Origin of the sequence: Erwinia piriflorinigrans CFBP 5888, from assembly GCF_001050515.1 — a bacterium.
Classification (GTDB): Bacteria; Pseudomonadota; Gammaproteobacteria; order Enterobacterales; family Enterobacteriaceae; genus Erwinia; species Erwinia piriflorinigrans.
This window is the reverse complement of record NZ_CAHS01000022.1, coordinates 53,446-111,116: the sequence shown is the minus strand read 5'-3', so window position 1 is coordinate 111,116 and position 57,671 is coordinate 53,446. Positions and strand designations below refer to the sequence as shown.

At 53.9% G+C, this 57,671-nt stretch carries 50 protein-coding genes (2 of these 50 only partly in view); 35 read left to right on the top strand and 15 right to left on the bottom strand.

The genetic code is table 11. The features are described 5' to 3' along the window. The 9 genes from asd to EPIR_RS16585 form a co-directional block, all read left to right on the top strand. A protein-coding gene (gene asd / locus EPIR_RS16620; protein WP_023656639.1) for an aspartate-semialdehyde dehydrogenase crosses the window boundary here: on the top strand, positions 1-178 show its end. It extends 932 nt beyond the left edge of the window; only the last 178 of its 1,110 coding nucleotides appear in the window; its start codon lies off the left edge, out of view; the stop codon is at positions 176-178. A 413-nt stretch (positions 179-591) separates the two neighbouring features. Next, entirely contained in the window at positions 592-2,775 is a 2,184-nt protein-coding gene (glgB, locus tag EPIR_RS16615; protein ID WP_023656638.1) for a 1,4-alpha-glucan branching enzyme, read from the top strand. Next, complete coding sequence (gene glgX, locus EPIR_RS16610) at positions 2,775-4,751, top strand: glycogen debranching protein GlgX (protein ID WP_023656637.1); 1,977 nt, start codon at positions 2,775-2,777, stop codon at positions 4,749-4,751. Before glgB ends, glgX begins: the two co-directional genes overlap by 1 nt. A 12-nt stretch (positions 4,752-4,763) precedes the next feature. Beyond that, the gene (glgC, locus tag EPIR_RS16605) at positions 4,764-6,050 is read left to right on the top strand and encodes a glucose-1-phosphate adenylyltransferase (protein ID WP_023656636.1); all 1,287 of its coding nucleotides are present in this window, start codon (positions 4,764-4,766) and stop codon (positions 6,048-6,050) included. Between the two features lie 54 nt (positions 6,051-6,104). Continuing rightward, on the top strand, positions 6,105-7,538 hold the full coding sequence (gene glgA / locus EPIR_RS16600; protein WP_023656635.1) for a glycogen synthase GlgA: 1,434 nt from the start codon (positions 6,105-6,107) through the stop codon (positions 7,536-7,538). Positions 7,539-7,558: 20 nt separating this feature from the next. Further along, positions 7,559-10,006 (top strand): glycogen phosphorylase, encoded by a 2,448-nt coding sequence (gene glgP, locus EPIR_RS16595; protein ID WP_023656634.1) that lies wholly within the window; start codon positions 7,559-7,561, stop codon positions 10,004-10,006. A 175-nt stretch (positions 10,007-10,181) separates the two neighbouring features. Then, complete coding sequence (locus tag EPIR_RS16590; protein ID WP_023656633.1) at positions 10,182-11,009, top strand: hypothetical protein; 828 nt, start codon at positions 10,182-10,184, stop codon at positions 11,007-11,009. A 325-nt stretch (positions 11,010-11,334) separates the two neighbouring features. Continuing rightward, positions 11,335-11,496, top strand: a complete 162-nt coding sequence (locus EPIR_RS18815) for a hypothetical protein (protein ID WP_157037545.1) — start codon at positions 11,335-11,337, stop codon at positions 11,494-11,496. 29 nt (positions 11,497-11,525) lie between these two features. Next, complete coding sequence (locus EPIR_RS16585; RefSeq protein WP_157037544.1) at positions 11,526-11,759, top strand: hypothetical protein; 234 nt, start codon at positions 11,526-11,528, stop codon at positions 11,757-11,759. Positions 11,760-11,808: 49 nt separating this feature from the next. On the opposite strand, the gene glpD is transcribed toward EPIR_RS16585, so the two are convergent. Continuing rightward, complete coding sequence (gene glpD / locus EPIR_RS16580; protein WP_023656631.1) at positions 11,809-13,314, bottom strand: glycerol-3-phosphate dehydrogenase; 1,506 nt, start codon at positions 13,312-13,314, stop codon at positions 11,809-11,811. A 226-nt stretch (positions 13,315-13,540) separates the two neighbouring features. Here glpD and glpE point away from each other — a divergent pair, with 226 nt between their 5' ends. From glpE to malQ, 5 genes are all read left to right on the top strand, one after another. Beyond that, entirely contained in the window at positions 13,541-13,864 is a 324-nt protein-coding gene (glpE, locus tag EPIR_RS16575) for a thiosulfate sulfurtransferase GlpE (protein WP_023656630.1), read from the top strand. A 100-nt stretch (positions 13,865-13,964) separates the two neighbouring features. Continuing rightward, a complete protein-coding gene (glpG, locus tag EPIR_RS16570) occupies positions 13,965-14,777 on the top strand; it encodes a rhomboid family intramembrane serine protease GlpG (protein WP_023656629.1) in 813 nt (270 codons plus the stop codon). 71 nt (positions 14,778-14,848) lie between these two features. Beyond that, positions 14,849-15,607 (top strand): DeoR/GlpR family transcriptional regulator, encoded by a 759-nt coding sequence (locus EPIR_RS16565; protein ID WP_023656628.1) that lies wholly within the window; start codon positions 14,849-14,851, stop codon positions 15,605-15,607. A gap of 204 nt (positions 15,608-15,811) precedes the next feature. Then, a complete protein-coding gene (gene malP / locus EPIR_RS16560) occupies positions 15,812-18,214 on the top strand; it encodes a maltodextrin phosphorylase (protein ID WP_023656626.1) in 2,403 nt (800 codons plus the stop codon). Positions 18,215-18,226: 12 nt separating this feature from the next. After that, entirely contained in the window at positions 18,227-20,296 is a 2,070-nt protein-coding gene (gene malQ, locus EPIR_RS16555; protein ID WP_023656625.1) for a 4-alpha-glucanotransferase, read from the top strand. A 240-nt stretch (positions 20,297-20,536) separates the two neighbouring features. Here malQ and EPIR_RS18460 read toward each other — a convergent pair whose 3' ends face one another. Further along, positions 20,537-20,731 (bottom strand): ogr/Delta-like zinc finger family protein, encoded by a 195-nt coding sequence (locus tag EPIR_RS18460; protein ID WP_338043470.1) that lies wholly within the window; start codon positions 20,729-20,731, stop codon positions 20,537-20,539. Positions 20,732-21,201: 470 nt separating this feature from the next. On the opposite strand from EPIR_RS18460, the gene EPIR_RS16550 reads away from it, so the two are divergent. Further along, the gene (locus EPIR_RS16550) at positions 21,202-22,443 is read left to right on the top strand and encodes a hypothetical protein (protein ID WP_023656622.1); all 1,242 of its coding nucleotides are present in this window, start codon (positions 21,202-21,204) and stop codon (positions 22,441-22,443) included. A 94-nt stretch (positions 22,444-22,537) separates the two neighbouring features. Here EPIR_RS16550 and nfuA read toward each other — a convergent pair whose 3' ends face one another. Both nfuA and gntX read right to left on the bottom strand, forming a co-directional pair. Beyond that, complete coding sequence (gene nfuA / locus EPIR_RS16545; protein WP_012442903.1) at positions 22,538-23,113, bottom strand: Fe-S biogenesis protein NfuA; 576 nt, start codon at positions 23,111-23,113, stop codon at positions 22,538-22,540. A 58-nt stretch (positions 23,114-23,171) separates the two neighbouring features. Then, positions 23,172-23,855 (bottom strand): DNA utilization protein GntX, encoded by a 684-nt coding sequence (gene gntX / locus EPIR_RS16540; RefSeq protein ID WP_023656621.1) that lies wholly within the window; start codon positions 23,853-23,855, stop codon positions 23,172-23,174. A gap of 34 nt (positions 23,856-23,889) precedes the next feature. Between gntX and bioH the strand changes: the two genes are divergently transcribed. Continuing rightward, on the top strand, positions 23,890-24,663 hold the full coding sequence (bioH, locus tag EPIR_RS16535; protein WP_023656620.1) for a pimeloyl-ACP methyl ester esterase BioH: 774 nt from the start codon (positions 23,890-23,892) through the stop codon (positions 24,661-24,663). 59 nt (positions 24,664-24,722) lie between these two features. On the opposite strand, the gene EPIR_RS16530 is transcribed toward bioH, so the two are convergent. The 3 genes from EPIR_RS16530 to greB all read right to left on the bottom strand — a co-directional run bounded on the left by EPIR_RS16530 (position 24,723) and on the right by greB (position 29,543). Beyond that, positions 24,723-26,411, bottom strand: a complete 1,689-nt coding sequence (locus EPIR_RS16530; protein WP_023656619.1) for a sugar phosphorylase — start codon at positions 26,409-26,411, stop codon at positions 24,723-24,725. 198 nt (positions 26,412-26,609) lie between these two features. Then, a complete protein-coding gene (locus EPIR_RS16525) occupies positions 26,610-28,937 on the bottom strand; it encodes a Tex family protein (RefSeq protein WP_023656618.1) in 2,328 nt (775 codons plus the stop codon). A 126-nt stretch (positions 28,938-29,063) separates the two neighbouring features. After that, positions 29,064-29,543 carry a transcription elongation factor GreB gene (greB, locus tag EPIR_RS16520; protein WP_048697966.1) on the bottom strand — a complete coding sequence of 160 codons (480 nt, stop codon included), beginning with the start codon at positions 29,541-29,543 and terminating at the stop codon, positions 29,064-29,066. A 289-nt stretch (positions 29,544-29,832) separates the two neighbouring features. Here greB and ompR point away from each other — a divergent pair, with 289 nt between their 5' ends. Next, complete coding sequence (gene ompR, locus EPIR_RS16515; RefSeq protein ID WP_001157751.1) at positions 29,833-30,552, top strand: osmolarity response regulator transcription factor OmpR; 720 nt, start codon at positions 29,833-29,835, stop codon at positions 30,550-30,552. Beyond that, positions 30,549-31,898, top strand: a complete 1,350-nt coding sequence (gene envZ / locus EPIR_RS16510; protein ID WP_023656615.1) for a two-component system sensor histidine kinase EnvZ — start codon at positions 30,549-30,551, stop codon at positions 31,896-31,898. Before ompR ends, envZ begins: the two co-directional genes overlap by 4 nt. 40 nt (positions 31,899-31,938) lie before the next feature. On the opposite strand, the gene pckA is transcribed toward envZ, so the two are convergent. From pckA to EPIR_RS16485, 4 genes are all read right to left on the bottom strand, one after another. Further along, positions 31,939-33,558 (bottom strand): phosphoenolpyruvate carboxykinase (ATP), encoded by a 1,620-nt coding sequence (gene pckA / locus EPIR_RS16505; RefSeq protein WP_023656614.1) that lies wholly within the window; start codon positions 33,556-33,558, stop codon positions 31,939-31,941. A 379-nt stretch (positions 33,559-33,937) separates the two neighbouring features. Next, positions 33,938-34,816, bottom strand: a complete 879-nt coding sequence (hslO, locus tag EPIR_RS16495; protein ID WP_023656613.1) for an Hsp33 family molecular chaperone HslO — start codon at positions 34,814-34,816, stop codon at positions 33,938-33,940. A gap of 22 nt (positions 34,817-34,838) precedes the next feature. Beyond that, entirely contained in the window at positions 34,839-35,240 is a 402-nt protein-coding gene (gene hslR / locus EPIR_RS16490) for a ribosome-associated heat shock protein Hsp15 (RefSeq protein ID WP_023656612.1), read from the bottom strand. 152 nt (positions 35,241-35,392) lie between these two features. Continuing rightward, positions 35,393-37,531: an IgaA/UmoB family intracellular growth attenuator gene (locus EPIR_RS16485; protein ID WP_023656611.1), complete on the bottom strand. Its 2,139-nt coding sequence runs from the start codon at positions 37,529-37,531 to the stop codon at positions 35,393-35,395. A gap of 541 nt (positions 37,532-38,072) precedes the next feature. Here EPIR_RS16485 and nudE point away from each other — a divergent pair. Then, positions 38,073-38,639: an ADP compounds hydrolase NudE gene (nudE, locus tag EPIR_RS16480; RefSeq protein WP_023656609.1), complete on the top strand. Its 567-nt coding sequence runs from the start codon at positions 38,073-38,075 to the stop codon at positions 38,637-38,639. A 101-nt stretch (positions 38,640-38,740) separates the two neighbouring features. Here the strand turns inward: nudE and mrcA are convergent, their stop codons facing one another. Continuing rightward, positions 38,741-41,287 carry a peptidoglycan glycosyltransferase/peptidoglycan DD-transpeptidase MrcA gene (gene mrcA, locus EPIR_RS16475; protein WP_023656608.1) on the bottom strand — a complete coding sequence of 849 codons (2,547 nt, stop codon included), beginning with the start codon at positions 41,285-41,287 and terminating at the stop codon, positions 38,741-38,743. Positions 41,288-41,402: 115 nt separating this feature from the next. Here mrcA and pilM point away from each other — a divergent pair, with 115 nt between their 5' ends. The 12 genes from pilM (at position 41,403) to trpS (ending at position 51,304) form a co-directional block, all read left to right on the top strand. Continuing rightward, on the top strand, positions 41,403-42,230 hold the full coding sequence (gene pilM, locus EPIR_RS16470) for a type IV pilus biogenesis protein PilM (protein ID WP_023656607.1): 828 nt from the start codon (positions 41,403-41,405) through the stop codon (positions 42,228-42,230). Further along, positions 42,230-42,778, top strand: coding sequence for a PilN domain-containing protein (locus tag EPIR_RS16465; protein ID WP_023656606.1), 549 nt, complete (start codon positions 42,230-42,232; stop codon positions 42,776-42,778). Before pilM ends, EPIR_RS16465 begins: the two co-directional genes overlap by 1 nt. Then, positions 42,771-43,271 carry a HofO family protein gene (locus EPIR_RS16460; RefSeq protein ID WP_023656605.1) on the top strand — a complete coding sequence of 167 codons (501 nt, stop codon included), beginning with the start codon at positions 42,771-42,773 and terminating at the stop codon, positions 43,269-43,271. Before EPIR_RS16465 ends, EPIR_RS16460 begins: the two co-directional genes overlap by 8 nt. Beyond that, on the top strand, positions 43,261-43,623 hold the full coding sequence (locus EPIR_RS16455; protein ID WP_023656604.1) for a HofP DNA utilization family protein: 363 nt from the start codon (positions 43,261-43,263) through the stop codon (positions 43,621-43,623). The genes EPIR_RS16460 and EPIR_RS16455 overlap by 11 nt, the downstream gene beginning before the upstream one ends. Then, entirely contained in the window at positions 43,586-44,830 is a 1,245-nt protein-coding gene (hofQ, locus tag EPIR_RS16450; protein ID WP_023656603.1) for a DNA uptake porin HofQ, read from the top strand. Before EPIR_RS16455 ends, hofQ begins: the two co-directional genes overlap by 38 nt. A gap of 390 nt (positions 44,831-45,220) precedes the next feature. Further along, positions 45,221-45,742 carry a shikimate kinase AroK gene (gene aroK / locus EPIR_RS16445; RefSeq protein ID WP_012442882.1) on the top strand — a complete coding sequence of 174 codons (522 nt, stop codon included), beginning with the start codon at positions 45,221-45,223 and terminating at the stop codon, positions 45,740-45,742. A 53-nt stretch (positions 45,743-45,795) separates the two neighbouring features. Continuing rightward, entirely contained in the window at positions 45,796-46,878 is a 1,083-nt protein-coding gene (aroB, locus tag EPIR_RS16440) for a 3-dehydroquinate synthase (protein WP_023656602.1), read from the top strand. 95 nt (positions 46,879-46,973) lie between these two features. Beyond that, entirely contained in the window at positions 46,974-47,954 is a 981-nt protein-coding gene (locus tag EPIR_RS16435) for an SPOR domain-containing protein (RefSeq protein WP_023656601.1), read from the top strand. A gap of 119 nt (positions 47,955-48,073) precedes the next feature. Continuing rightward, complete coding sequence (gene dam / locus EPIR_RS16430; protein ID WP_023656600.1) at positions 48,074-48,895, top strand: adenine-specific DNA-methyltransferase; 822 nt, start codon at positions 48,074-48,076, stop codon at positions 48,893-48,895. A gap of 40 nt (positions 48,896-48,935) precedes the next feature. Beyond that, positions 48,936-49,622, top strand: a complete 687-nt coding sequence (gene rpe / locus EPIR_RS16425) for a ribulose-phosphate 3-epimerase (RefSeq protein WP_023656599.1) — start codon at positions 48,936-48,938, stop codon at positions 49,620-49,622. Continuing rightward, positions 49,606-50,307: a phosphoglycolate phosphatase gene (locus tag EPIR_RS16420; RefSeq protein ID WP_023656598.1), complete on the top strand. Its 702-nt coding sequence runs from the start codon at positions 49,606-49,608 to the stop codon at positions 50,305-50,307. Before rpe ends, EPIR_RS16420 begins: the two co-directional genes overlap by 17 nt. Further along, positions 50,300-51,304, top strand: coding sequence for a tryptophan--tRNA ligase (gene trpS, locus EPIR_RS16415; RefSeq protein ID WP_023656597.1), 1,005 nt, complete (start codon positions 50,300-50,302; stop codon positions 51,302-51,304). The genes EPIR_RS16420 and trpS overlap by 8 nt, the downstream gene beginning before the upstream one ends. A gap of 66 nt (positions 51,305-51,370) precedes the next feature. On the opposite strand, the gene EPIR_RS16410 is transcribed toward trpS, so the two are convergent. Next, positions 51,371-51,826 (bottom strand): hypothetical protein, encoded by a 456-nt coding sequence (locus EPIR_RS16410; RefSeq protein ID WP_023656596.1) that lies wholly within the window; start codon positions 51,824-51,826, stop codon positions 51,371-51,373. 134 nt (positions 51,827-51,960) lie between these two features. On the opposite strand from EPIR_RS16410, the gene EPIR_RS16405 reads away from it, so the two are divergent. Then, on the top strand, positions 51,961-53,238 hold the full coding sequence (locus EPIR_RS16405) for a cytosine deaminase (protein WP_023656595.1): 1,278 nt from the start codon (positions 51,961-51,963) through the stop codon (positions 53,236-53,238). Positions 53,239-53,729: 491 nt separating this feature from the next. On the opposite strand, the gene EPIR_RS16400 is transcribed toward EPIR_RS16405, so the two are convergent. Both EPIR_RS16400 and tsgA read right to left on the bottom strand, forming a co-directional pair. After that, complete coding sequence (locus tag EPIR_RS16400; RefSeq protein WP_240987375.1) at positions 53,730-54,215, bottom strand: hypothetical protein; 486 nt, start codon at positions 54,213-54,215, stop codon at positions 53,730-53,732. Positions 54,216-54,314: 99 nt separating this feature from the next. Further along, positions 54,315-55,499 (bottom strand): MFS transporter TsgA, encoded by a 1,185-nt coding sequence (gene tsgA / locus EPIR_RS16395; protein ID WP_023656593.1) that lies wholly within the window; start codon positions 55,497-55,499, stop codon positions 54,315-54,317. A gap of 274 nt (positions 55,500-55,773) precedes the next feature. On the opposite strand from tsgA, the gene ppiA reads away from it, so the two are divergent. The 3 genes from ppiA to argD form a co-directional block, all read left to right on the top strand. Continuing rightward, positions 55,774-56,346, top strand: coding sequence for a peptidylprolyl isomerase A (gene ppiA / locus EPIR_RS16390; RefSeq protein ID WP_023656591.1), 573 nt, complete (start codon positions 55,774-55,776; stop codon positions 56,344-56,346). A 61-nt stretch (positions 56,347-56,407) separates the two neighbouring features. Next, complete coding sequence (locus tag EPIR_RS16385; protein WP_023656590.1) at positions 56,408-56,986, top strand: aminodeoxychorismate synthase component II; 579 nt, start codon at positions 56,408-56,410, stop codon at positions 56,984-56,986. An 84-nt stretch (positions 56,987-57,070) separates the two neighbouring features. After that, a protein-coding gene (argD, locus tag EPIR_RS16380; RefSeq protein WP_023656589.1) for a bifunctional acetylornithine/succinyldiaminopimelate transaminase crosses the window boundary here: on the top strand, positions 57,071-57,671 show its 5' end (the start). Its footprint extends 617 nt past the window's final position; the window shows 601 of its 1,218 coding nt (coding positions 1-601); it begins with the start codon at positions 57,071-57,073; its stop codon lies beyond the right edge, outside the window.

The window sequence follows — 57,671 nt, the reverse complement described above, 5'->3', positions numbered from 1 at the left end:
CATCACCCTGCGCGAACTGACGCCAGCGGCGGTCACCGGTACGCTGAATACGCCGGTTGGCCGTTTGCGAAAACTGAATATGGGGCCGGAATATCTCTCGGCGTTCACCGTAGGCGACCAGCTGTTGTGGGGGGCCGCCGAGCCGCTGCGCCGTATGCTGCGCCTGCTGGTGGATTAACCCCAGCGGTATTTTCCCCGCCTCGTGCGGGGGAATATTTCCCCCGTATTGATACGTTACCCCTGCTTGTTTTTCCTGCCATGATCCTCTTTCAATGCGCCATTTTAACCTTTCACCCGCAGGGAAAACCTGCCGGTCAATCCACCCCTTTCTCTTCTTCCATCGCCTTAATCTGAAATAGAGATATTTGTCTCATTTGAGCCTGAACATTGCTATTACACTGGCTATGCTTAAAAAGCCATCGTCCCCAATGTTCTTTTTTGTAACGCTAGTTTGTCGCGCGCTGCGGCGGTTTTCTCATGGAGTTTTACCAGCCCTGCCAGCGTGTTTAAGGCTCAATAAATAACAGTGCATTGGCAATGCCCGCTATCGGGCATCGCCCGTTGCCTGCCGACCTTCACGGGAAGAACACCATGTCAGAGCTAGTGGATCGTCGTGTCATTAATGCTGTTGTCTCAGGTCACTTTGCCGATCCCTTTTCCATTTTGGGTATGCACCAAACTCACCTCGGTCTGGAAGTGCGCGCCCTGTTGCCAGATGCCAGCGAAGTCTGGGTGATCGACACCCGCACCGGTAACAAATGCGTGCAGCTTGAGTGCCTGGATGCGCGTGGGTTTTTTCAAGCGGTGATACCCAAGCGTAAAAATCCGTTTCGTTATCAGCTGGCCGTCACCTGGCACGGCCAGCAAAATCTGATCGATGATGCCTGGCGCTTTGGCCCGCTGCTGCCAGAAATGGACAGCTGGCTATTGGCAGAAGGGAAGCATCTGCGTCCCTATGAAACTCTGGGCGCTCACGGTTGCGTGATTGATGGTGTGAGCGGGACGCGTTTCGCCGTCTGGGCACCTAATGCTCAACGTGTTTCCGTGGTTGGTGAGTTCAACTACTGGGACGGACGCCGCCACCCGATGCGCCTGCGGCGCGAACTGGGGGTGTGGGAGCTGTTTATTCCTGGGGCGCGTAATGGCCAGTTATATAAATTCGAAATTATCGATCGTTACGGCCAGCTGCGGCTGAAGGCCGACCCCTATGCATTTGAAGCGCAGATGCGCCCGCAAACCGCATCGATGATTTGCGGTATCCCGGAGAAGACAACGCTATCGCCCGAGCGCCAACGCGCCAATGGCTTCGATGCCCCGATCTCAATCTATGAAGTGCATCTCGGTTCCTGGCGACGGCATACCGACAATCACTTTTGGCTCAGTTATCAGGAGCTGGCGGAGCAGCTGGTGCCCTATGCCAAAGAGATGGGCTTTACCCATCTGGAATTGATGCCGGTCAATGAGCATCCGTTTGACGGCAGCTGGGGTTACCAGCCGCTGGGTATGTACGCGCCTACCCGCCGTTTTGGTACGCGAGATGATTTCCGCGCATTTATTACTGCGGCTCATCAGGCTGGGCTAAACGTCCTGCTTGACTGGGTGCCCGGTCATTTCCCTACGGATGACTTCGGCCTGGCAAAGTTTGACGGCAGCGAGCTGTATGAGCACGGCGATCCGCGCGAGGGCTTTCATCAGGACTGGAATACGCTGATTTATAACTTCGGTCGCCGCGAAGTCAGTAACTATCTGGCGGGCAATGCGCTGTACTGGATCGAGCGCTTTGGCATTGACGGGCTGCGTGTGGATGCAGTGGCTTCGATGATCTACCGTGACTACAGCCGTGCCGATGGGGAATGGGTTCCGAATCATTTTGGCGGACGGGAAAACCTCGAAGCCATTGATTTTCTGCGTTATACCAACCGCACGCTTGGCCATGTCGCGCCTGGGGCGATTACCATCGCCGAGGAGTCGACGGACTTTAACGGCGTTTCACGCCCGCCGGAAGCGGGTGGGTTGGGATTCTGGTTTAAATGGGATCTCGGCTGGATGCACGACACGCTGGACTATATGAAGCTCGACCCGATCTATCGCCGCCATCATCACAATCTGATGACCTTTGGCATGCTGTACAGCAACACAGAAAACTTTGTGCTGTCGCTGTCCCACGATGAAGTGGTGCACGGCAAGGGATCGATCCTCGACCGTATGTCGGGGGATACCTGGCAGAAATTTGCCAATCTGCGTGCTTACTACGGCTGGATGTTCGGCTTTCCCGGCAAAAAACTGCTGTTTATGGGCAACGAATTCGCCCAGGGCAAAGAGTGGGACCACGATTCCAGCCTGGACTGGCATTTGCTGGAAGAGGAAGACGGCTGGCATCACGGTGTACAGCGTCTGGTGCGCGACCTTAATCACACTTACCGTGCACATCCCCCGTTATATCAGCAGGATTTTGACCCAGCGGGATTTGAGTGGCTGGTGGTGGATGATGCCGATAATTCAGTATTTGTCTTTGTGCGCCGCGATCGTGACGGTAATGAGCTGATTGTTGCCAGTAACTTCACCCCGGTACCTCGCCACGACTATCGCTTTGGCGTATCACAGGCAGGGCGTTGGCGCGAGGTGCTGAACACCGATTCCGATCATTATCACGGCAGCAATACCGGCAACCTCGGTGTGGTCAGTACCGATGACTGGGGCAGCCATAACCGTAGCCACTCCCTGAGTCTGACTCTGCCGCCGCTGGCAACGCTCTGGCTGGTACGGGAGGCATAATGATGCCGATACGGGATGGGCAACCCACGCCGCGTGGCGCCAGCTACGACGGCAAAGGGGTTAACTTTAGCCTGTTTGCGCACTACGCCGAGCGTGTCGAACTATGCCTGTATGATGATGACGGCGTTGAGACGCGGCTCGATCTGCCGGGGCGTAGCGACGATATCTGGCATGGCTATCTGCCCGCCGTTCGTCCCGGTCAGCGATATGGCTATCGGGTGCACGGCCCGTGGCAGCCGGAGGAAGGGCTGCGTTTTAACCCGGCGAAGCTGCTGCTGGACCCCTGTGCGCGCGGGATCGAGGGCGATGTGAGCGATAACCCCTGTTTTCAATGCGGCGAGCAGCAGCCGGATACGCTGGACAGCGGCCCATTGGCACCGAAAAGCGTGGTGCTGGCGGATGATTTTGACTGGGAAGGCGATAGCTGGCCGCGTATTGCCTGGGGCAGTACGGTGATTTATGAAGCCCATGTGCGTGGTCTGACCCTGCTGCATCCTGGTATCCCGGCAGAGATACGTGGCACCTATGCTGCACTTGGGCATCCGGTGCTGATTGACTATTTTCAGCGTCTCGGCATCACCAGCCTCCAGCTGTTGCCAGTATCCAGTTTTGCCAGCGAACCCCGGCTGCTGCGCCTGGGGCTGAGCAATTACTGGGGCTATAACCCGCTGGCCTGTTATGCGCTGGAATCTCGCTATGCCTGTGGGCAGAACCCACGCGAAGAGTTTCAGCAGGCGGTCAAAACGCTGCATCAGGCGGGGATCGAAGTGATCCTTGATGTGGTGTTTAACCACAGCGCCGAGCTGGATGAGAGCGGCCCGACGCTGTCGATGCGCGGTATCGACAATCCAACCTACTACTGGTTGGACGGACAGGGCAACTATGAAAACTGGACCGGCTGTGGTAACACGCAAAATCTTGTTCACCCGGAAGCGGTGGCATCGACCATCGACTGCCTGCGCTACTGGGTGGAAGAGTGCCATATTGATGGGTTCCGTTTCGACCTGGCAACCACGATGGGGCGCACGCCTGAATACCGCCGCGATGCCCCGCTGTTCCAGGCGATAGCCGCCGACCCGCTGTTGGCGCAGTGCAAGATCATTGCCGAGCCGTGGGATATCGGGCCAGGCGGTTACCAGGTGGGAAACTTTCCACCGCCGTTTGCCGAATGGAATGACCACTTCCGCGATACTGCCAGACGCTACTGGCTGCATGGGGACCTGTCTAACGGCGATTTCGCCCGGCGCTTTGCGGCTTCCAGCGATCTGTTCCAACAGCGGGGGCGTCTGCCCTCCGCCAGCCTCAATTACATTACTGCCCATGACGGCTTCACCCTGCGCGATCTGGTCAGTTTTGACCATAAGCATAACGAGGCTAACGGTGAGGATAACCGTGACGGCAGCAAAAATAATTTCAGCTACAACCACGGCGTGGAAGGGCTACGTGCGCCGTTATTGATAACGGAACACCGGCGGCGGAGCGTGCACGCGCTGTTGACCACTCTGCTGCTGGCACAGGGTACGCCGATGTTGCTGGCGGGTGATGAACACGGCCACAGCCAGCACGGCAACAACAATGCCTATTGTCAGGACAATTTGCTGACGTGGCTCGACTGGAAGCACGGCGATCGCGGGTTGTTCTCTTTCACCGCTGCGTTAATTCATTTGCGCCGCCGCATTCCCGCCCTGCAACAGGATCGCTGGTGGCAGGAGGGGGATGGCAGCGTGGAATGGCTGAACGGCCAGGGACGGCCACTAAACAGGCTTGAATGGGAGCAGGGCGTGCATCGTCTGCAAATCAGGCTATCAAAACATTGGCTTTTAACACTGAACGCCACCGAAGAAGTGTGCGACCTGGCGTTACCTCCGGGGAAATGGCATGCCATACCGCCTTTTGCCGGGGAGGATAACCCGATCCTGTTAACCGTCTGGCATGGAGCCGCTCAGGGAGTGTGCGTGTTCCAGGAAAAATCATAATAGGAGTCAGACATGGTGAAATTAGAGAAGAACGACCCTGTGATGCTGGCAAGGCAATTGCCGACACAAACTGTAGCCCTGATCCTCGCGGGTGGCCGCGGTACACGTCTGAAGGATTTGACCGCCAAACGCGCAAAACCGGCGGTCCATTTCGGCGGAAAATACCGCATTATCGATTTTGCACTCTCTAACTGTCTTAACTCGGGCATCCGGCGAATTGCGGTCTGTACCCAGTACCAGTCACATACGCTGGTGCAGCATATTCAGCGTGGATGGTCTTTTCTTAACGAAGAGATGAACGAGTTTGTCGACCTGCTCCCCGCGCAGCAGCGCCTGGCAACCGACCACTGGTATCGCGGTACGGCTGATGCGGTGACGCAGAATCTGGACATCATCCGCCGCTATCGTGCGCAGTACATCGTTATCCTTGCCGGTGATCACATTTACAAAATGGACTACTCGCGCATGCTGATCGACCATGTTGAGAACGGCGCACGCTGCACCATCGCCTGCCTGCCGGTGCCGCTGGAGGAAGCCAGCGCGTTTGGCGTGATGAAGGTGGATGATAATAACAAGGTCGTGGAATTCCTTGAGAAACCTGACAACCCGCCGTCGATGCCCGGTGACCGCAGGCATGCGTTAGCCAGCATGGGTATCTATGTGTTTGATGCTGAATATCTCTTCGATTTGCTGGAGCGTGACCAGCAGCTACCGCAGTCGACGCACGATTTTGGTCAGGATCTGCTGCCAAAAATTGTCGCCAGCGGTGAGGCACTGGCGCACTCATTCTCTCTTTCCTGCGTTCAGCAGGATGAGACCGCCGAGCCTTACTGGCGCGACGTCGGCACGCTGGAGGCTTACTGGAAAGCCAATCTTGACCTGGCCTCGGTGATGCCAGAACTGGATATGTATGATGGTAACTGGCCTATCCGTACCCATATGGAACCGCTGCCGCCCGCCAAGTTTGTTCAGGATCGTTCCGGCAGCCACGGGATGACGATGAATTCACTGGTGTCAGGCGGCTGCATTATTTCCGGTTCGGTGGTGGTCAATTCGGTGCTGTTTTCGCGGGTTCGTATTAACTCCTTTTGCAATATTGAGTCGTCGGTACTACTGCCGGATGTCGTGGTGGGGCGTTCCTGCCGGCTGCGTCGTTGTGTGATTGACCGCGCCTGCGTGTTGCCTGATGGAACGGTAATTGGTGAAAACCCGGATGATGATGCCCGGCGTTTCCATCGTTCCGAAGAGGGGATTGTGCTAGTCACCACTACCATGCTGGCAAAACTTGGCTGGCGTTAACCGGACGGTCATGGCCTGTTACGGGTCGCGTCCGGCATTTTACAGGAGCCAATAATGCAGGTGTTACATGTCTGTTCAGAACTTTTCCCGCTGCTGAAAACCGGCGGGCTTGCTGATGTGGTTGGGGCACTCCCTGCGGCACAAATTGCGGTAGGTACCGATACGCGCGTATTGCTGCCGGCATTCCCCGATTTGAAAAAAGGGATTACGCAAACCCAGCTGGTGGCGAAGCTGCAAACTTTTGCGGGTTATGTCGAGCTACATTTTGGTCATTTTAACGGCGTGGGTATCTATTTGATCGATGCGCCGGGGCTGTACGATCGACCCGGCAGCCCCTATCACGATGAATCACAATATGCCTATAGCGACAACTATCTGCGCTTTGCGCTGTTGGGGTGGATGAGCAGTGAACTGGCCTGCGGGTTGGATCACTGGTGGCGGCCGGATGTGGTACACGCGCATGACTGGCACGCGGGGCTGGCCTGTGCCTATCTTGCGGCTCGCGGTCATCCAGCCAAATCGGTATTCACCGTGCACAACCTGGCCTATCAGGGGCTGTTCAGCGCTCGTCACATGGAGCAAATCCAGCTACCGGCTTCATTTTTCAATGTTTACGGTCTGGAGTTTCACGGCCAAATCTCTTATCTCAAGGCCGGACTGTTTTATGCCGATCATGTTACCGCCGTCAGCCCGACCTATGCCAGGGAGATCACCCAGCCAGATTTCGGCTATGGCATGGAGGGATTGCTCAACCAGCGTCTGCAAGAGGGGCGGCTGAGCGGCATCCTCAATGGGGTGGACCCGGCAATCTGGAATCCGGCGCACGACCTGCTGCTATCGGCACGATATAACCGTGATGTGCTGGACGCCAAGCTGGAAAACAAACGCCAGTTACAGATTGCAATGGGACTGAAAATCGACGAAAAAGCGCCGATTTTCGCGGTAGTCAGTCGCTTAACCCGACAAAAAGGGCTTGATTTGGTGCTGGAGGCGCTACCTGGCCTGCTGGAGCAGGGGGGGCAGCTGGTGGTATTGGGGGCGGGCGATGCCGAGCTACAGCAGGGATTTCTGGCGGCGGCGGCGGAAAATCCGGGCCAGGTCGGGGTACAAATCGGTTATCACGAAGCGTTCTCGCACCGCATTATGGGAGGGGCCGATATTATTTTAGTACCAAGCCGTTTTGAGCCTTGCGGATTGACGCAGCTGTATGCCCTGAAGTACGGCACGCTGCCACTGGTGCGGCGCACCGGGGGGCTGGCGGATACGGTGAATGACTGTTCACTGGAGAATCTGGCCGATGGCATTGCCAGCGGGTTTTCCTTCGAAGACAGTAACGCCTGGTCGTTACTGCGTGCCATCCGGCGTTCTTTCGTTCTTTGGTCCCGTCCCTCGCTATGGCGCTATGTTCAGCGCCAGGCGATGGGGATGGATTTTAGCTGGCAGGTGGCAGCGGTGGCCTACCGCGATCTCTATCAACGTTTGCTGTAAACCAAAAGTGGGATATTGCTATGAACGTTCCTTTCTCCTATGCCTCACCCACGCTTAGCGTCGATGCACTTAAGCATTCCATCGCCTATAAGCTGATGTTTACACTTGGCAAAGACCCTGCGCTGGCCAATAAACATGAATGGCTGAACGCCACGCTGCTGGCAGTACGCGACCGTATGGTTGAACGCTGGCTACGCTCGAATCGTGCCCAATTATCGCAGGATGTGCGGCAGGTTTATTATCTGTCGATGGAGTTCCTGGTCGGGCGCACTTTATCCAATGCGCTGCTGGCGATGGGCATTTATGAGGATACCCGCGCGGCACTGAATGAGATGGGCTTCGATCTGGAAGATCTGATTGAGGAAGAGAGCGATCCGGGCTTGGGTAATGGTGGCCTCGGGCGGCTGGCGGCCTGTTTTCTTGACTCACTCGCCACCCTGGGCCTGCCCGGACGTGGTTACGGCATCCGCTATGAATACGGTATGTTTAAACAGAATATTGTTGAGGGGCGTCAGGCCGAATCGCCTGACTACTGGCTGGAATATGGTAACCCGTGGGAATTTCAGCGTTTTAATACCCGCTACAAGGTACGCTTTGGCGGACGTATCCAGCTTGAGGGGAACCGTGCGCGCTGGCTGGAGACGGAAGAAGTGCTGGCGACAGCTTACGACCAGATCATTCCCGGTTACGATACGGATACCACCAACACGCTGCGGCTATGGGGCGCACAGGCGAGTAATGAGATCAACCTGGGGAAATTTAACCAGGGAGATTACTTTGCCGCCGTGCAGGATAAAAACCATTCTGAAAACGTATCGCGCGTGCTCTATCCGGATGACTCCACCTATTCAGGGCGTGAGCTAAGACTGCGGCAGGAGTATTTTCTGGTCTCGGCCACGGTGCAGGATATTCTCCACCGCCATTGGACGATGCACCAAACGTTCGATAACCTCGCCGATAAGATTGCTTTGCACCTTAATGACACTCACCCGGTGCTGGCGATCCCCGAACTGATGCGTCTGCTGATCGATGAACATAAATTCAGTTGGGATGATGCTTTCGATGTCACCTGTCAGGTGTTCTCCTACACTAACCATACCCTGATGCAGGAGGCGCTAGAGACTTGGCCGGTGGATATGATTGGTAAGATACTGCCGCGCCATCTGCAAATCATCTTTGATATTAATGATTTCTTTCTGAAGAGCGTTCAGGAGCAATACCCGGATGACTGGGAGCTTCTGGCACGTATTTCCATTATTGATGAAAACAACGGCCGCCGGATCCGTATGGCGTGGCTGGCCGTGGTGGCCAGCCATATGGTTAATGGTGTATCCGAGCTGCACTCCAACCTGATGGTGCAGTCACTGTTTGCTGACTTTGCCAAACTGTTTCCCGGCCGCTTCTGCAACAAAACGAACGGAGTGACTCCTCGCCGCTGGCTGGCGCTGGCGAATCCTTCGCTCTCTGCCGTACTGGATGAGACGATTGGCCGTACCTGGCGTACCGAACTCAGTCAGCTGGACGAGCTAAAGCAGCATATCGATTTTCCACACTTTATTGAGCGGGTCGCTCACGCCAAGCTACAAAATAAAAAGCGTCTGGCCGAATTTGTCAGTCAAAAGCTGGATATTGTTATCGATCCGCAGGCGATGTTTGACGTGCAGATCAAACGTATTCATGAGTACAAGCGGCAGCTGCTGAACGTGCTGCATGTTATCACCCGATACAACCGCATTAAGGCAGAGCCGGATGCCGACTGGGTTCCCAGGGTAAACATTTTTGCGGGTAAGGCGGCATCGGCTTACCAGATGGCGAAGCACATTATCCATCTGATTAACGATGTTGCGCAGGTTATCAATAACGATCCTCAGGTTAAGGGCAAACTGAAGGTGGTGTTTATTCCTAATTATAGCGTCAGCCTGGCGCAGATAATCATTCCTGCGGCAGACCTGTCCGAACAGATCTCGCTGGCGGGAACGGAAGCATCGGGCACCAGTAACATGAAGTTTGCGCTCAACGGGGCGTTGACCATTGGTACGCTGGATGGGGCTAATGTCGAGATGCTCGATCATGTCGGTGAGGAAAATATCTTTATCTTCGGCAATACCACACCGCAGGTTGAGGAGCTGCGTAGCAACGGCTACAACTCCCATCTCTATTATGAACAGGATGCCGAGCTGCATCAGGTGCTGAATCAAATCGCCACCGGGGTATTCAGCCCGCAGGAGCCGGGGCGTTACCGCAATATCTTTGATTCCCTGGTGAATCTGGGCGACCACTATCAGCTGCTGGCCGATTATCGCAGCTATGTGGATACTCAGGATAAAGTCGACAAGCTGTACCGCAACCAGGACGCCTGGACGCGCTGTGCGATTGATAATATCGCCAATATGGGCTATTTCTCATCAGATCGTACTATCAAGGAATATGCCGATGAAATTTGGGGCATTAAGCCGGTTCAGTTATAGATTCCTTTAATCTTCTCAAAGCACCGGGGTAATATTTAACGGTGCTTCCTTATGTCGGTATTTCCTTCCTGCCGACTGTTCAGTGTATGGAATATATAAGGTGTATTTGTGAGTGGCGTTTTCTGCAAGACAAGGAATGATTATTGGGTAATATAAGTGCTTTTATGGATATATTATGTCAATTACAAAATTAGATCTGCTTGTACTAAATGTTTATAACAAAATAGGGTTGACTATCTCTGGTTATGAGGCCAGAAAAATACTAAAAAAAATAGAAAGTGTTGAGAATACTCCTGCTGGCATGAAGATTATGCATAATAACGCTTTGCGTGACGCATTAAGAAGTAAGGCCATAAGAACAAACGATAATATATTAAAGGAAAATATTTTAGGCGTATTGTGTAAAAATAATAATTTAAGTCATGGCTCAGCGGAAAGTATTAGGGTAATGACCTACACCGAAAATAAAGAACCACCAATAATGATGACTAATGCAAAAGAGAGTGTTTTTTTGAAGGGGAATACGCTTTCTGACAATGAATCAAAATGTCAGTCTATTGCACAGAAGCTATTTGCTATAAATAAAAATTCATTAATGGGCATCCGAATTAAAATGGAGTTAGAGGATCGAGGTATTCCATTGAAATCGTCATCAAAATCAAACTTCGACCTCATTGCAATGCGCGAAAAAAACGTATCTAAAATAAGTAAGACTATTGATGAAATAAATGAGTTCCAAAAGCGCTGTAATAAGGTACCTGGTGATGATGAATTAGTGCCAGCAGGTCAGGAAAAATATTTACAAATAAAGACGAAGGAGAGCTGTGAGGCGATACTTAAAATTGACAAAATTCTTGCAGAGAGAAGAGCAAGAACCGACATCATAATGGCGAAGGCCGAAAATTATCTCGTTCACATGCCTCTTGTTCTTGATGGCAAGAGCAAGGATCTTATCATTGAATATAATAACTCGAAGAAAAGTCAGGCAAACACACCCGATTGAAAGCCCGGCAGCAGATGATACCAATAAAAATCTAACACGGTGACAGGTCACCACAGGGAAAAAATAGTTCGACCGTTTTTTTACATTTCAGATGTGCGATAAAAGTGGATACCTGAAGTATGCGGATGAAACTGGGTTAACTCAGTCGCTCCATACCTGACGAAGGTTAACCTTGTCAGCGTGCCCGGCTCAATTTGACGGTACTATTTCTTTTATATCAATAGCATGACAGACACAATAACTAATTTTACGCTAAGGAGAGTTACTTTTTTTTGCTAGAAATAATATATCAGGATCTTACCGTGAGATTTTTTAAGGGGCTATTATGGACGTTAAACCAACAGGCTATAAAAGTATTCCGCCTGGCAGCCAGGAAAGCCGCGCACCAGACAGCTCCGGCTCTCAACTATCAGACACACTGCTTAATGCTGGGAATTCCAATGAGCAATTACTCAACACCAAGAAGGAAAAAAATCATCTGCTCTGAATGTAGCCGAACAACCCGACACTGCTCCATTGAAAAATAAACGTGAAGAGCTTGTGAATGAGAAAAAGGAACGTGAGGGAGAGTTGAAAATATTACAACAAAAAATTGAATATAATATTAAGTTAACGCTTGAAACTTACGGGGAGGGGGCAGAGCGTGATGCTCAATTAGCCTACCTTAATAAGCACAATCTCAATATGATAAAGGAGATCGGGGTGGAATTAGCAGAGATTAATAAGCAATTGTTGAAGTTGGATAACTAGTGTTCGGGGTTAAAGGGCGGCCGTTGATGTATTGGTCCGCCCAATCTCCTCAGGATGCCAGCGACAGCAGAGGTTTGGCGTGTTGCGCCAGCCATTCACCAACGCGTGCCTGCTGCGCGTCGTTCAGCCACATGCCTTCTTTGGTACGACGCCAGATAGCATCATCAGTGACGCGAACCCACTCATTCTCCACCAGGTAACGCAGCTCGGCCTCATAGAAATGATGGCCAAACAGTTCACCCAAGTCGGCCAGGCTGGTCGCCTCTTTCAGCAACTGTTCGCTGTTGCTGCCGTAGGTACGCGCATAGTGCCGCGCCATCTCGGCGCTGATAAACGGGAAGCGGCGGCGCAGGCTGATGGCGTAATCGTCACGCGTGCCGGCAAAGTTTCCGCCCGGCAGCACGCAGCTTTTGGTCCAGGCGGCTCCCGCCTGCGGATAGTATTTGCTTAATTTCTCCATCGCATGTTCTGCCAGTTTGCGATAGGTGGTGAGCTTACCGCCGAACACCGACAGCAGCGGGGCCTGACCATCATCGTCATGCACATCCAGCGTATAATCGCGGGTTATCGCCTGTGGGGAGTCTGACTCGTCATCACACAGTGGGCGTACGCCGGAGTAGCTCCAGACGATATCGTCGCGGGACAGATCCTTCTTAAAGTGTTCGTTAAACACCTTGAGCAGATAATTGATCTCGTTATCGTCAATTTTAACATGATGCGCATCACCCTTATATTCAACGTCGGTGGTGCCAATAATCGAAAACTCATCCATCCACGGAATAACAAATACGATGCGGTTATCTTCGTTCTGTAAAATATAGGCCTGCTTCTGCGTGCCAATGCGCGGCACGACGATATGGCTGCCCTTGATCAGGCGAATACCATACGGCGACTTGAGTTTCAGGCTGTCATCAAACAGCTGTTTTACCCACGGGCCGGCGGCATTAACCAGACCTTTGGCACGCCATGTGAAGGTTTTGCCGCTGTCGATATCTTCGGCTTCAACCATCCACAGGCCATTTTCACGCCAGGCGCGCGTGACGCGGGTGCGGGTGCGGACTTCGCCGCCACGTTTCACAACCTCTTGCGCGTTAAGCACGACCAGACGAGCATCGTCTACCCAGCAGTCAGAATATTCGAAACCGCGCACGATTTCAGGTTTAAGTGCTGAGTCTGAGCCAAAACGCACGCTTTTACTGCCTGGCAGGCTGGTCCGTTTGCCCAAGTGATCATACATGAACAGGCCAACGCGGATCATCCACGCCGGGCGCAGATGGGGGCGGTGCGGCAGCAGGAAGCGCATTGGGAAGGCAATATGCGGTGCCATTTTCAGCAGCACTTCGCGTTCGGCCAGCGCCTCGCTCACCAAGCGGAATTCATAGTGTTCCAGGTAGCGCAGGCCGCCGTGGATCAGTTTTGAACTGGCGGAGGAGGTGGCGCAGGCGAGATCTTGCGCCTCCAGCATCAGCACCGACAGTCCGCGTCCGGCAGCATCAGCCGCGATGCCGGCTCCATTAATGCCGCCGCCGATTACGATCAGGTCTTTGGTTTCCACGTCATCTCCTCCGCTATTCGGAATCTGTTACTAATGTTCGTTTTCGAGCATTATATTAGTCGCAAACCAACATTGATACCAGCGTTAACCGGATAAAAACAATTATGCGTGATGCAGGTAACATATTTTTAGCAAATTAAAACGTTTTAACCCTGTCGTTGTACGGGTTATTGTGTGCCCGCTTCAGGCTACAATGGGCGCTATTTCGCTTTGATGAGAACCCGTTATGGAACAATTTGAGTGCATTAACATCCAGCAGGCGCAGCAGAAACTGGCAGACGATAAGGCATTGCTGGTCGATATTCGCGATGCACAAAGCTTTGCCGCCGCACATGCCAGCGGTGCCTTTCACCTGAGCAATGAATCACTTCCCCAGTTTCTTGCGCAAAGCGATCTGTCGCTCCCGGTGCTGGTTATGTGCTATCACGGTAACAGCAGCAAGGGGGCCGCACAGTACCTGTTAGGTCAGGGCTTTAGCGCCGCCTACAGCATTGATGGTGGCTTCGACGCCTGGCGCATGGCTTTTCCACAGCAGGTTAGTGCGCAGTGATAGCCGTGCGGGGCAGCGTGACGTTTACCCTGCAACTTGCCGGATGAAGCCGCTATACTGCCCCACACTATCCGACTGAAATAAAGGAAGCCGTTCGATTATGCGCATTACCCATTTCACTCATCTTCGCCCGGCGCAGGCGTTTGTCGACTATATGTCCACACGTGGTATCAGGTTACGCATTGAGCGCGATGACGGCTATACGCTGTGGCTGGATGACGAATCGCAGCTTAGCGTGGTCGAAAACGAACTTAATCAGTTTATTCGCGACCCCAATCATGCGCGCTATCAGGCAGCAAGCTGGCACTCCGGCACCACCGATAGCGGCATTCATTATCAGCATACTTCGCTGCTGGCTAATCTGCGTGGCCGCGCAGGGCCGCTGTCGCTGTCGGTGATAGCCGCCTGCGTGCTGGTATTTATCCTGATGCAGGTGATGGGCGACCAGGCGGTGATGAGCCTGCTGTCATGGCCGGATGAAACGCAGCATTATCAACTGTGGCGCTGGTTCAGCCATGCGCTACTGCACTTTTCCCTGCTGCATATCATGTTTAACCTGATGTGGTTTTGGTATCTCGGCGGCGCGCTGGAAAAACGCCTCGGCAGTGGTAAATTATTTGTCATCATGCTGATTTCGGCACTGCTTAGCGGCTGGATGCAGGCGAAATTCAGCGGCGTGCTGTTTGGCGGGCTTTCCGGGGTGGTCTATGCCCTGATGGGCTACAGCTGGCTGCGTGGCGAGCGCGATCCCGACAGCGGCATCTTTTTGCCGCGCGGGCTGATGGCTTTCGCGGTTCTCTGGCTGCTGGTGGGTTATTTCGGCTGGTTTGGGCTGTCGATAGCCAATGCGGCTCATGTCACCGGCCTGCTGGTCGGACTGGCGATGGCTTTTGTCGATACGCGTCGGCGGTAAATTGCCGATAGTCTCTGCACATGTCGGGCAGCCGCTTGTGGCGTGCAGGAGAAAGGGAAAAGGGGAAGTTTGTGAAGCAGACACAACGTCATGACGCCATCATCGACCTGGTGCGGCGTCAGGGATATGTCAGTACCGAGGAGCTGGTGGAGCATTTTGCCGTCAGCCCACAGACCATTCGCCGCGACTTAAATGATTTGGCGGAACAGAACCGAATTCAGCGCCATCACGGTGGTGCGGCCTTACCTTCCACATCAGAAAATAGCGCCTGGCAGGATCGTAAAATGATGTGGTCGCTGGAAAAAGCGCGCATCGCCCAACGGGTTGCCAGCCAGATCCCGGATGGCGCTTCGCTGTTTATTGATATCGGCACCACGCCGGAAGCGGTGGCCCATGCGCTAATGAACCACAATAATCTGCGTATCGTAACCAATAACCTCAACGTGGCGGTGCTGCTGATGGCGAAGCCCGACTTCCGTCTGATCCTTGCCGGTGGTGAAGTGCGCACCCGCGACGGTGGAATTATGGGTGAGGCGACGCTGGATTATATCTCTCAGTTCCGCCTTGATTATGGCATTCTGGGAATTAGCGGTATTGATCTGGACGGTTCCCTGCTGGATTTCGACTATCACGAAGTGCGCACCAAGCGTGCGATTATCGAAAACTCCCGCTGCGTGATGCTGGTTGCCGACCATTCGAAATTTGGTCGTAACGCGATGGTGAATTTGGGAAATATGGGGTTGATTGACTACCTGTTTACAGACCAAATGCCGCCTGCCAGCGTGATGAAAACCATTGAGCTGCATAACGTTCATCTGGAGTTGTGTTAGGCGAACGCCATCATCTGATCACCCACTCCCGGCGCAGGCGTGTGGGTGAAGGCCATCCGGGCTTCCTGCCTGGAAAAAGGGACTTTTTCCGCTTTTTTTTCGCTCATTGCCTTCCGCAATGAGCTTTTATCCGTTTTGCTGTCTTAACTGTAAAGTGTTTGTGCTCACATCTTCAGCTGTACCTAACTATTCGCGAGGGACGGTATGCCGCAACAGAAATTCAGTAAGACCCGTTTTGAGTCAGCCCTGACCCGCCATTGGCAGCAGCTGGGCTACGCCAGCGCCAGCGAAATGACGTCACATCAGTGGTGGCAGGCGATAAGCAGCGCTCTGGCAGAACTGCTGGCGGCCCGGCCTGCGGCAAAAACGGCGAAAAATCAACGTCATGTCAACTATATCTCAATGGAATTTCTGGTCGGCCGCCTGACGGGCAATAACCTGCTCAACCTCGGTTGGTACGATGAGGTGAAGGCAGTGTTGGCCGGTCATCAGCGCGATCTCGGTGAACTGCTGGAAGAAGAGATCGACCCGGCGCTGGGCAACGGGGGGTTGGGAAGACTGGCCGCCTGCTATCTCGATTCGATGGCGACGGTGGGGCAGTCGGCCACCGGCTACGGCCTTAACTATCAGTACGGCCTGTTCCGCCAGTCGTTTGTCAACGGTAAACAGCAGGAAGCACCGGATGACTGGCAGCGTGAGCGCTACCCGTGGTTTAGCCATAATGCCGCGTTGGACGTGGATGTTGGCATTGGCGGGGAGGTGGTGAAGAACGATAGCGGCGGTTTCCGCTGGCAACCGGCGTTTATCCTGCGCGGCGAAGCCTGGGATTTGCCGGTAACCGGCTATCGCAACGGCGTGGTACAGCCGCTGCGCCTGTGGCAGGCCACGCACGCCCATCCGTTCGACCTCACCCTCTTTAATGACGGCAAATTTTTGCAGGCAGAACATCAGGGTATTGATGCCGCGAAGTTGACGAAAGTGCTGTATCCGAACGATAACCACCAGCAGGGTAAGCGTCTGCGCCTGATGCAGCAGTATTTCCAGTGCGCCTGCTCGGTAGCGGATATTCTGCGCCGTCATCATCTTGCCGGGCGCACAATCCAGCAGCTGCCCGATTTTGAAGTGATCCAGCTGAATGATACCCATCCTACGATCGCCATTCCCGAAATGCTGCGTGTGCTGCTGGATGAGCATCAGCTGGAATGGGACGAAGCCTGGACGATCGTCAGCAAGACCTTTGCCTACACCAATCACACCCTGATGCCGGAAGCGCTTGAGCGCTGGGATAAAAAGCTGCTACGTAGCCTGCTGCCGCGCCATTTTACCCTGATCAAAGAGATCGACCGCCGCTTTAAGGTACAGGTCGACAAGCAGTGGCCGGGTGATGAAAAGATCTGGGCGAAACTGGCGCTGATACATGATAAGCAGGTGCGCATGGCGAATATCTGCGTGGTGAGCGGATTTGCCGTTAACGGCGTGGCGGCACTGCATTCGGATTTGGTGGTAAAAGACCTGTTCCCGGAATATCACCAGCTGTGGCCAGAAAAATTCCACAACGTCACCAACGGTATCACCCCACGACGCTGGCTGAAGCAGTGCAACCCGGCGCTGGCGGGGCTTATCGACAGTACGCTCAAGGTTGAGTGGGTGAACCAACTGGATGCGCTGCGGGGACTGGAGAAATTTGCTGATAACAAAGCGTTTCGTCAGCAGTATCGCCAGATCAAACAGGCCAACAAACAGCGGCTGGCGGCATATATCGCAGAGCGTACCGGTATTGTCGTCAACCCGGAGGCGCTGTTCGACGTACAGATTAAGCGCCTGCATGAGTACAAGCGCCAGCATCTCGGCCTGCTGCATATCCTTTCACTCTATAAGCGGCTGCGCGACAACCCGCAGCTGGATGTGGTGCCGCGCGTCTTTCTGTTCGGTGCCAAGGCTGCGCCGGGCTACGCCCTGGCGAAAAATATTATCTACGCCATAAATAAAGTGGCGGAGAAGATCAATCAGGATCCGCTGGTTGGCGACAGGCTGAAGGTGGTGTTCATTCCTGACTATCGTATTACCGCTGCCGAGCTGATGATCCCGGCGGCGGATCTTTCCGAGCAAATTTCTACCGCCGGCTATGAGGCTTCCGGCACCGGCAATATGAAGCTGGCACTGAACGGCGCACTGACTATCGGCACGCTTGACGGTGCCAACGTTGAGATCGCCGAACAGGTGGGCGCGGAGAATATCTTTATCTTTGGCAATACGGTGGAGCAGGTGAAGTCGCTAAAGGCTGGGGGTTACGATCCGCTCAAGCTGCGTAAGAAGGACAAGCATCTCGACGGCCTGCTGAAAGAGTTAGAAAAAGGGCTGTTCAGCGACGGCGATAAGCACGCGTTCGATATGCTGCTGCACAGTTTGGGCAAAGGCGGCGATCCCTGGCTGGTATTGGCCGATTTCGCCGACTATTGCGCCGCGCAGCGACAGGTCGACGCGCTGTACCGTGACCAGGAGGCCTGGACGCGTACGGCAATCCTGAATACTGCCCGCAGCGGAATGTTCAGCTCTGACCGCTCAATTGGCGATTATCAGCAGCGTATCTGGCAGGCCAAGAGGTAGAGGAGCACGGCGATGAGTGCGAAAAAGGTTGAACAGGCCGCTGCAAAGGCCGGGATTGCCACGACCTGGATCAATGCTGGCGGTCAGGAGCAGGCCGTCAGTCAGGCGACATGTGAAAAGCTGCTGGCGGCAATGCCTGCGCCGCAAAAAGCCAGCCATGCGCCTCTGCCCCCCTGTAAGGTGTTGCTACAAAAGCATATTAAGCCACTACAGATTGGCGGCAAAGGCGATTATCAATGGCGGTTGAACAGCGAGGGGGGTAAGACGTTTAGCGGCAGCGTCACCGCCGGGGAAATGTTGACGCTGCCCAGGAATCTGCCTAATGGCTATCATCAGCTGCTGCTTAGCCAGGGAAAGAAGCAGTGGGCATGCCGGATCATTGTGGCACCGCAACGCTGCCACGAACCCGCCGTCATCAGGCAAGGAGATAAGCTGTGGGGCGCGATTGTGCAGCTCTACACGCTGCGCTCGGAGCAGAACTGGGGGATAGGCGACTTCGGCGATCTGAAACGCATGGTCAGTGACATTGCCGTACGCGGCGGCTCTTTCATCGGGCTTAACCCGATCCACGCCTTGTACCCTGCTATCCCGGAAAGCGCCAGCCCATACAGTCCCTCATCGCGCCGCTGGCTTAACGTGATCTACATCGACGTGGCGGCGGTTGCCGACTTTCACCAGAGCCAGGCCGGGCAGCGCTGGTGGCAGCAGAAAAATACCCGCCAGCGGCTGGAGAAGGCGCGTCAGGCTGATTGGGTGGATTATGCCACGGTGGGCGAACTCAAAATTCACGGATTGCGCTACGCCTGGCAGCAGTTCTCGCAGCGTGAGCAGCAGGACTCAACCCGCCTTGACTTCGAGCAGTTTATTCGCGATGGCGGGCAAAGCCTGGTCGACCAGGCCACCTATGACGCTCTCCACGGGCAAATGCTGAAAGAAGACCCGCAGCGCTGGGGCTGGCCGGTCTGGCCGGAAGCCTGGCAGCACGGCCATAGTGACGCGGTGCAGCGGTTCCGGGATGAGCACGCTGATGAGGTGCGCTTCTGGCTGTGGCTACAATGGCTGGCCGACCGCCAGTTCGCCGAGTGCTGGCAGTGCTGCCAGCAGCATCGCATGTCGATCGGGCTGTACCGCGACCTGGCGGTTGGCGTGGCGCAGGGCGGGGCGGAAACCTGGTGCGACCGCGAACTGTATCGTCTTGATGCATCGATAGGCGCGCCGCCGGATATTCTCGGCCCGCAGGGGCAGAACTGGGGGCTGCCGCCGATGGATCCGCATGTGCTGGTCGCGCGGGGTTACCAGCCTTTTATTGATATGCTGCGTGCGAATATGATCAACTGCGGCGCGCTGCGTATTGACCATGTGATGTCGCTGCTGCGCCTGTGGTGGATACCTTACGATGAAACCGCCAATTTGGGAGCCTATGTTCACTACCCGGTGGACGATCTGATCGCCATTCTTGCCCTTGAAAGCGAACGCCAGCAGTGCATGGTGATTGGTGAAGATCTCGGCACTGTTCCACCGCAGATCGTCAGCAAGCTGCGCGATAGCGGCATCTATTCCTGGAAAGTCCTCTATTTTGAACAGGAGCCGTCGGGGCGTTACCGTTCACCTGACGCCTGGCCACGTCAGTCAATGGCCAGCGCCACAACCCACGACCTGCCCACGCTGCGCGGTTTCTGGAACGAAGGGGATCTAACGTTGGGTGAAACGCTGGGGCTGTACCCGGATAAACAGATACTCGGCGAATTATTTACCGACCGGGCGCGGAAAAAGCAGGCGCTGCTGGATGCACTGCATCGTGCGGGGTGCGTAGCCAAAAGCAGCGGTAAAGTGGCGGCTAATATGGCCATGTCGGCGCGACTGAATCGCGGTATGCAGCGTTTTATCGCCGCCAGCGACAGCGCGCTGCTCGGCTTGCAGCCCGAGGACTGGTTAGATATGGAAAAGCCGGTCAATGTGCCGGGCACCACCGACCAGTATCCTAACTGGCGACGCAAGCTTAGCGTGACGCAGGCGGTGATGTTCGCTGACGCCAGCATTAACCGTCTGCTCAAGGACATTAACGCCCGCCGCAAAGGCTAATGTCATGTTTGTCGTCATCTTGTGCCCGGCGAAGGATGGAGATAAAAACCCTGCGCCGGGTTCTCCTTTTCTTTTGGTATCAATAAAAGCCAAATACTCCATAGGGTTTTATGGCGATCTGCCATTCATGTATTGTGTGTTTTTTTAAATATGGCCATATTTAAAAAAACACTATCTACGGCTGGCTTATCGCCTGTCGTCATAATTACGCGTTTTTTTTAGTCGCCATTCTCATGGTTCTCACCTGGCCCCTTGACTTATCATTGACTCCTGAGTTTGCAGCGGGGATGAAATAATTTTCGAAATGCTCTCAATTGTCTTAAAAGTGCATGAACAGGTGATGTTCTGGCACTGATAGTATGACTCCTTTGTTTGCTCTGTCAGATATCTGCTGGTCCGAATATGTGCTGATTTATTACAAATTGGGCAACGCATCATAATTTTTCACCTGATCTCTATTGGGGTTGAAGTGCTGACCATATGAGTGAAATTATTCAATGATCGGTTACAGGTGAATGGATAATTAATGACTGACAAATTTGATGGTATGTTTTTTCGTTGTTTTCATTGCCACACAACATTTCTTTATTATATTTCTCTGTTTTGTTGTGTGGTTGTTTATCCAAAGCTTTTCTCTTTGTGCATTCTTTTTTTTGCGGTTTTATACACGTCTAACCTGAACAGCGGACGATTGGATGCGTAATGATTTTCTTGCTTTAGATAATCAGACTTATCATGTAAACGGCGACCTGTTGATATGGGAAATTATTACGGGCCCCTTTATAACGGAATAGATGGTGAATTCACGTTGATGCCGGGAAAGTACGGACATAAAATCAAGGTAACGAAACTTATTTCTAAATCCACTATTGAAAGCCAGTGGAGATAAATTTATCGAGGTTAATATGAGTGATGATTTTATTTATGACAGATTATCAATTCGGGTTCCTGAGCAATATGACACTATTCAGCAGGCGCTTGATTTTCTGAAAGGTAAGGTAATCGTTTCGGGTGTTGATATATGGGTATCTGACGGTGAGTATGAGATATCCTCTCCCATTCGATCTGAAGTGATATATTCAGATCGACTGACGATAAGAGGTAATGAATCAGATCCTTCTAAATGTGTTATCAACGTTGATAACAGCAACAGTGTGGATGGTTTTCTATTCAGCAACGGCTGTGGTGTATCATGGCTTAATGGCTTTACTATCAGGGGACAGCGCGGTTTTATCAGTAAGGGGCAATGGAATGAAGATTGCTATGGTTCTGGGATCCGAGCGGTAAACAGCATGGTTACCTTAGGCGGGGAAATAGTGATTGAAAAAATGTATTATGGCATAAGAGCCATGAACGGTGCATTTATCACGAATGAAACAGCCCCTAAAGATGGTAAGCAGGGCGGTGGAATCAAAGTTTATTATGCCGGTGATGCCGCATATCATGCATTTGCTGCCAGTATTAAAGTCTCCTGTGCTGAAGCTTACGATACGGCTCACGATCCTGAAGGGCTGGGTTTTGGATTTTGTGCTGAGTCTGGCGGTTTTTTGTCCTGCGAATATGCCATCTCCAATGGCAATTTAAAGGCGGGTTATTATGCACTGTCCAGCGGTAGCGTATGGGCTCATGGTGTTTCGGCATCCTCCAACATGTATGGTGTCTTATCCTGGGGCGGCAGCATTGAGTGCAACAAGATTGGTGAATATGATTCCACCTTCAGTTTCAATGAGGCCGGTATCTATGCAACATACAATGGTTTTATCGGTGCAAACGGCGCGTACTGCGTAAATAATAATATAGGTGTTCTTAGTGACAGGAACTCTCTTATTGATATTACTTATGTGGTCAGCGAAAAAAATACTAATGATGGTTTTAAATGTGACATTTTTGGTGTGATGTCGGGTTTTAACGTCACCAGTCAAAATAATGGCGGTGACGGGTTCCACTGTACTATTGGCAGTAAATTTAACATTGTTAATGCACAATCCCTGAATAATTCTGGGAATGGCTATTTTTCAGCGAAGAATAGTATCATCTTTGTCGAAGGGCTATATGGGGAAGGCAACCTGACGGGGTTTTGTACACCAGAAAGATATAGCCTGAATCCGCAAGGTGGCAACGATAATAGCCTGATATTTGATATTTGATATTTAATATTTATTTCTTAAATGACATGTTGCAGCGGCGTCAAACGTGGGAAATCATAAAGGGGGCCAGAATATCGGCCCCATACACACTCTGTCAGTAGAACGAGTGTTCACCGCGCTGGTGCTCGGTCAGATCGCGTACGCCTTTCAATTCCGGGAACGCGGCCAGCATCTCTTTCTCAATGCCTTCCTTCAGGGTGACATCGACCATTGAACAGCCGTTACAGCCGCCGCCAAATTGCAGGATAGCGTAACCTTCATCGGTGATTTCCATTAGAGAAACTTTACCGCCGTGGCTGGCCAGCTGCGGGTTGATCTGCGCCTGCAACAGATACTCTACGCGCTCAATCAGCGGGGCATCGTCACTGACTTTACGCATTTTGGCATTAGGTGCTTTCAGCGTCAGTTGAGAACCAAGATTGTCGGTAACAAAGTCGATTTCAGCATCTTGCAGATAAGGGGCGCTCAGCTCATCGACAAACGCCGACAGCTTGTCAAACTTCAGTTCAGTATCGGTTGCTTCTACTGCATCGGGTGGACAGTAGGAGACGCCGCACTCGGCGGTAGGTGTACCCGGATTGATAACGAATACGCGAATTTGGGTGCCATCTTCCTGCTTTGACAGCAGTTTTGCGAAGTGCTCTTGTGCAGAGTCGGTAATTAGGATCATGGCGATTGCTCAATAGTTGACTAATTTCGTTGGTTATAATACGCCCATCACCGCTGCTCTACAAGGTGCGGCACAGGCACCATATCTCGACGCTGGCAGCGCCGTTGGCCAGTAAAATCCGGCTGATTTCAGCAGCGGTACTGCCCGTGGTGACCACATCATCCAGCAGAGCGATATGGTACCCACACACCGCTGTTTCAAGACGGAAAGCACCACGTAAATTTTTACGCCGCGCCCGTGCGCCCAGGCGATGCTGGATTTTTGCCGCTCGTACCCGCCTGATAGCATCCGGCAGATAGCGGCAGGGAATCCAGTGTGCAAGACGATGCGCCATATCTTCTAACTGATTATAGCCACGCCGCCACGCCCGGTGGTGATGCAACGGCACCGTGAGCAGTAAATCGGGACGCCGAAGCCCGGTTTCGTGACGCCGCTGTAACCAGCGTAGCAGTAATAACCGCGCCAGCATGACCGCAAGTGCGGTGTCTCGATAAAACTTCAGCCGGTTGACCAGCTGGCTAAGCGGTGGCTGCCACGGCGATACGGCAATCAGATGTTGCCACGGTGGAGGATGGCGCAGACAGCGACCGCAGTCATGATTGGCGGTGTATGAGGGTAAGCCGCAGCGTTGGCAGCAGGCGGAACGCACCAGCAGCAGACGCAGACAGACGTTGCACAGCCCGTGTATGGCGAAAGTCAGCGGCATCGCGCATAGCCAACAGCCTGCCGGTATTGATAGCATGGTGATCTCACTGGCAAAAACAGGACCATAACCCATGACCGCGCTTCATTGGGAGACTATCGGGCAAGGAGATCGCCATCTTGTGCTGCTGCACGGATGGGGACTGAATGCCGCAGTTTGGCATAGCATCAGCGCGCGACTCGGCGCACATTTTTGTCTGCATTTGGTGGACCTGCCCGGCTACGGTCGCAGCCAGGGGTTCCCGGCGATGACATTAGATGAAATGGTGGCAGCCATCTTGCCGCAGGCCCCGGAGCGGGCCATCTGGCTCGGTTGGTCGCTGGGTGGGCTGGTAGCCAGCCAGCTGGCTTTGAGCCATCCGCAGCGGGTGAGCGGGCTGATTAGCGTGGCCTCATCGCCCTGCTTCAGCGCGCAGCCTGAATGGCCGGGGATCAAGGCGGAAACGCTCAGCGGCTTCCAGCAGCAGCTGAGTGAGGATTTTCAGCGCACCGTTGAGCGTTTTCTCGCGCTGCAAACGCTGGGAAGTGACAGCGCCCGTCAGGATGCCCGCATGTTGAAAAGCGTGGTGTTGGATCAACCCATGCCAACGGCAGAAGTGCTTAACGGCGGTCTGGAGATCCTGCGTACCGCCGATTTGCGCCAGGCGATGCAGGGATTAACGATGCCGCTGCTGCGTCTGTACGGCGCGCTGGACGGGCTGGTGCCGCGCAAAATCGCCCCGCTACTGGACGCAGCCTGGCCCACCAGCCATAGCCATATCATCGACCGGGCGGCACACGCGCCGTTTATCTCTCATCCGCAGGCGTTCTGCGAACGGGTGATAGCGTTTAGCGACACGTTGCTTTAGTCAAGCAGCGGCTGGCATGTCCGTCATGCTGGCGCTGTCCTGCTCAACAGTGAGCGATTTCAGGTTTTTAGCCAGCGGAATTGCCATGCGCCCAGCACCAGCGCCTCATTACCCTCGATTTTTTCGCCGCTGATCACATCGTGATACCCACGCGGTTCGGGCAGACGGTAACTGACCGGCCTGGCGCTCACATTAAACACGCACCATAGCGTATCCTGTGGGTTTTTTGCCTGCCTTTGCATCACCAGCAGCGCATTATCGCTGTCAACAAGGATCATGGGATTGTCCGGATGGAATGCAGACTGACCAATACGCACCTGAATCAGCTGACTGAGTGTGGTATAGATCCGCTGGCGTAAGGAGCCCGTCACGGCCAGCGCCTGGCGGATATCGCACAGCGCATATTTTTGACGATTGATCGTCCGGTTTTGTCCGGTCACTCTGACGCCCTCGCTATCATTGCGCGAGCCAAGGATACTCTGCACGTAGACCGCCGGAACGCCAGGAAAAGCCAGCAGTATGCCGTGAGCCAGCAAAAAGCGTTGCAGGCGAATATCATCGTCATCCTGGGCTTTATTTAGCGCGTCCAGCCAGGTGACGTTAATTTCGTAGGGGCTGGTGGTGCCATCAGGATCCGTTTTCCAAGAGATAAGCGCCCCCTCCCGCGCCAGATCTTGCGCCAGCGCAACAATTTCGCCTTCAGGCAAAATGCCGCGCAGGGGATTCAGGCCGATACCGTCATGAGAAGCAAGAAAATTAAAGAAGGTGGTGCTACCGCCACCGCCGTCAAGTGAGGATGCCCATTGGCGCAGTGCGCATGATGAACCCCGGTGGATGGCGTGCAGCACCAGCGGCGGCAGCGGGAACTGATAGACCATCTGTGCCTCATCGTGGCCGTTGCCGAAATAGCGGATATTGTCATGATGCGGCACGTTTGTTTCGGTCAGTAGCACCGTCCCCGCTGCCACCCTATCGATGATGGCGCGGAACAGCTTCACCAGCAGGTGGGTTTTCTCCAGATGGATGCACGCCGTGCCCGGGGTCTTCCACATATAGCCCACCGCATCCAGCCGCAGATAATCGGCTCCCCGCTGCAAATAATCCAGCAGCACTTTGACCATATTGAGCAGCACGTCGGGATTCGCATAATTCAGATCCACCTGGTCGGCGCTGAATGTGGTCCAGATAAAGCGCGTCTCTCCGTCTGCCATCACAAACGGCGTGAGTAAAGGTGAGGTGCGTGGGCGGGTCACTACAGATAAATCAGTCGTGGGAGGCTGACTGATAAAAAAGTCATCCCAGCCAATATCTTGCGCCAGGTAGTGGGCAAACCAGGCGCTGTGTGCGGACATATGGTTACAAACGAAGTCAAACATCAGGCGCGTGTGCTGATGCAGTGCGTCGATTTCCTGCCAGCCGCCGTAGGGTGGATTCACCTGGTGATAGTCAATTACCGCAAAGCCATCGTCTGACGACGAGGGGAAAAAGGGCAGCAGGTGAACCAGGTTAAAGCTGGATTGTAAATACTGTCGGTAAAAGCGTGAGAAGGTGGTCAGGGTGGGGGCATTATCTTCACGAAACTGATCCGCGTAGGTGATCAACACCACGTCTTTTTCATCCCAGTGCGCTTTGCGCGGCGGGTGGGCCCGTGTGCGGGCAGCGGTAATCAGATTATGCAGCTGTTGCAGGCGTACCGGTGGGAAAGTGGAGTCGTAAATTTCATCTATCAACTTATTGATAATACTCATTATCTTTACCCGTTATTCGTCAGATTACAGGTGCATCGGCGGCAACGCTGATTGTCAGGGGGACAGACGGTGCCCACAGGAGAAAACCCACAGATTATTTCTCACTGTAGATGCTGATAATAAAATCACAACCTGACAAGAGTGGCGGGTAAAGCGGCAGGGTGACAAAGGGCGGGCCGGGAGGCCCGCCCGGTGAGATTAGCTTTTCTTGCCGAAGGCGGCTGCCAGCGCATCACCCATTGCGCTGTTTCCCGCGCTCTGGGCGGCAGGGCGCTTGTTACCGGCTTTCGCCGGGCGGGAGCGCTCATTAGCCGCGTGATTAGCACCGCCGCGACGGGCGTTGGTTTCACCCGGCTGCTCGTCAAGGCGCATGGTCAGGGCAATACGTTTACGTTGCAGGTCGACTTCCATCACCTTCACCTTGACGATATCTCCCGCTTTCACCACCTTGTGCGGGTCATCGACAAATTTATCGGCCAGCGAGGAGATATGCACCAGACCGTCCTGATGAACGCCGATATCGACAAAGGCACCAAAGTTGGTGACGTTGGTCACCGATCCTTCCAGCACCATCCCAGGCAGCAGGTCGTTCATGGTGTCGATGCCGTCAGCAAACTGTGCGGTTTTAAACTCAGGGCGCGGATCGCGACCCGGCTTTTCCAGCTCTTTGATAATGTCGCTGACGGTCGGCACGCCGAAGCGCTCGTCGGTGAAATCCACGGCTTTCAGGTCGCGCAGGGCCGAAGGATTACCCATCAGATCGTTCAGCGCCTGCTCGGTCGCGGCGAGAATGCGCTCGACCACCGGATAGGCTTCCGGGTGAACCGTTGAAATATCCAGCGGGTTATCGCCCTGGCTGATACGCAGGAAGCCGGCGCACTGCTCAAAGGCTTTCGGCCCAAGACGGCCCACCTTCAGCAGCTGCTGGCGGTTCTGGAAGCGGCCATTCTCGTCGCGCCAGCTAACGATATTTTGGGCGATCATTTTGCTCAGGCCAGCTACCCGGGTCAGCAGCGGCACTGAGGCGGTGTTAAGATCCACGCCGACGCCGTTCACGCAGTCTTCCACCACCGCATCCAGTTTTTTCGCCAGCTGGCTCTGGCTGACATCATGCTGATACTGACCCACGCCGATCGATTTCGGATCGATTTTCACCAGCTCGGAGAGTGGATCTTGTAAACGACGGGCGATGGACACCGCGCCACGCAGCGACACGTCAAGGTCAGGGAACTCCAGCGCGGCCAGCTCGGAAGCGGAATAGACCGATGCGCCCGCTTCACTGACGATCACCTTTTGCCCCTGTACCTGCGGGAACTGTTTCTGCACGTCGAGGTAGAAACGTTCGGTCTCGCGTGAGGCGGTGCCGTTGCCGATAGCGACCAGCTCAACCTGATGTTTCGTGCACAGCGCCGCCACAGCCGCCGCCGCTTTCGCCGCCTGACCGGTATGCGGATAAATGGTATCGGTGGCTACCACCTTCCCGGTTGCATCCACCACCGCGACTTTCACCCCGGTACGCAGACCCGGATCGAGGCCCATAGTGGCACGCATCCCGGCCGGGGCCGCCATCAGCAGGTCGTGCAGGTTGCGGGCAAAGACGTTAATCGCTTCATCTTCCGCACGTTCGCGCACGCTGCCCATCAGCTCGGTCTCAAGATGCAGCAGCACCTTAATACGCCAGGTCCAGCTCACCACCGCCTTGCGCCAGCTATCCGCCGGGGCGTTATTCAGGCGCAGGTTGAGATGATCGCTGATAATCTGTTCGCCGTGACTTTCACGCGGCGGCTCATCGAACTGCGGGTCGGCATTCAGCGCCAGCTGTAAGATGCCTTCGTTACGGCCACGGAACATCGCCAGCGCACGGTGAGAAGGCACCGTCGACAACGCTTCGTGATGGTCAAAGTAGTCGCGGAATTTTGCGCCTTCCTCTGCTTTCCCTTCAACCACACGGGAGACAAGATGGGCATTTTTCCACAGATAGTCGCGCACTTTAGCCAGCAGCCCCGCATCTTCTGCGAAGCGCTCCATCAGAATATAACGCGCGCCGTCGAGGGCCGCCTTGCTGTCAGCAACGCCTTTATCCGTGTTGATATACTCTGCTGCCAGCTGCTCCGGGTGATTCTCCGGCTGCTGCCACAGCGTATCGGCCAGCGGTTGCAGGCCCGCTTCAATGGCAATCTGCCCGCGCGTACGGCGCTTCTGTTTGTACGGCAGATAAAGGTCTTCCAGCTCGGTTTTACTGAGCGTGGCATTGATGGCGTCAGTTAGCTCGTCGGTCAGCTTGCCCTGATCGGCAATCGATTTCAGAATCGACTGGCGGCGATCGGACAGTTCACGCAGATAACCCAAACGGGTCTCCAGCTGGCGCAGCTGGGTATCATCTAACCCACCGGTCACTTCCTTACGATAACGTGCGATAAACGGCACGGTATTTCCTTCGTCCAGCAGGCGAACGGCGGCTTCAACCTGTTCTTCCCTGGCCTGCAACTCATTTGCAATCAGGCGACTTAGCGAATCTTTCATCATGTTTTGATACTTTATGGCTTGAGAAATTGGCACCAGTTATACGGACTGCCGCCGCATAATGCCAGACGCGGTTTAACTTTCAGATTACCGGATAGTGGCAGGCGGCGGGGCGTGCTGGTCTGGGTATCAGGGCTGTGCTACGTAGCTGATGTCGTTAACATACCACAGCACTTCACCTGCCGGGGTAAAGACGGTGGCGGCATCGCCGACCTCTTTTTTCAGCAGGGCGCGCGCCATCGGCGAGTCGATAGAGATATAGTCGTTACGGCCAAAAATCTCATCGTAACCGACGATGCGAAAACGCTTGATGTCGCCGTCCTCATTTTCGACCTCGACCCAGGCACCAAAGAAAACTTTGCCATCCTGCTGCGGTGAGTAGTCGACAATACGCAGCTGCTCGAGACATTTGGTCAAATAGCGCACCCGGCGATCGATCTCACGCAGGCGTTTTTTATTGTACTGGTAGTCGGCATTTTCACTGCGGTCACCGAGGCTGGCCGCCCAGGTCACCTTTTTGGTTACCTCCGGGCGATCCTCACGCCAGAGAAAATCCAGTTCCTGCTTGAGCAAATTGTAGCCTTCGCGTGTAATCAGTTTGGTTTTCATCGTCAGCCATCTTTTATCGGGTTTTGCCGCTATTGTGTTGCGTTGGGTGCAGGGATGCAAATACGCCGTCGCCCATTTTGCCATCACGTTACTGGTTGTTTGTCATGGAAAATACCGTTGCCGGGGCGGGTACATTTAAACGGTTTTTGCCCCTCTGATGAAAGATAAGCTGCTGTTTAATATGCTTTGTAACAATTTCAGCTACAATATAAACCATAATTGACTGTTACATTCAGGCATCTTTTTTGAAAATACAGACTCAGGCAATAGCGCCGTTGGGAGTAGCGAAATGCAAGAAAACTACAAAATTCTGGTGGTCGATGACGACATGCGTCTGCGCGCACTGCTGGAACGTTATCTGACCGAACAGGGCTTTCAGGTGCGCAGCGTGGCAAACGCAGAGCAGATGGATCGCCTGTTAACGCGCGAATCCTTCCACCTGATGGTGCTGGACCTGATGCTGCCTGGCGAAGATGGCCTGTCCATTTGCCGCCGTCTGCGCAGCCAGAGCAACCCGATGCCGATCATCATGGTGACGGCGAAGGGAGAAGAAGTTGACCGTATTGTCGGGCTGGAAATCGGCGCGGATGACTACATCCCCAAACCGTTTAACCCGCGTGAGCTGCTGGCCCGTATCCGCGCCGTGCTGCGCCGTCAGGCCAATGAGCTGCCGGGCGCGCCTTCTCAGGAAGAGGCGGTGATTGCCTTCGGCAAATTCAAGCTGAATCTCGGTACGCGTGAGATGTTCCGGGAAGATGAGCCAATGCCACTGACCAGCGGTGAGTTTGCGGTGCTGAAAGCGCTGGTAAGCCACCCGCGTGAACCGCTGTCGCGTGACAAGCTGATGAATCTGGCGCGCGGTCGTGAGTACAGCGCGATGGAACGTTCCATTGATGTACAGATCTCCCGCCTGCGCCGTATGGTGGAAGAGGACCCGGCTCATCCTCGCTATATTCAGACCGTCTGGGGTCTGGGCTACGTTTTCGTCCCGGACGGCAGTAAAGCATGAGGCGACTCCGCTTCTCTCCCCGTAGTTCATTTGCCCGTACGCTGTTGCTGATCGTTACCTTGCTGTTCGTCAGCCTGGTAACGACTTACCTGGTGGTACTGAACTTTGCGATTTTGCCGAGTTTGCAGCAGTTCAATAAAGTGCTGGCTTATGAAGTGCGTATGCTGATGACCGACCGGTTGCAGCTGGAAGATGGCACCCAACTGGAGGTGCCACCGGCATTCCGTCGTGAAATTTACCGCGAGTTAGGTATTTCGCTGTATACCAACGCGGCGGCGGATGAGAGCGGATTGCGCTGGGCGCAGCACTATGAATTCCTGAGCCAGCAGATGGGACAGCAGCTTGGCGGCCCGACTGATGTGCGCGTTGAGGTGAATAAGAACTCGCCGGTGGTTTGGCTGAAAACCTGGCTGTCGCCGGATATCTGGGTGCGTGTGCCGCTGACCGAGATCCACCAGGGCGACTTCTCTCCGTTGTTCCGCTACACGTTGGCGATAATGCTACTGGCGATAGGCGGTGCCTGGCTGTTTATCCGTATTCAGAACCGCCCGCTGGTGGAGCTGGAGCATGCGGCGTTACAGGTAGGGAAAGGGAATATTCCCCCACCGCTGCGTGAGTATGGTGCTTCCGAGGTGCGTTCCGTAACGCGCGCGTTTAATCAGATGGCATCCGGCGTGAAGCAGCTGGCCGATGACCGTACTCTGTTGATGGCCGGGGTGAGCCATGATTTGCGTACCCCGCTGACACGCATCCGTTTGGCCACTGAAATGATGGCAGAGCAGGATGGTTATCTTGCGGAGTCGATCAATAAAGATATCGAAGAGTGCAATGCCATTATCGAGCAGTTTATTGACTATCTGCGCACCGGCCAGGAGATGCAGTTTGAACGTGCCGACCTGAACAGCGTACTGGGTGAGGTGGTCGCGGCGGAGAGCGGCTACGAGCGTGAGATTGAAAATGCGGTGCTGCCCGGTGAGCTGATGCTGGATATTAACCCACTGGCGATCAAGCGTGCGGTAGCGAATATGGTGGTAAATGCCGCGCGCTATGGCAATGGCTGGATAAAAGTCAGTTCCGGGAGTGAGTTGCAGCGCGCGTGGTTCCAGGTCGAGGATAACGGGCCTGGCATTGAACCGGATCAGTTACAGCACCTGCTTCAACCGTTTGTGCGCGGTGACAGCGCCCGGAGTACTAGCGGCACCGGACTCGGGCTGGCGATAGTACAACGTATTATCGATGCCCATCACGGAGCGCTGGAGATCGACAGCAGTGAACAGGGTGGATTACGTATTCGTGCCTATCTGCCGCTTCCGCATGCCAGCCTGCCAGCAGGCCCGGTGGCATAATATAAGAAGCGGGTCGGCCCATCACAGGCCGACCAGTTTCTTAGAGCTTAGGCCCAGCCTGAACCAGGGCCTCACCGGCAGGCGTGTCGGTAAACTTATCGAAGTTAGTGATAAAACGTTGTGCCAGTGAGCGCGCCTTATCATCCCATGCCGCTTCGCTGGTGTAGCTGTTACGCGGGTCAAGCAGCTTGCTGTCTACGCCAGGCAATGAGTCCGGCATTTCCAGATTGAAGATCGGCAGCGTTGAAGTCTGCGCATGGGCGATCTCACCGCTAAGAATGGCATTGATAATTGCCCGGGTATCTTTCAGCGACATACGTTTTCCACTGCCGTTCCAGCCGGTATTCACCAGCCAGGCTTCGGCTCCTGCGGCCTGCATGCGTTTCACCAGCACTTCAGCATACTGTGTTGGATGCAGCGTCAGGAATGCCGCGCCGAAGCAGGCGGAGAAGGTTGGCGTCGGTTCGGTCACGCCGCGCTCGGTGCCGGCCAGCTTGGCGGTAAAGCCGGACAGGAAGTGATACTGAGTTTGATCGGCGGTCAGGCGAGAAACCGGCGGCAGCACGCCGAAAGCATCGGCGGTCAGGAAGATCACTTTTTTCGCATGACCCGCTTTGGAAACCGGTTTGACGATATTGTCGATATGGTCAATCGGATAGGAGACGCGGGTATTCTCGGTCTTACTGCCATCATCGTAATCGACGGAGCCATCGTCGCGCACCACCACGTTCTCCAACAACGCATCGCGGCGGATGGCCTGATAGATCTCCGGCTCCGCCTGTGGCGATAGCTTGATGGTCTTGGCGTAACAGCCGCCTTCGAAGTTGAATACGCCGTCATCATCCCAGCCGTGCTCATCGTCGCCGATCAGCTGGCGCTGTGGGTCGGTGGATAGCGTGGTTTTTCCAGTACCGGAGAGACCAAAGAAGACCGCGACATCGCCATCACTACCGACGTTGGCAGAGCAGTGCATAGAAGCGATGCCCTTCAGTGGTAGCAGATAATTCATGATGGCAAACAGCCCTTTCTTCATCTCGCCACCGTACCAGGTGCCGCCAATCAGCTGTATTTTCTCCGTCAGGTTAAAGGCGACGAAGTTTTCCGAATGTAGCCCCTGCGATTGCCAGTCAGGATTGGTGCATTTTGCGCCGTTCATCACCACGAAGTCGGGTTCGAAGCTGGCGAGACTTTCATCGTCCGGGCGGATAAACATGTTTTTCACAAAATGTGCCTGCCAGGCCACTTCGGTAATAAAGCGCACGCTCAAACGACTGTCGGGGTTCGCGCCACACCAGGTGTCGACGACAAACAGGCGTTTGCCGGATAGCTGCCGTGTGACCAGTGATTTAAGTGACTGCCAGGTCTCCTGTGTGAGCGGCTGGTTGTCATTCTTGCCTTTACCCTGATCGCTCCACCACAGCGTGTCACGGGTCGTTTCATCACGAACCAGGTATTTATCTTTGGGTGAGCGGCCGGTAAAAATGCCGGTATCCACTGCGACAGCGCCCGACGCCGTGACAATACCACGCTCATAGCCGCTTAAACCGGGCTGGGTTTCTTCCTCAAACAGCATGTCATAATCAGGGTTATGAACGACTTCAACCGTATCAGTGATGCCATAAGCGACGAGTTCCTGCGGGGTCAGGCCGTTATTACGCATGTTACTGCTCCTTTCTCGGTTTTTTTGTACTGCACATAAAGGGTAGGGGGCGTTTCAGGTCTTTGCCGCGCTAACCCACTGTTTACATATGGGGGTTGTGAAGATGGCGCGCAGTGTACACGTGTCAGCTTGAAGAAAAAGAGGCAAACGGAAGAAATGAGAACCTGCGCGTGATTAAGTGAAAGGCATGATGAACATTGACACTTATGTCACTAAAGTACCGGGGGGGGCGGTCATAAAGAGTGGCAATACGGGGTTTTACTGTCGGAAACAGGGTCGGTGCTGGCGGTATATCGCGGCGTTTTTTTGTATTAAAAATCAAGTGGAACAGGGGGCGGAAATCGATATAAACGGGCCGGAGGATATCCAGCCCTGACGTTTAATGGACCTGCTGGTCGTTCGCCGCAGAATCACTGCGCAGAGCGGCAATATCGACCGCATCATACACATAATTATTGCCGCAGTAGTCGCAGTGCATGTCGATATGGCCATCTTCCTGCAACATCTGATCCACCTCTTCTGGTGGCAGCGTGCGCAGCACGTCACCACAGCGCTGACGTGAACAGCTACATTTGAAGCTAACCGCCTGCGGGTCGAACAGCGTCACTTCTTCCTGGTGGTAGAGTCGCCACAGAACATCATGGGCTGGCAGGCCGAGCAGCTCTTCGGTTTTAATTGTTTCGGTTAACGTCGCCAGATGATTAAAATCATCCAGGCTGGCGTCCTGAGCAGGCAGTACCTGTAGCAGGATACCGCCCGCGCCTAATCCTTTTTCGCTTTCGCCGGAACGGATAAACAGGCGAGTCGGTAGCTGTTCAGAACGCATAAAGTAATCTTCCAGACAGGCCGCCAGCGTATCGCCTTCAAGACCCACCACGCCCTGATAACGTTCACCGACTTCAGGTGAAATCGTGATCACCAGATAGCCATTGCCGACCATCTCTTTGAGGCTGCTGCCCTCGGCGATTTCACCCTGCATCCGAGCCACGCCGCGCATTTCCTGCCGATTGTTGCCGTTAATCACCGCCATATTCAGAGGGCCATCCCCCTGTAGTTGCACCGTAATGTCACCATCAAATTTCAGGGTGGCGGTCAACAGACTGGTGGCGACCAGCAGTTCACCGAGGATCTGCTGCACCGGCTGTGGGTAATCGTGGCCCTGAACGATCTCATTCCATGTCTGGGAGACGGTGACCAGTTCGCCACGTACGGCGTGGTTTTCAAACAGGTAACGGTGCATCTGGTCTTGCTGGGACATATAATTTCTCTCTGATATGGCGTTATTCGTCGCCAGAATGTTTAAACTTCATCAGGTCACGACGCTCTTTTTTGTCCGGGCGTCGGTCAGGATGGGGCATGCTAAGCGCGTTCATTTTTCGCGCCAGAGCCACCTTTTCCCGCTTCTCAATACTTTCTGCCGTCTCGCTGTATAAAAGCTGGGCTTCTGGCGCAGAGCCACGTTTATCGCTGATGGCTGCAACCACCACGGTACGTTCGTCGTTGCCCTGGCGCAGCGTTAAGCGGGCATCAACTTCGACCAGCTTACTGGGTTTGCTGCGTTGGCCGTTATAATGAACCTTGCCGCCTTCAATCATTTGACGCGCAGCGGCGCGAGTTTTATAGAAGCGTGCGGCCCAAAGCCATTTATCGAGCCGCACCCCTGCGCTGGGTTTATCTCTCATCGTATCGATTCCTTTGGGAATATCCCTATGTATGGGTGATGCGCGATAAATCAAGGCACCCGGCGGTGGATAACTCACGCGCCAGGTCTTCAGGTTATTTCGGGTAGGTGAGCACGATTGCCCATTTTAAAAATAGCACAGATACGGCTGGCTCAGAACCGTGGTCGTACGGGCTTGATATCGCCTAAGGTCTGGTTGAGACATTTTTCGTAGTACTGGTGGATTTCCATCAGGCGTATGCGATTGCGGTGAATACGGCGCAGCGCCAGCCAGCTATTCACCGCCAGGGTCAGACAGAGCGCCAGCAGCAGCAGGCTGCTGCCCAGGTAGCGCCATAACGTCATCTTACCCGGCGCGCCGTGCAGGGCTATATGGCGAGTGCCGTTGGCATCGGTGCTGATGCTGGTAATTATGCCACTGGCACTAAACGGCGTTTGCAGCAACATGCCTGCCAGCCGCCGCAGTTCAGGCCATTGCTCCGGCGCGTCCAGATCGAACAGTGACGTTGCCGGAGGCGAGTACTTCACCAAAGGCCGACCTTCGTCGTTGATAATCAGGAAACCGCCTGGAGGTGGGCTGTTAAGCGCCTCCGCTGCCCGGCGTGTTTCACGATAGAAGAAGGATGAGGTCGCCGTATTGACCAGATTTTCCAGCGCCTCCGAGCTGACCGGACGCAGTAATACGTTCATGCCATTGAGCTCGCCGGAATTCGCGTTACGCACCAGAGTTTGCCAGTCTTTCGCATTGCTGAGGTTCACCAGCGCATTCTTTAGCCGTATGCAATCCTGATCCTGGCTGCATAAGTGCTGGGTGCGTAGCACGATATCGGAGAAATCATCCAGTAGGGTCATGCCCGATTTCTGGATAGCGGTTGCCAGATATGGGTTCAGTTTCGGATCGGTATTGTTCAAGGGATGTAGCTGTAGTCTGGTGGTATCCAGCAATGCGCTGGCCTTATCAATAACATCCGATTGCGGCAGTGGCAGCGGTTCGGCTTCGTTCCAGTAGAGGGCCGAGCAATCAAATGGCATAAAGGCGTAACTACGGTTGTTTTGGTAGTTAACCGGAATGGAACACATACCGGTGCCGGTCACGGTCAGGCTGTCGCCCACCTGCGGCGAGGCGTTGGATAATTGACTAACCTGTGTCACTTCCAGACTTTTAGCACCTTTGACCCAGGCCAGGCTCAATTTAAGCGGCATGCAGAGCGGGATCCAGCTCATCAGCAGCACCAGTACCAGCAGTGAGGCGGCGGCCAGCACCACATTTTTGCGCCAGCGCTGGATGGGGAAATTACGCACCTCGTCATGCAGCGACAGGAATCGCCCCTGGCGCACCACCTGATGGTTAAGATCAATATCGATTTCGGTGGTTTTACCAAGATCGCGATCGATGTAATTCTGCCAGTGGGGCGGGTAATGCAGGTCGAGAATACCGAGCGAAATATTACTGACCTGGCTTTGATTTGATTCACCAAACAATCCCCAGCGCTTTGGCGCACCCCGCAAGCAGTGTATTTCTCGAAAATGATTTTCTTTCGGGTGCAGGTAGAGCAGCCAGCTACTGACCCCGATAGTCGTCAGACCTACCAGCGTCAGCCAGGGCATAGCAACCAGCGGAGCAATCAGGCTGATAAACAGCACTAATAGCCCGATGCCAATGATAAACGCTTCGCGAGTACCGTCTGGGCGACTGAGCGCATACTCTTCAACGGTCTCTTTGCGTATGCTGAGCAGTTCAACATTGTCCCCTTCTTCCTTGCGGATAGAGGCATTCTGACTGGGAGCCGGCGACAAGGATGCCAGAGCTGGAGATTCCATTCGATATTGAGTGAGCGAGTGCCCGTTCAAAGAAATCACCAAGGGAATGGTTTGCGTTTTGATCAGCTCAACGTAATTTTCTTCCGCAATGTACTGCTCCCAAAGAGGAGGGAGATGGACTTCCACCGTATCAAGGTAATAGCGCCATTTGTAAGGCTCATCCGTGGAGAGCCCATAACGGGTAATGGCGCGGGTGACAGGATAAACATTCTTGCTTTGAGCGGTGAGTACCAGCGGCGCAATCGCTCTGCTGGCACCACTAAGTGGCATGGCGTGGCTGTGAATCGCCTGTTGTTTGACGTAGTGCTCAATCGCCGTGCGCTCTTCCGCGCTCAGTTTACGGTGGGGGGGGGTGATAAATGGCAGTGGTTTCGCCAATGGCGGACGATGCCGCATAGCGTACCAAAAGAAACAACCTGCCGTTATCAGACAGGCCAGCATTACAGCCAATATGATGACTATTGTGCTCATGCTTCCCTCATTCCTGCCACGATGCTCCTGTCATAGTTCTCGCATAAGACTATGGTCATATTTAAACCAGACGTGGCGAGCTTCAATAGCGTTGGTAATCAACTGTGTATTGAAAATAGCACTAGAAATCATAAAATTAGGATAGTTCAATAACATGGCCGGAGTATAGGCTATCAAACATTTATATTGCAAAATATCGTCCTATTCCTATTTATAAACCGGCTTGTTGACATTTTTCAAAATTTTTCCTTCATGTTAACAACGATTTGTTATAAATGACCCAAATGATTTGTGCGATGATGGGATTTGTGTGCAGGCTATCGCAAAATGGAAACAGACGCGGTGTTTGCCGTGCTGCGGGGTTCGCCCGGAAATGCGGTTTCCTCTATTTTTCAGGTTTGACGAAAGTGCATAATAGCCCGCAGTTCGCTTCAAAATCGACACTTTGCTTTTGCGACCGTTGCGTGACGCGACCTGATACGGTTATCCCCGGTGATGATGGGGAATGACATTCACTTTTCGGCTTTCAGCTGGGGCTATGATGACCAGACAACTAAAGAAACCTGACATCCTCAACGTGGAGACCGTGGCGCGATCAAAACTGTTTACCGTCGAAGCGGTCGACCTGGAATTCAGTAACGGTGCGCGTCGCGTCTATGAGCGCATGCGCCCTTCAGGTCGTGAGGCAGTGATGATTGTCCCGATTATAGACAACCACCTGATCCTGATTCAGGAGTATGCCGTCGGGCTGGAAAGTTACGAGCTGGGCTTTCCAAAAGGCCTGATCGATCCTGGCGAGACACCGTTTGTTGCGGCAAATCGCGAGTTGAAAGAGGAGGTCGGTTTTGGCGCACATCAGCTGCAAACGCTGGGTAAACTTACCACGGTACCCTCTTATTTCTCCAGCCAAATGAATATTGTGGTGGCGGAAGATTTGTACCCGGAGCAGCTGGAAGGAGATGAGCCGGAGCCACTGCCGCAGCTACGTTGGCCACTGAATAATCTGCTGGCGCTGCTGGAAGAACCCGATTTTCGCGAGGCGCGTAACGTCAGCGCTCTGTTTCTGGTGCGTGAATGGCTGGTCAGACAGGGGCGTTTGAGCTACTGAGCCATCTGCCAGATAAGACGATGGCGATCTGCTGTTACCTGTTAGCTTCAGAATGATAGACGGCCCCTGCGCGATCGCCGGGGCCGTCTATTTTTACGTGATTAAAACAGTTCGTGGCTTTCGCCATTGTCTATCAGCGTGGTGCCGACATCATGCACGGAATACTCGGTCGGCTGGGTGCCGTTGATAAAGTACTCGTCGCGCGTGTTGCCGCCGCCGTTAGCCAGTTTGCCAGTGTTACGATCGATTTTGACCGTTACCACGCCTTCTGGCGGCGTGAGCGGCTGAGGTGGTACGCCGTCCAATGCGGACTTCATATAATCATCCCAGGCAGGCTGAGCGCTTTTCGCTCCTCCTTCGTAGCCAGAAATCTGATCTTTGATTGCACCAGATGCCGTAGTACGCCCCAGGTCACGGCGATGGTCGTCAAAGCCGATCCACACTGACGTCACCACTCCCGGCCCGTAACCGGAGAACCAGGCATCTTTCGAGCTATTGGTGGTACCGGTTTTACCTCCGATGTCATTCCGCTTCAGGTCACGCCCGGCACGCCAGCCGGTTCCCATCCAGCCAGGTTCACCAAAGATATTCGAATTCAACGCGCTTTTGATCAGGAACGACAGCGGTGTATTGATCACGTGTGGCGCATACTGTTGCTCGCCGTTCTGCTGCTGCGGAACTTGCTCCAGCTGGGGCTGTGGTGTGGCAACGTTGTTGCCTTCTTGTGAGACCGCCACGTTTTCAACGCTGTCTTCACTTAACGCCACCGCCTTTTGGGTATCTCCGTAGATCACCGGCAAATTGCACTCCGGGCAGGCCACTTTCGGCTGGGCCTCAAACAGCTTATTGCCCATCTCATCTTCGATGCGGGATATAAACCAAGGGTCGACCAGGAAACCGCCGTTTGCCATCACCGAGTAGCCGCGCACCATCTGTAACGGCGTAAAGGAAGCCGATCCCAGCGCCAGTGATTCAGTATGCACAATATTCTGTGCGGGGAAGCCAAAGCGCTGCAAATATTCGGCGGCGTAGTCAACGCCCATCGCCCGCATTGCGCGCACCATCACGACGTTTTTCGACTCACCCAAGCCCTGACGCAGGCGAATAGGGCCTGAATAGGTGTTCGGAGAGTTTTTTGGCCGCCAGTCTGCACCGGCTCCGGCATCCCACCGCGAAATCGGCACATCGTTGAGAATTGAGGCGAGCGTCAGGCCACGATCCATCGCGGCGGTATACAGGAACGGCTTGATATTCGAGCCGACCTGGCGCAACGACTGGGTTGCACGGTTAAATTTGCTCAGGTTGAAGTCAAAGCCGCCCACCAGTGCGCGAACCGATCCGTTATGCGGATCGAGCGAGACCAGCGAGGAGTTGACGTCTGGCACCTGTGCCAGCTGCCAGCCATTGTCGACCTGGCGCAGCCAAATCTGCTGGCCCGGCTGCAATACCTGACTGACAGAACGCGGCGTAGCGCCCTGCAAAGTATCCGACTTGTACGGACGTGCCCAGCGCACGCTGGCAAGATTTAACGCCACGTTGCTGCCGTTGCGCATCATCGCGCTGGCTTCATCGTTACCGCTGGCGGTGATCACCGCCGGGAACAGCGGGCCGTAAACCGGCAGCGTTTTCAGCTTCTTCGCGATCTCCGCATCATTCCAGGCCCGCTCGCCGGGTTTCCACAGCAGGCTGGCCGGCCCGCGATAGCCGTGACGCATATCATAGGCAATCACATTGTCCTGCACCGCCGCCTGTGCCGCCAGTTGTAGCTTGCGCGAGATGGTGGTGTAAACCTTGTAGCCATCGGTATAGGCATTTTCACCATAGCGCTTGATCATCTCCTGGCGCACCATCTCGGTCAGCCAGGGCGCTGAGAAGGCAATTTCAGGCGCATGATAGTTGGCGACCAGCGGCGTCATGCGGGCTTCATTGTACTGCTCCTGGGTGATGTATTGCTGGTCAAGCATACGTGCCAGCACCGTGTTACGGCGCGCTACCGCACGGTCATGCGAATAGAGGGGGTTGAAGGTCGAAGGCGCTTTTGGTAGGCCTGCGATCATCGCGATTTCGCTGAGCGACAGCTGGTCAACATTCTTGCCGAAGTAAACCTGGGCCGCTGCCCCCACGCCGTAAGCGCGGTAGCCGAGGTAGATCTTGTTCAGATACAGTTCAAGGATCTCATCCTTGCTCATCGTCTGCTCAATACGGATGGCGAGAAAAGCCTCCTTAATCTTACGCATCAGCGTGCGTTCAGGACTCAGGAAAAAGTTACGTGCCAGCTGTTGGGTAATGGTACTGGCACCCTGTGAGGCATGTCCGGATGTCAGTGCAATGCTGGCGGCACGGAAAATACCGATCGGATCGACGCCGTGGTGCTCGTAGAAACGGCTATCTTCCGTGGCGATAAACGCTTTCACCATCAGGGGCGAGATATCTTGCAGCGTCAGGGGGATACGGCGTTTCTCACCGTACTGTGCGATAAGCTCATTATCGGCACTGTAGACCTGCATCGGCGTTTGCAAACGCACATCTTTCAGCGTAGCGACATCAGGGAGCTGCGGCTCTATATATTTGTACAGACCATAGATCGAGGCGGCTCCCAGCAAGATGCAACACACTGCAAGGATCAATAAATACTTTACGAACTTCACCTGATATTTCCCATTTAAAGTCGATTGAGCGGTTTATAAACAATCGCGCGGTAGTATAAAGGCAAGCCAGTACCTTGAATATGTCCTTTTAACTGACGGTAAGGAGATCGCGTCAATGGCTTTTAAGACATGGCAAGTCGGGCTGGATATTCAAAACGGGCAGCTTTGCGCACTAGGCATCCAGCGCCATCGCAACGGCTGGCAGCTGCGTCACTGGTGGCAGCATACGTTGCCGCAAGATACGTTAAGAAATGGCCTGGTGCAACGTCCGGACGCCATCGTGCCATTACTGCAACGCTGGCGTAAGCAATTACCCAGCCGCATCTCATTGCGGGTTGGCTTCCCGCCACAGCTGGTGATGCAGCGACAGCTGGCCTCGCCGCCAGCATCGCTACGTGAACCGGATCGTGGTCGTTATATTGTAGCCGCCGCTCGCCGATTTTTCCCCATCGCGCCCGAAGAACTGGCCTTAGACTACCGCAAAAGCGGTGATGCAGAAGGCTCACTTTACCTGACGGCTGCTCGTCAGGAAGCCTTGAATAGCTGGCTGGGCTGCCTGAAGCAGGTGTCACTCACGCCGGACGTGCTGGAGTTAACCCCGGCAGCATTGTACGCGCTGGCCCGGTCACTGGCGCTGGATCCCTCTGCCGCCCTGGTACATCGGCTAAGCGATCACTGGCTATGGTATGCGCCGCAGCAAAACGACCCGTCCTGGGGCTGGTGCTCGTTTGCTGAAGCAAAGAGTTTCACCCAGCTGCAACAGCGGTTTTTGAGTCATAGCAGCACCATTTGGTACAGCTCAGCGCTGACGGAAGCTCCGCCAGCGGGAACGCGTGCGCTAGCCCCGTTGAGCGTTTTATGCTGCTATCAGCCACCTTTACCGGCCTGTGATGGGGCTTTTGCACTGGCGACCGGGTTGGCGCTGCGTCCGGAGGACTGCTGATGGTGTGGGTCAATTTGCTGCCCTGGCGGCGTGCAGAGCTGCAAAAACGCTGGTGTGTCTGGCGACTGGTGATGGGTGGTATGGTGCTCATACTGATGGTCGGACTTTGCCATGGCCAGTGGCAGCGATGGCTTAATCAGCAGAATGCCATGACATTGACGCTGTGGAACACGGCATTAAAAAGCGCTGTCACTCTGGGCGGACAGATGCAGGACGCTCTCCAGCAATCCACCCGCTTGCAACGGCAGCGGGAAAAGCAGCAGTCCCGTCAACGGCAATGGGATCTGTGGCTTAGCTTTGCCCGAACCCTGGGACGTAATTTTCCACCAGACGTGTGGCTGTACACCTTGCGTAAAACCCCTCTTAGCATGGAATTGCAAGGAGCCGCTCACAGTATCAGCGCGTTACACCAGCTACGCGATGGGCTAAGTGCCAACCCGCTGTTCAGGGGGGCCACGCTGGGGCAGATTGAGCGCGTCAAGGGCGGTGAAATGACATTCACACTGCAAGCCCTGTTAGGCGTACCTGGCGTCACGGGCGATGAATAATCGCTGGCTGTTGGTTTGGCTGCAGCTGGAGACGGGGTGGTTCCGTCTGACCAGCTTCTGCGGGGTGACTCTGCTGCTGACGCTACTCTTGTGGTACTGCTGGCTATATCCGGCACAGCGCCAGCAGCAGCAGCAGGAACAGCAGCTGCACCAGCACATCCTGGAGTATCAGCAGCAGCTACGATCGCTGGCAGGATTACCGTCGCTGACCGTTTCGCAGCGGGAGGTGGTCTGTTTACAACAGTTGTTGTTGCCAGCGGCAGCGATGAAGTTCACTTTGCCTGAGCTGCTAAGTACCAGCGGCGCAGAATTAGTGCACTGGCGCCCGACCGAACAGGGGGGGGAGCTGGCTGTCACCCTGCAATGGCCTCTGTTTGCCAGGCTGCTGAACTATCTCTCTGCGTTGCAGCCGGTGCCCGCTTTTCCCATGTTCAGCCTTAATCGGGAAGAGGCGCAGCTACGTCTTGTGATGGAGCTGATTGATGAAAGCTAAATTCGCCTGTGCGCTACTCACGCTGATGATGTTGCACAGTCGTGCGCGCGACCCTTTTTTCCCCGCGCCAGCCGGCCACTGTCAGCCTCTCACCCGTACGGATAGCGGCTGGCGCATCCTGGGCGTGATCGGCCGCTCGGGAAATTATGATGCCTGGCTCACTGACTCCGGGGGGGCTGCGTTACGGCTCAAGACCGACTCTCTATTGCCCGGAACAATATGGCGGATAGCCCGTATTGATGCGCGCAGCGCCACGCTTATCCCATTTAAGGATTGCCGGCCGCCGCTGCGGTTGGCGCTAAAAGGACGATACAATGCTCAGGATGATTTGTCTGTGGATGGTGTTAATTAATCCCTTGTCAGCAGCGCAGGCCCCGCTAACCCTGGCGTTTGATGATGCCCCCGTGGCCCAGGTGTTACAGGCGCTGGCAGACTACCAGCAGCTTAATCTGATGGTGGCTCCCGGCGTTGAAGGCACGCTTTCACTGCGGCTAAAAGATGTTCCCTGGCGGCAGGCCCTGCAACTGGTTGTCAAACTTGGCAAGCTCGGTATGGAACAGCAGGGGAATGTTTTATTGGTATTTCCCGAAGGCTGGCAACAGGAGGATCTGCGAAAAGTAGCAGCCCGGCTTGAAGCGCAGGAACAAATGCTGCCGCTGTTGAGTCGGAGCCTGACATTGGTACATGCAGATGCAGCAGCGGTAAATACCAGCTTGCAAAGTGAACGTGCAAAATTAATGTCGGCGCGCGGCAGTATCACTCTGGACAGCCGTACCAACAGCCTTTTGCTCCGCGATACCGAGAAAGCGCTGGCGCAAACTGAACGCTGGGTACGCCAGCTGGACGTGCCGTTGGAGCAAATTGAGCTGGCGGCACAAATTGTCACTATCAGTGAAGAGAGCCTTCGTGAGATGGGAGTGACCTGGGGGTTGAGTAGCGAAGCGCAGGTGGCCGATGCGCTGCGTGCCAGCCAGCTGCGTGTGGATCTCGCTGCGGGGCGACCCGCAGGGGTTGCCGGGTTTACCCTGGCAAAACTGGACGGTCGCCTGTTAGACCTGGAATTGAGCGCTTTAGAGAGTGAACACCAGGCCGATATCATCGCCAGCCCACGGCTTTTCACGTCACATCAACAAACGGCCAGTATTAAGCAAGGCACTGAAATCCCGTACGAAGTATCAACCGGCAATAGCGGTTCTACCACGATGGAGTTCAAAGAAGCGATGCTGGGAATGGAAGTGACCCCCGTGGTGCAGGCCAACGGACGGATCCTACTGAAACTGCACATTTCTCAGAATGTCCCAGGACGTAATATGCGGAGTGGAGAAAATGAGGTACTGACTATTGATAAGCAGGAGATTAATACGCAGGTGATCTTGAAGGATGGTCAGACGCTGGCGTTGGGTGGGATATTCCAGCAGCAGAGTGAAACAGGCAGCACAAAAGTCCCCTGGCTGGGGGATATCCCGTTATTGGGTGCGCTGTTTCGCCATGATGTTCGCCAGCAAAAAAGGCGTGAACTGGTGATCTTCATCACGCCGCGCCTGATCCGCAGTGATTGATAAAATTTGGCGGCAAACGCTAAATCCTGCAGTTTTTTCCCGAATTGGTCACGGTTGCGTTTGACGCAAGGGCGGAATTAGCTTACAAGGTTTAGCGATTTTGAATAACGGGCCAGGTGCCCACAGCAGCAAATGCTATTTAACCGTTTTTTATCGTGCGCAACCGGCGTAGCCGATGCAACCACATCCGGCTGATAAATGAAGCGGACTGAAACGCGCCAAAACATCGTGCGCAATGGGCAAGGTAATTTAATCGGTTGCCAAAACACCTTCAGTGTTGAGATAATTTCCAGTCTGATTCTCGCACTATCGCTCATGAGGTTTCAGTTCATGTCCTGTCTGCTTTAAGGCGGGGTATCATTAACGAATTGTCTTAGTAATACCGAAAAAATGGCAGAGAAACGCAATATCTTTCTGGTTGGGCCTATGGGTGCCGGCAAAAGCACTATTGGGCGTCAGTTAGCTCAACAACTCAATATGGAATTTTTCGATTCCGATCAAGAAATTGAGCGACGTACCGGAGCGGATGTGGGCTGGGTTTTTGACGTCGAAGGCGAAGAAGGTTTCCGCGATCGCGAAGAAAAAATCATCAATGAACTCACTGAAAAGCAGGGCATTGTGCTGGCGACAGGTGGCGGTTCCGTCAAGTCGCGTGAAACACGCAATCGTCTCTCCGCTCGTGGCGTAGTTGTCTATCTTGAAACGACTATCGAAAAACAGCTGGCGCGCACTCAGCGCGACAAAAAGCGCCCGCTGTTGCAGGTGGAATCTCCACCACGTGAAGTACTGGAAGCTTTAGCTGATGAACGCAATCCTCTGTATGACGAGATTGCTGATGTCACCATTCGCACTGACGATCAAAGTGCGAAGGTAGTGGCTAATCAGATTATCAATATGTTGGAAAAGAGCTGATTAAAACTCCGGTCGCCCATCCGTGGGCGCAGCAGAAAAGGTGAAACAGCGTCATGGAGCGGATTACCGTAACTCTTGGGGAACGCAGTTACCCCATTACCATCGCCGCCGGGTTGTTCTCAGATCCGACTTCTTTTTGGCCGCTTAAAGCGGGCGAACAGGCTATGCTGGTAACCAACCAGACGCTGGCTCCTCTTTATCTTGATACATTACGTGCCCGGCTTGAGGGCGCGGGCATCGCCGTCGATCAGGTTATCCTTCCGGACGGTGAGCAATATAAAACCCTGGCGGTCATGGACCAGGTGTTTACGGCACTGTTAGCTAAGCCGCACGGCCGTGATACCACCCTCATTGCGCTGGGTGGCGGCGTCATTGGTGATTTAACCGGCTTTGCTGCTGCCAGCTATCAGCGAGGCGTGCGCTTTATCCAGGTGCCAACGACACTGCTGTCGCAGGTGGACTCAAGTGTTGGTGGTAAAACGGCGGTTAATCATCCGTTGGGCAAGAATATGATCGGTGCTTTCTATCAGCCTGCTGCGGTCGTGGTCGATCTTGATTGCCTGAAGACCCTGCCGGCGCGCGAGCTGTCCTCCGGGCTGGCGGAAGTGATTAAGTACGGCATTATTCTCGACGGTGAGTTTTTTAACTGGCTGGAACAGAATCTCGATGCGCTACTGGCTCTTGACGGTGCGGCGATGTCCTGGTGCATTAAACGCTGCTGTGAATTGAAAGCTGAAGTGGTGGCGGCCGATGAGCACGAACATGGACTGCGCGCATTGCTGAATCTTGGCCATACTTATGGTCATGCGATTGAAGCGCATATGGGCTATGGCAACTGGTTGCATGGCGAAGCGGTAGCAGCGGGTATGGTGATGGCAGCGAGAACCGCCGAACGTCTCGGGCAGTTCAGTCCTCAAGATACCGACCGTATTATCTCTCTATTGCAGCGTGCCGGTTTACCTGTAAAGGGGCCGGAAAGCATGGCGGCGAAAGATTATTTGCCGCATATGATGCGCGATAAAAAGGTACTGGCTGGTGAGTTGCGGCTGGTGCTTCCGCAGGCAATCGGCAGAGCTGAACTGCGCAGAGGCGTTGCGCATGATATCGTTCTGGCATCCATTCGGGATTGCCAGTAGCCTTAACCTACCTGAGCCAGACATCCTGGCTATGACTGAAATATGCGCCGTTCACAGGACTGTGGCGGCATTGCCGCTCTATGGGAGGAGGTCAAATGGACGAGTTTAAGCCGGAAGACGAGTTGAAACCTGACACCAGTGACCGCCGCCCGACGCGGTCACGTAAAGCGTCTGATACCCCAAAATTGCCGGTCTCCCGTCAACATATGATGATGGGTATTGGTATTTTGGTGCTGCTGTTGTTAATGCTGGGTATTGGATCGGCGCTAAAATCACCGGATAAAGGCCGCAGTCAGGGCGCACAACAGGTGCAAGCTCCGGCGGGGAGTGGCGGTGAGAAAAATATTGACCTTTCCGGTAGCTCATCAATGAGTGGGCAGTCCGGTCAGCCGGTATCCGCTGAAAACAGTCCGGCAGGTTCAACGCAGGATGCGACCCCTCCACCGATCTCTTCCAGGCCCACTCAGGCTCAGCCAGTACAGACTCCTTCCGGGCAACAGCGTGTCGAATTGCAGGGCGACCTGAATAACGCCTTGAGCGCCCAACAGGGTCAGGTGGATGCAGCGGTACAGGACAATAACACTTCGCTGCCAACGACAGCGGCAACCGTTGCGGCAGGTGCCGAAAAGCCTCGTTCGGCTACCGCTAGCGCACCAACCCCACACGCTGCGCCGTCATCTCAGCAGAAACCAGCCGCAGTGCATCATTCTGCGGCGAATAAACTGACGGTGAAAGAAAGCAAGCCTGCTGCGCCGCCAGTAAAAAGCGTCTCCTCTGGCAAAAAAGCAGCACCAGCCACTCATAGCAGCAGCATACCGGATGGTAATTTTACGCTTCAGCTAAGCAGCGCATCTCGAGCTGATTCACTAAACGCGTGGGCCAAAAAGCAAAATCTGGGCAGTTTCCACGTTTATAAGACCACGCGTAATGGCCAGCCGTGGTATGTGCTGGTAAGTGGTTCTTATGCGACCTCCGCTGACGCTAAAAGAGCTGTTGCGACACTACCGTCAGAGGTACGTGCCCAGAAGCCGTGGGTAAAACCGCTTAGCCAGGTCAAAAACGAAGCGAGTAAATAACATTCTGCCGGGGCAACCCGGCATTTCCTGAAGTGTGTGTGCCTGTGGCATGCAGCATTTAAAGCGCAGATATGCTGTCGGTGTAGCCACAGCCTTATGAGTAAGTAATTAACGACGGCATGAAAAAAAATCGCGCTTTTTTGAAATGGGCTGGTGGTAAATATCCGTTACTTGATGATATTAAAAGCCATCTTCCGGAAGGAGACTGCCTGATCGAACCGTTTGTCGGTGCCGGATCGGTATTCCTTAATACGCAATATCCACGTTACATTCTGGCTGACATCAACAGCGACCTGATTAATCTCTACAATATCGTCAAAGAACGTACCGACGAGTTTGTCCTCGACGCGTGCTCACTCTTCACCCCGGACAGCAACGATGCCGACGTCTACTACGTCTACCGGAAAGAGTTTAACCAGTGCCGCGACGCCTATCGCCGCGCATTGCTGTTTTTGTACCTTAATCGCCACTGTTATAACGGCTTGTGTCGTTATAACCTGAGCGGAGAGTTTAACGTCCCCTTTGGCCGCTACCGTAAACCTTACTTCCCGCAAGCAGAGCTGTACTGGTTTGCTGAGCGCGCACAACATGCGACCTTTGTCTGTGAATCTTACGATGTTACGCTAGGTAAAGCGCGGCAGGGGTCAGTGGTGTATTGCGATCCCCCTTACGCGCCGCTGTCTGCGACAGCTAACTTTACCGCTTATCACACCAACAGCTTCAGCATGGGCGAGCAACAGCATCTTGCCGAGCTGGCCGTGCGACTGGCACAGGAAAATCATATCACCGTGCTGATCTCTAACCACGATACGCCGCTGACCCGTCAGTGGTATCAGGGGGCGACGAAGCTGCAAGAAATTAAAGTGCGCCGTTCGATCAGCCGTAGCGGTGATAGTCGTAGTAAGGTTAATGAACTGCTGGCGCTGTATACTGGCCGGTGACGAAAGCCTGACAGCAGGCATAAACAACAGGGAGAAACGGATGAAACAGTTTTTAATTGCCCCATCAATTCTTTCCGCAGATTTTGCCCGCCTGGGCGAAGATACTGCTAAGGCGCTGGCTGCAGGCGGTGATGTCGTGCATTTCGACGTGATGGATAATCATTACGTTCCCAATCTCACTATGGGGCCGATGGTGTTAAAAGCCCTGCGCGATTATGGCGTGACCGCCCCGATAGACGTCCATCTGATGGTGAAGCCGGTTGACCGCCTGGTGCCCGATTTTGCTAAAGCCGGTGCCAGCTACATCACTTTTCATCCGGAAGCTTCAGAGCATGTTGACCGTACGCTGCAACTGATTAGGGAGCACGGCTGTAAAGCAGGTCTGGTATTAAACCCGGCCACGCCGCTCAGCATCCTCGACTATGTGATGGATAAACTGGATGTCATTTTATTGATGTCGGTTAACCCCGGCTTCGGCGGCCAATCCTTTATCCCCGGCACGCTGGACAAGCTGCGCCAGGTGCGCAAACGGATTGACCAGAGCGGCTATGACATTCGCCTGGAAGTGGATGGCGGCGTGAAGACCGACAATATCGGTGAGATTGCAGCCGCAGGTGCGGATATGTTCGTTGCCGGTTCGGCTATTTTTGGTCATCCCGACTACAAGAAAGTCATTGATGATATGCGTACTGAACTGGAGAAATCTCGCCATGGGGCATTTCACTGATTGCCGTGCGCTGGCTTTTGATCTTGATGGTACGCTGACAGACAGCGCACCAGGCTTGACCAGCGCCGTAGACGGTGCGTTAATCGAACTCAACCTGCCCGCCGCTGGCGTTGCGCGCGTGTCGACCTGGATTGGTAACGGCGCAGATATTCTTATTGAGCGCGCACTGAGCTGGGCGCTGGGCCATGCTCCGCAGGCCGATTTATTGCGTGAAGGCCGCCAGCTGCTGGACAAACATTACGCGCACAGTGCGGATGGCGGTAGCCAGCTCTATCCGGGGGTGAAGCAGACGCTTGCCTCACTGGCTGAACGCGCCGTGCCTATGGCTCTGGTCACTAACAAACCCACCCCTTTTGTTGCACCGCTGCTGCAATCGCTGGGTATTGCTGACTATTTTTCACTGGTTATCGGTGGCGATGATGTGGTGGCGAAGAAGCCGCATCCGGCACCGTTATTCCTGGTGCTTGGCAAGATGGGCCTGTTACCGGGCGAGTTAGTGTTTGTCGGCGATTCACGGAATGATATTCTGGCGGCACAGGCTGCGGGATGTCCCTGTATCGGCATGACTTATGGCTATAACTACGGCGAGTCAATCGTCACCAGCCAGCCTGACCTTACACTCGATCATTTTAACGATTTGTTGCCCGCTCTCGGGCTGTCATTATCAGGACGGAAACATGAGTAAACCCATCGTATTTAGCGGCGCACAGCCTTCAGGTGAACTGACCATTGGTAACTATATGGGTGCGCTGCGTCAGTGGGTACAGATGCAGGACGATTACCACTGCATTTACTGCATTGTCGATCTGCATGCCATCACCGTGCGTCAGGACCCGGTGGCGCTGCGCAAGGCCACGCTGGATACGCTGGCGCTCTATCTGGCCTGCGGTATCGACCCACAAAAAAGCACCATTTTTGTGCAGTCGCACGTACCTGAACATACCCAGCTTAGTTGGATCCTCAACTGCTACACCTATTTCGGTGAGCTGAGCCGCATGACTCAGTTCAAGGACAAGTCGGCGCGTTATGAAGAGAACATTAACGCCGGTCTGTTTGACTATCCGGTGCTGATGGCAGCCGATATCCTACTTTATCAGACCACCCAGGTGCCGGTAGGTGAAGACCAGAAACAGCATCTGGAGCTGAGCCGTGATGTGGCGTCACGTTTTAACGCGCTGTATGGCGACATCTTCAAGGTGCCGGAGCCGTTTATTCCGAAATCCGGTGCGCGCGTGATGTCGCTGCTGGAGCCGACCAAAAAAATGTCTAAGTCCGATGATAACCGTAATAACGTTATCGGCCTGTTGGAAGATCCGAAGTCGGTGGTGAAAAAAATCAAACGTGCGATGACCGATGGTGATGAGCCACCGGTCGTACGTTACGATACGAAAGAGAAGCCCGGCGTTTCCAACCTGCTGGATATCCTGTCGGGCGTGACCGGCACGCCGATAGCCGCGCTGGAACAGCAGTTCTCTGGTCAGATGTATGGCCACCTGAAAGGCGCAGTAGCCGAGGCGGTGTCCGGCATGTTGAGCGAATTACAGGAGCGTTATCACCGTTACCGTAACGATGAGGCTTTCCTTGAGCAGGTGATGCGTGACGGTGCAGAGAAAGCCCGCGCTCAGGCGCAGGAAACGCTGAAAAAGGTTTACCAGGCTATCGGTTTCGTCGCCCAGCCATAGTGGTTTGACGGGCGGGTCCCAAACAGGGCCCGCCACGGTGAGTCAGCCCGGTGGCCATTTAGAGGTTTACCGGGATGACTCTCTTACCTTCTTCAGTGACAGAATAGCGCCGTCATACCAGTACAACGTCATCTTGCCGTTTTCCGATAGCGTCATAACCGCTCCTGTTCCCGGCCCCCAGGGGTTGGCACCGCACAGGATATTGAACCCGTTTGCTACCTGATAGCCATTTTCGGCCTCGCTTTTCCTGATTGGCACTAGCCTGGGCTTCTGCTGGCAGTTATCGATAGTCGGTTCGGTGGGGCGCTGCTGTGTGCCTGTGTTCCATACGATGTTATCTGCGGAGAACGTCACTTTTGCCTCCATGTACTGTGGGTCGTTAACCACCACAGCCTGTACCGGGCTGTCATTCACCCGTACGGCGTCAACCTGCCAGGTGCCCTCCAGACGGGTATAGTCGGGCGTAGCGGCCAGCAGCGGCTGGCTGACCAGCAGGCTGGCAATGATCATCAGTTTTTTCATCGTTTCTTCCTTGTGGTGTATGAAAGACATCATTTAAGAAGGCGAAATCGCCCGTTCTGTTAACGCCCCGGCGCTGAATTGAGTGATACCTGCCAGGATTAACAAACCATCTTATTTATAACGGAGGGTGTTCCATGCAGCCAGAATTAAAATGGATTAATCATATTCGCCTGCCCGGTCGTGAAGGGCTGTGGCAGCTTGAGATCCAACAGGGAAAAATAGCGCGCATTGCGCCGCAGCCGGCTGCGTGCGCCGATGGGGTTGCCCTGGATGCCGAAGGCGGGCTGGCTTTTCCCCCCTTTATTGAGCCGCACATCCATCTTGATACCACCCAGACTGCCGGTGAACCTGCATGGAACCAGTCGGGTACGCTGTTTGAAGGGATAGAACGTTGGGCGGAACGCAAGGCGCTGTTAACCCATGACGATGTTAAGCAGCGCGCAAAACAGACGTTAAAATGGCAGATTGCCAACGGTATCCAGCATGTTCGTACCCATATTGACGTGTCTGACCCGACGCTGACCGCGCTGAAAGCCATGCTTGAGGTGAAAAAAGAGATGGCTCCGTGGGTGGATATCCAGCTGGTCGCATTCCCCCAGGAGGGCATTCTTTCTTATCAGGACGGCGAAGCCTTGCTGGAGCAGGCGCTACGGCTGGGGGCAGATGTGGTGGGGGCGATCCCTCATTTTGAGTTTACCCGCGAATACGGCGTTGAGTCGCTGCACAAAGCCTTTGCGCTGGCTCAGAAATATCAACGTATGGTGGACGTACACTGCGATGAAATCGACGATGAGCAGTCACGCTTTGTTGAGACCGTGGCCGCGCTGGCGCATCGTGAAAAGATGGGGGCGCGCGTCACTGCCAGCCATACCACGGCAATGCATTCCTACAACGGGGCCTACACCTCCCGTCTGTTTCGCCTGCTGAAGCTGTCCGGCATTAACTTTGTTGCGAATCCACTGGTGAATATTCATTTGCAGGGGCGTTTCGACAGCTATCCGAAACGCCGTGGGATCACCCGAGTGAAAGAGATGTTGCAGGCGGATATCAACGTCTGCTTCGGCCATGACGACGTGTTCGATCCCTGGTATCCGCTCGGCACGGCCAGTATGTTGCAGGTGCTGCACATGGGATTGCACGTCTGCCAGCTCATGGGCTATGAGCAGCTGGATGCCGGGATTAATCTGGTCACCACCCACAGCGCCAGAACCTTACAGCTATCCGATTACGGTATTCAGGTTGGCAACAGCGCGAACCTGGTGGTCCTGCCTGCCGAAAGTGGGTTCGATGCTCTGCGCCGTCAGGTGCCGGTGCGCTATTCCATTCGTCATGGACGGGTGATAGCGGAAACCCAACCGGCGGCCTGTCAGATTCATCTGGACAGCAGTGAACCGGTTGATTTCAGGCGCTGAGTGGATGGGTGAGGCAGATAAAAAGGCGGTATTGGTATTTGCCAGTCTCAACGCATGTGCAGCAAGCGGATATTATGGCTAATTTATCGCGACTGGAATCACCAGTCGCTGGGACTTTTATCATAGATTTTTCGTACAGCGAACTTAAAAATATAATAACCGGGTATTAGCCCAATAATTGAAACGACCGCAAGGTAGTATTTGTATTCACTGTAAGAGAAAAACAAAAACCATCCCATATAAATTAATGATAGCCCACATACGCCAATACCAATCCCCTGAATTATTCGTGATAATCCGGCCAGTAATATTCTCTTCATATATCAATTCTCTCAAAAAAATAGCAGCATGTTTGATGGAATTTATTGTGATCTGTAAAGGATAACGGGATGGCATCTTCAAAGGGTCTGGTTTTTTCGGCAACCATAAAGTAAAGGAGATCCAGATCGTCCATGCGTCTTAACATATTGTAGCAGAGGGGTTTCTTGTCATTAAGTTTCTGAATACATACACAGAACGAGACATTGCAGCCCCACGGAAAGGATACTTCCTATGGCCATACCTTCTGCTAATCTGGGGATGAGTTTAGAAGAAAGAATATAGCCCATGTTAGCAGCAGCCAATTGGTTGAAAGCCATTTTACCCAAGAAATGTCCCCCAGCTTTGGTAGACAACTCCTTTACTTTTTGAAAATCGACTCGCTGGATAAAGTTGTCAACAAAAAGACATATTACCTTTTCAAGGTTCTGTCTTGAGGCCATACCACTCTTTATCATTTTGACCATTCTTTCTTTGTCATAAGAGTGTATCGTTCTATTTTCGGTATCTAAAAAATCCCGGCCCAGATAGCAAAAGTCCACGGGTAGATTTACAAAACCGCCAAGAAATGCACGAAATAAATGGCTATCAATGTGAATGGCATCAGCCATTTCATTTGCCAGCTTTTTGGCACAATCATGTAATATTTCCTTGGTCAAAAATTTTCTTAGGCGCAGGGAAATCGTCAAGCCGCCCGGTCAGGCGGCTTTCACTCGGTTCTTTTTGCCGATTGGCATCAGTTCACCACGGTTGTTCCGTCAGTGCGCGTCCATATGCCCATGCTGCTTGTGCTTACTGACAAAGCCGAGCAGCAGACACATCAGGAAGACCACGGCATAAAGGCCGTTAGTGGTGGTCAGTGCCGCCTGGAACCCGGCTTTATCAACGATAGGGCCGGTGACCACAAAGGTCAGCATCGTACCGATGGTGCCGCAGGTCAGGATAAAGTTCACCAGCTTCGGTGAGGATACCTTAGTCTGTAGTGAGCCGAGAGTAATGATGGTGGTGTAAATGGCGCTGGAGAAGAAGCCAAGACCCATGATTATCCACTTCAGCATGGCGGCATCGGTGGTGTTAATAAACCAGTACATCAGCAGTGTCGAGGCCAGCGCCAGCAGTGTGACGATACGCTGCGGATCGAAGAAACGCAGGATGGCGCTAAACGCCCACATACCTACCATATAAGCGGTCCAGAAATGGCCAACAACGCTGCCAGCCTCGGTGATGTCCAGGCCCATATTTTTAGTCGCGTACTGCGGCACCCAGCCGATAAAGCCCAGCTGGCCGAGGATGTAACACAATGCGGCCACGGCGAGCAACGCGACGCCCAAGCCCCATTTCTCTTTCACTACCGGCTGCCCCTGAGCGGCGTTTTTGCCCAGCTGCGGGAATTCGAAGCACAGCGCAAGAATAAAGATCGCCACATAAATAACGCCGATACAGGCGTACACCCAGTACCACGGCAGCGATCTTGCCAGAATAGCGGCGGCAATAATCGGGAACAGCGTACCGGCCATACTGAAGAACGAGTCGGTAAACAACAGGCGTGAACCGCGTTGACGTCCTTCATACAGGTGGGTAATGAGGAAGGTACCGATGGACATGGTAATGCCACTGACGACCCCGAGTACGAACATACACAGGGAGAAAATGCTCAGGCTATGGCTGTTCATCAGGCCGAGTATTGCCAGCACCATCAGCACAAAACCAAAGATTATCTGACGCTTGAGCGGCACGATTTCCATCAGCCAGGCATTCAGGAACACGGCCAGCAGGATACCGGCGTTAAGGAAGGTAAAAGTATTGCTCATTTGAGCAACGGGCAGCTGGAAGTAAGCAGCAATATTCTCCAGTACCATGCCGGTAACGATAACCACTGCACCGGTCAACGCGTAGGAGAAGAAGCTGATCCAGGTAAGCCCAATGCGATCGCGATTTGTCATAGTGGAAACCTGTTGAGAAAGAAATTTTGCAGGCGGAGTGCCTGTGGGACGGGGGAAGTTTAACGATATTCGTGATCTGCATAAATCTTTGCTGAAATATTTTTTTTCATATTTCATCAATAACGTGATCGAAGTCACCATTTCTACGCCAACGACAACGTTTGCTCTCGATATGACGCCGGGTAAATAACGGTAAAGCGCTGGCGCGTTTGTGAGTGCCTCTTTACAATCATTGATGATTCTATGATTTGTTGCCATCAGTAAGGATTCTTTCATGTTGAAACGCACTTTGACCGCAGTGGCGACAGTTCTCGCCCTGTCTTCGATCTCTGTCTCCGCTCTTGCCGCTAAGGGCGATGCGCATGTCCTGCTGACCACTTCAGCAGGCAATATTGAGCTGGAGCTTAATAACCAGAAAGCACCGGTTTCGGTGAAAAACTTTGTGGATTACGTCAATAATGGCTTTTACAACAACACCATTTTTCATCGTGTGATCCCCGGCTTTATGTTGCAGGGAGGTGGGTTTACTGCCGATATGCAGCAGAAGCAGACAAATGCACCGATTAAAAATGAGGCAGATAATGGGCTGCTGAACAAACGCGGCACCATTTCTATGGCGCGTACCGCCGACAAAGACAGCGCCACCAGCCAGTTCTTTATTAACGTTGCCGATAATGCCTTCCTCGATCATGGCCAGCGTGATTTTGGCTATGCGGTATTCGGTAAAGTGGTGAAGGGGATGGATGTGGCGGACAAAATTGGTCAGGTTCAGACCAAAACCTTCGGCCCTTACCAGAATGTCCCGGTCACACCGGTTGTTATCCTGTCGGCTAAAGTGTTGCCTTAATTCATCGACAGTTTTCTCTGCCCGGGCCAGCCTCTGATGGCCCGGTTGTAATGGACCGATCATGCTGCTGCTTATCGACAATTACGACTCCTTCACCTGGAATCTCTACCAATATTTTTCTGAATTGGGCGCAGAAGTCTGCGTGCGGCGCAACGATGAGATTACCCTCGCTGATATATCCGCGCTGGCCCCTCGGCAGCTGGTGATTTCCCCCGGCCCCTGTACCCCGAACGAAGCGGGGATCTCTCTTGATGCTATCCGTCATTTTGCTGGTCAGCTGCCGATCCTCGGCGTTTGTCTCGGACATCAGGCCATCGCACAGGCATTTGGTGCGCGCGTTGAACGGGCACGAAGAGTGATGCACGGTAAAACATCAGCGATTGAACATAACGATGGCGGCGTATTCTCCGGTCTTAACCATCCGCTGACGGTGACGCGCTATCACTCGCTGATTGTGGCGGCAGACACTCTTCCCGCTGAATTTGAACTCACCGCCTGGACGCGACGCGATGACGGACAGCCTGACGAAATCATGGGATTTCGCCATCGCACGCTCCCGCTTGAAGGGGTGCAATTCCATCCGGAAAGCATTCTTAGCGAACAGGGCCATCAACTGTTGGATAATTTTCTTAAACGCTGATTAATGTTTGCCTTTATGACTTTTTATGCATATTTTATGACTATATTTTCATGCATACAAAAAGACTAAATGGTGGGGTGATGGATGACGAAGGAAAAAATGGCGGTTACGCGGGCAACGTTTGATGAGGTGATTTTGCCTGTTTATGCACCAGCGCAGTTTGTGCCGGTGAAAGGCAAAGGTAGTCGTATCTGGGATCAGCAGGGCAAAGAGTATATCGATTTCTCCGCTGGGATAGCGGTTACCGCGCTAGGGCATTGCCATCCGGCGCTGGTTGCGGCGCTAAAAACCCAGGGAGAAACCCTGTGGCACACCAGCAACGTCTTTACCAACGAGCCAGCCCTGCGTCTGGCGAGCAAACTGATCGCCGCCACCTTTGCCGATCGCGTATTTTTTGCCAACTCCGGTGCGGAGGCCAACGAAGCGGCTTTCAAACTGGCCCGCTACTACGCCTCCCAGCGCCACAGCCCGTATAAAAGCAAAATCATTGCCTTTCACAATGCGTTTCACGGCCGCACGCTGTTTACCGTTTCCGTTGGTGGGCAGCCAAAATACTCCGATGGCTTCGGGCCAAAACCAGCGGACATCGTTCATGTTCCCTTTAACGATCTGGCGGCGGTCAAAGCGGTTATCGACGATCATACCTGCGCGATTGTTGTTGAGCCGATCCAGGGAGAGGGCGGTG

Coding starts and splice junctions, on each gene's coding strand:
- pilM (WP_023656607.1), top strand. CDS start 41,403: ATGGCTTTTAAGACATGGCAAGTCGGGCTGGATATTCAAAACGGGCAG.
- EPIR_RS16460 (WP_023656605.1), top strand. CDS start 42,771: ATGAATAATCGCTGGCTGTTGGTTTGGCTGCAGCTGGAGACGGGGTGG.
- EPIR_RS16465 (WP_023656606.1), top strand. CDS start 42,230: ATGGTGTGGGTCAATTTGCTGCCCTGGCGGCGTGCAGAGCTGCAAAAA.
- EPIR_RS16530 (WP_023656619.1), bottom strand. CDS start 26,411: ATGAGTATTATCAATAAGTTGATAGATGAAATTTACGACTCCACTTTC.
- glgC (WP_023656636.1), top strand. CDS start 4,764: ATGGTGAAATTAGAGAAGAACGACCCTGTGATGCTGGCAAGGCAATTG.
- EPIR_RS16410 (WP_023656596.1), bottom strand. CDS start 51,826: ATGAAAAAACTGATGATCATTGCCAGCCTGCTGGTCAGCCAGCCGCTG.
- tsgA (WP_023656593.1), bottom strand. CDS start 55,499: ATGACAAATCGCGATCGCATTGGGCTTACCTGGATCAGCTTCTTCTCC.
- EPIR_RS16550 (WP_023656622.1), top strand. CDS start 21,202: ATGAGTGATGATTTTATTTATGACAGATTATCAATTCGGGTTCCTGAG.
- glgB (WP_023656638.1), top strand. CDS start 592: ATGTCAGAGCTAGTGGATCGTCGTGTCATTAATGCTGTTGTCTCAGGT.
- aroB (WP_023656602.1), top strand. CDS start 45,796: ATGGAGCGGATTACCGTAACTCTTGGGGAACGCAGTTACCCCATTACC.
- glpE (WP_023656630.1), top strand. CDS start 13,541: ATGGAACAATTTGAGTGCATTAACATCCAGCAGGCGCAGCAGAAACTG.
- ppiA (WP_023656591.1), top strand. CDS start 55,774: ATGTTGAAACGCACTTTGACCGCAGTGGCGACAGTTCTCGCCCTGTCT.
- ompR (WP_001157751.1), top strand. CDS start 29,833: ATGCAAGAAAACTACAAAATTCTGGTGGTCGATGACGACATGCGTCTG.
- pckA (WP_023656614.1), bottom strand. CDS start 33,558: ATGCGTAATAACGGCCTGACCCCGCAGGAACTCGTCGCTTATGGCATC.
- EPIR_RS18460 (WP_338043470.1), bottom strand. CDS start 20,731: ATGCGTTGCCCAATTTGTAATAAATCAGCACATATTCGGACCAGCAGA.
- bioH (WP_023656620.1), top strand. CDS start 23,890: ATGACCGCGCTTCATTGGGAGACTATCGGGCAAGGAGATCGCCATCTT.
- EPIR_RS16590 (WP_023656633.1), top strand. CDS start 10,182: ATGTCAATTACAAAATTAGATCTGCTTGTACTAAATGTTTATAACAAA.
- gntX (WP_023656621.1), bottom strand. CDS start 23,855: ATGCTATCAATACCGGCAGGCTGTTGGCTATGCGCGATGCCGCTGACT.
- glpG (WP_023656629.1), top strand. CDS start 13,965: ATGCGCATTACCCATTTCACTCATCTTCGCCCGGCGCAGGCGTTTGTC.
- EPIR_RS16525 (WP_023656618.1), bottom strand. CDS start 28,937: ATGATGAAAGATTCGCTAAGTCGCCTGATTGCAAATGAGTTGCAGGCC.
- malP (WP_023656626.1), top strand. CDS start 15,812: ATGCCGCAACAGAAATTCAGTAAGACCCGTTTTGAGTCAGCCCTGACC.
- rpe (WP_023656599.1), top strand. CDS start 48,936: ATGAAACAGTTTTTAATTGCCCCATCAATTCTTTCCGCAGATTTTGCC.
- EPIR_RS16405 (WP_023656595.1), top strand. CDS start 51,961: ATGCAGCCAGAATTAAAATGGATTAATCATATTCGCCTGCCCGGTCGT.
- EPIR_RS16420 (WP_023656598.1), top strand. CDS start 49,606: ATGGGGCATTTCACTGATTGCCGTGCGCTGGCTTTTGATCTTGATGGT.
- EPIR_RS16485 (WP_023656611.1), bottom strand. CDS start 37,531: ATGAGCACAATAGTCATCATATTGGCTGTAATGCTGGCCTGTCTGATA.
- glgX (WP_023656637.1), top strand. CDS start 2,775: ATGATGCCGATACGGGATGGGCAACCCACGCCGCGTGGCGCCAGCTAC.
- greB (WP_048697966.1), bottom strand. CDS start 29,543: ATGAAAACCAAACTGATTACACGCGAAGGCTACAATTTGCTCAAGCAG.
- hofQ (WP_023656603.1), top strand. CDS start 43,586: ATGCTCAGGATGATTTGTCTGTGGATGGTGTTAATTAATCCCTTGTCA.
- aroK (WP_012442882.1), top strand. CDS start 45,221: ATGGCAGAGAAACGCAATATCTTTCTGGTTGGGCCTATGGGTGCCGGC.
- nudE (WP_023656609.1), top strand. CDS start 38,073: ATGACCAGACAACTAAAGAAACCTGACATCCTCAACGTGGAGACCGTG.
- hslO (WP_023656613.1), bottom strand. CDS start 34,816: ATGTCCCAGCAAGACCAGATGCACCGTTACCTGTTTGAAAACCACGCC.
- nfuA (WP_012442903.1), bottom strand. CDS start 23,113: ATGATCCTAATTACCGACTCTGCACAAGAGCACTTCGCAAAACTGCTG.
- glgA (WP_023656635.1), top strand. CDS start 6,105: ATGCAGGTGTTACATGTCTGTTCAGAACTTTTCCCGCTGCTGAAAACC.
- EPIR_RS16435 (WP_023656601.1), top strand. CDS start 46,974: ATGGACGAGTTTAAGCCGGAAGACGAGTTGAAACCTGACACCAGTGAC.
- EPIR_RS16385 (WP_023656590.1), top strand. CDS start 56,408: ATGCTGCTGCTTATCGACAATTACGACTCCTTCACCTGGAATCTCTAC.
- EPIR_RS18815 (WP_157037545.1), top strand. CDS start 11,335: ATGGACGTTAAACCAACAGGCTATAAAAGTATTCCGCCTGGCAGCCAG.
- glgP (WP_023656634.1), top strand. CDS start 7,559: ATGAACGTTCCTTTCTCCTATGCCTCACCCACGCTTAGCGTCGATGCA.
- hslR (WP_023656612.1), bottom strand. CDS start 35,240: ATGAGAGATAAACCCAGCGCAGGGGTGCGGCTCGATAAATGGCTTTGG.
- EPIR_RS16455 (WP_023656604.1), top strand. CDS start 43,261: ATGAAAGCTAAATTCGCCTGTGCGCTACTCACGCTGATGATGTTGCAC.
- envZ (WP_023656615.1), top strand. CDS start 30,549: ATGAGGCGACTCCGCTTCTCTCCCCGTAGTTCATTTGCCCGTACGCTG.
- dam (WP_023656600.1), top strand. CDS start 48,074: ATGAAAAAAAATCGCGCTTTTTTGAAATGGGCTGGTGGTAAATATCCG.
- malQ (WP_023656625.1), top strand. CDS start 18,227: ATGAGTGCGAAAAAGGTTGAACAGGCCGCTGCAAAGGCCGGGATTGCC.
- trpS (WP_023656597.1), top strand. CDS start 50,300: ATGAGTAAACCCATCGTATTTAGCGGCGCACAGCCTTCAGGTGAACTG.